Here is a 57,671-nt window from a genome sequence, read left to right as displayed (position 1 = left end):
TGCTATTCTCACAAGAGCAAAACTATGGGAATCAAAACACATACACAGGCTATGGCGGATACAACGGCTATCAAAACTACGCTTTCCAACCACCACCAACGCAGAATCTAATCACCCAAAATCCCCCACAAAACTTATCAGGCTACCTTGACAATTTCTCCTTAAAAAACCAACTTCGAACTCAAATGAACTACGCAAACCACAACTTTGGCAAGTCCGGCACGAAAATCTACTCCCTTGATGAAATCAACTTTTGGGCTGATGTGGAATCTAAGCTCGGCATCCTGCTTGAGCTGCGAAAAGGCGATAGATTTATGATAGATAAGGGCGCTGGGCTTGTGACAATTTGGACTAATCGCGTTAAAATGCGTGATGTGGCACATTTCTTAAATAACTTAGAATCTAAGATGAATTTGCAAGTGGCAATTGATGTTGAAATCCTTACGCTGACGCACTTTAACGCCACAAATATCGGCATTGACTGGCAGGAAATCTTTAAGATTCTAAACCCGACTACTTCGGCGTTTAACCTTGCCACAAATGGCAGTAATTTTAGCATTACAAACGCGACAACTAGCCTAAATCCTTTGTTTAGCCTATTAAAAACCTATGGAAATTTACGCAGTCTAAGCAATCCAAAAATAATGGCACTAAATAACCAACCAGCCATAATTAGCGTAGGCTCAGTGCTTCGCTACTCACAAAACCTAGTCTTTCAATCAAACAACACCACAAACACCATTCAAAACACCAGCACACAATACCCAAGCGTTTTTAGCGGAATCTTGCTAGACATCACGCCATCAATCAGCCTAGATTCTATCATTTTACGCATAAATCCAAGCATAACAAAAACCAAAGACCCAGAGCTAGAAAACACGAGCCAGGCGTTAAATTCGCCCCCAAATCTAAGCACAAATCAGCTATCAACAATCATTAAACTTAAAGATGGCGAACGCGTAATAATCGGCGGACTACTTAGCAACATCGCTCAAAACTCATCCCAAGCAATCCCAGCTTTAGGCGAAACAAAAGCCCTAAATAAAATCTTTGGCAAGCAAAGCAAACTAAGCCGCAACGAAGAGCTAATCATCATAATCACCCCACGCATCATCCGCGATTAGAATCTAGATTCTAATAAAACCTTTTAACATATTTCACATACAAAAAATAGCCTAAAAGTAGCCATAAAAGTGGGAAAAATAGGCTTAAAAAGGGCAGTTTCATTGATAAAAAATACATTAAAATAAGATATGCCGCCCCGCTTCCTAGCACATAAAAGTAAGCATAATTTTTATGGAATCTAGGATTTTTTATCCCAAAAAATAGCATAAAAAATATGCTAACAAGTGGCAAGAAACTCGTGCAAATGCTTTGCGACAAACGCTTCAAAGTCTTGCCATCGCCCTGCCATGCGCCCTCCCAGTATTTAATCAAATCTTGTGCTTCAAAATTGCTATCTTGCAGAAAATTTCGCACCACCATTTCCTTAAACTCCGCCTTTTGCAGCAAATCTTTATCATAAAAGAAAGCTTCACCATCGCTCAAACGCAGCTCAATTACGCCATTTTCATTCACAATCACGCCACGTTTTGCAATGATAAAATTCTCACTAGCCTGCGTGCTAGAATCCGCATAAAGCACCAGCCCGCCATACTCATTTTTGCCGATTTGGCTATCGACATACACGAGCCACTCGCCGATTTTTTGCCCAAAGTCGCCTGGCTTTAAATTGACATCAATTTCACTTGTTTTGTAGTTGATAAACGCACGATACGCGCTCTTGTGTGCGGGCGTCATCACAAGCGAAAACATCAAAAGCACAAAGCTAACCAAAATACAAAGTGGCAGCAAAACGCGGATAATATCACGCGGTGAATATCCCAAAGAAAAAAAAACAAGCATTTCGCTATCATAACTTAGCTTACTTAACCCAAGCACACACGCGCTATAAAAAGTCAAAGCAATCACAAAAAAAGTATTCGCCGGGATACCATAATAATAAAGGCGTGAAAGGTCGCCAAGACTGAGTTTGACGCCATTTGTAAGCACGGCAATATTTAGCACCAAAATAATACTAGAAATAAAAAAAAGCACGAAAAAAAATGGGAAAAACATCTCGCCCACAGACTTTAAAATGTATTTTTTAAATAGCATAATGACCTACAAATAAAGCATTAAGATTCTAAAGAGTGTAAAGAAATCTTAATACGAATAATACAATATCTAGCAATCATGCAAAGAAATAAAAAAAATCCAAATATGCAAACACCAAAAAACAGCCCACTTAAAAAATCAGGTGACATAAGAAAGGCTAACACGCTAGAAAAAATCGCTATGCCAAACAAAAAGCCATAAAAAAATTCCATAAGCGCCAAAAATCTTCGAATTTCAACTTTATTCATTACCATACTCTATCTCGAAATAATTTTAGAATTTTAGCTTAAATTTATTGAATCTATATTATATAAATTAGTTGAAATATTTTGATTTTTTATTATCTTTTATGTAAAATTCTTGGTTGCATCTAAAATATTAAGGCAAATTATGAAAAAACTTTTATTTTTTATTATATTTTTTATAACTTTTTCTACGCAAAGTTATGCACGTGGTGAGTTTGAAAAGCTAGGTGATATACTTACATTAGCCCCTGTTGGCGCATTTATCGTAAGCATCGGCATTAAAGACTATGAGGGCGCATGGCAAGTAGCACTAGGCAGCCTAGCCACGCAAGGCGCAGTCGAGCTAATCAAACGCACAAACGAGTTCGCCGCCGCACAAGGCGCAGACATACTATTCTCCAAACGCCCGCTAAACACCGACTACAAGGGCATGCCAAGCGGACATACCGCAGGGGGCTTTAGCGCGGCTGGCTATGTGTATTATCGCTACGGCTGGAAGCCCGCATTGCCCGTCATCGCACTAGGCGTAGTCACTGCTGCTAGCCGCGTGCATGCACGCAAACACACGATTTTGCAAACCATCGTAGGCGGCAGCATAGCCTGGGGCTTTGCCTACCTTTTCACCACAAAATACATCCCACAAACCAAAGTCATAATCACGCCAGACATAGGCTATGACGACCTTGGCGGACAATATTATGGCGTGAATGTGAATTATAGATTCTAAGTTAAATACATTTGTAAATTCAAAAAGTAACACTTTAAAATTAATGCGTAAAAAAAATGTTACATTTTGTGTGAATTTTTTATTTTTTTTGCTAGATTCTATAAATTACACAAGTTTTAAAGGAGAAAATATGAAAATTGTTATGCTTGATAGGGCGACTTTGGGTGAGTTTGATAGTAAGATTTTTGAGAAATTTGGCGAGTTTGTAAGCTATCCTGTTACAAAAAGTAACGAAATTATTGAACGTTCTAAGGACGCGGAAATCATTATCACAAACAAAGTCGTTTTGAATGCCGAAACGCTAGAAAAATTGCCAAAATTAAAACTCATTTGCATCACCGCAACCGGCACAAATAACATCGATTTAGTCGCGGCAAAACGCCTAAATATCGCGGTCAAAAATGTCGCAGGATACTCCACATTCGCGGTGGCGCAACACACACTTGCTTTAGCGTTAAACTTTTTGGGTGAAATGCCCTACTACACGCACTACGTGGCTCGTGGGGAGTGGGCTAAGAGCGAGATTTTCTGCCATTTGGAGCGGGAGCTGCACGACTTGTATGCGAAAAGTTGGGGGATTATCGGCTATGGCGCGATTGGCAAGCGTGTGTGTGCGTTGGCGCAAGCCTTTGGCGCGGATGTGAGCTACCATAGCACCAGCGGGCATATTCGCAAGGAAAATGTGCCACATAAGTCGCTGGACGCGATGTTAGCGGAGTGCGATATAATAAGCATTCACGCGCCTTTTAACGAGCAGACGAATAACTTAATCACGCTAGATTCTATAAAAAAGCTAAAAAAAGGCGCGATTTTGCTTAATCTTGGGCGTGGTGGCATTGTGAATGAGAGCGATGTGGCGGCTGCTTTGAAAGGTGGGCAGGACTTTTATTTTGGCGCGGATGTGCTAAAACACGAGCCTATGGAATCTAATAATCCGCTGCTAGAAATCATGGCAGATTCTAAGCTATCACGCCGCATTTTAATCACGCCACACATCGCGTGGGCGTATAAAGACACAAAAAATGTGCTACTAAAAAAAGTCGCAGGAAATATAGAATCTTTTTTGAATGCTTAGAGATTTTGAAAAGTTTTCATATTAAAACTAAATTATGTTACTAGAAGCTGTAAATTCACTCTATCATCAATATTTCGGCGTATATTGCCTTGATTTTTAGATTCTAACTTTATAAAAAAGTTAGCCTTTCTATAACTTTTTCATTCACATTTGGTAATAAATATTCATTTAAAAATTCTTTTGTTAAAATTTCTGCTTTAAAAATAGGCAGGTGAAAAAGCTCTTTAAACTCGACATTTGCGTCATTTGTAAGCTCTGGAAAAAGTGGATTTAGCTTTTTAACTCGCACTAATTCTAAGAATTTTGCTAAGGTTTGGAAATTAACTAATGTCTCGCAAAAGTCAAATATTGCTAACTTTTTCAACGTATCTCCTTATGGAATCTATAACTTTTTTCATTTGTTTCTTCGTGCCAATTGTGATTCTACAATGATTTTGTAAAATATGTGAATAATCGCGGATAAAAATATTTTTAGATTCTAAAAAATCTACAAAAGTTCTATTATTTCTAACTTTTATAAGGATAAAATTCGCATAACTTTCATAATATTTTATATTCATTTCACTTAATTTTTTACAAAAATAAGTTCTAGATTCTATAACTTTTTTAATGATTAATTATTTCCACATATCTCCCAAAATTTTATCATATTCACTAGGTTTAAATTTACACGAACCACCAAATGGTGTGAAAGTCAGCTCCCCAACATACACTTTTTTATCTAGTGCGTATAAATCAATGCGGATAAAACTGAAGTTTCCTAACAAGATTCTAGCGATTTTATTCATCGTATTTAGGGCGGCTGGTTTTTTTATTTCATCTTTCAACACTTCAAAATTGTAGGTAAAAGGCAAAAAATTCCATTTATCATCATAAAAGTGCCTGATATGCGTATGCTCATAGTTTGCATCATCTACTTGAATAATTAATTTATCCGCATTTTGAAATGTAAAATAGCGAAAATTTTCTGGAATCTTTGTAGTTTTATCTTGTTTTTCATATAACATTTCCTCAGCAAAAATTCTAGATTCTATAGCTTTGTAATGATATTCGCGACTTATATCATAATAATTTGAGTGCAGGTGATGTTCTAATTTTTGTAACATTTGCTCCAAAATGTATCGATTTTCTAGTAGTCCTTGTTTATTTTCTACAATGACTACGCCGCCGCAATCATGATTTGTTTTTAGCACAAAAGAATTTGGCAAAGCCTCAAAATCAATCTCTTTTGTGTTTTTATAGATTCCATAAAGTTTAGGCAAAAATGGGCAGTTATTTGTGTAAAAAAGCTCTTTTGTTACAAAATCTATGGGCGAAAAAAGTGTTTTTAGAATCTCTTTTGGAATGTTAAATTGACTAGAGATAGAATCTAGCTTAGAATCTTCATTTAATAAAGCCAAAACAGGATTATTTTTAGATTCTATAAAGTATTGATTTATGGAATCTACACTATTAAAATGTTGCGGATTTTCTAAGTTTTTAGAATCTTTGTTATTGAGAGAATTTGCGTTAGCAAATTCGTGGCAATCTATTTTATTTTTTATTGTTTTTATAGAATCTTGTGGGTTAGAATCTTTGGAGTTAGATTCCAAATTTGCTAACTTTTTAGGGATAAAGTTATGATTTACCCCCCCCCCCCATTGCATTATTAGCCGTTTTTTGAGAATCTAAAGAAACAGAATCCACAAAATCACGCAACATAAAATTAATATAAATCCGCGCCTTTAGCTTATCCGCAAGTGGCGTGTATAGCGGATTTCTATCATACAAACTGCGATGATTTATTTTCTCATTAAACGTCTTAGGATTTGCAAAATCAGGAGTGTAGCCAAAGATTGTTTGATGTCTTTTTGTAAAAAATTTTAAATCACGTTCAAACGCTCCTTTTTCCTTTCGCCCAGCACGATAATCCTTATAAATTTTAGAACTTTTTATCAATTTAATTAACCCCATATTTTTCCTTTTAATTTTAGTAAGAAAAAAATTATAGCATATTTTTCTTGCTAGATTCTACAAAACTAGATTCTAAAAACTTAGATTATATTAACTTAGATTCCATAAAACGTTCCAAAATTATACACGCGCTAATACTATCCAAAGCCCCGTTTGTGCGGATATTTTGACGCTTTTTATACTTTCTATCAATGATTTTACTCTCAGCCTCAAGGCTACTTAGATTTTCATCTACAAAAATTATTTTGCCCTTAAAATCCATTAAAGTTATAAAATGTATAATTCTACGCTTAAATTCATTAGCCTTTTCATTAGAATCTAAACTCGTGACTCCAACAACTAATATGAGTTTTTCACTATCAAAAGTTCTAGATTCTGTAACTAAATCCATTAAATCACGAGCTGCTTGATTGCGATTTTTACGAATGATAGCTGGCAAGGGCAGAGCGATATTATTTACTAATTTTGCTACGCCTATTTTTTTTAAGCCAAAATCTATGGCATAGATTCTATCAAAAGTTCTAGATTCTATAACTTTATTACTGCCATTAGATTCTAACTTTTTAGTTAAAAAATTAGTAATTTTAGAATCTAAGTCCCCAACTTTAGAGAGACCAACATTTATAGAATCTAAACTTTCATTTTCCATTATAAAATCCTAAAATTATTAGCAATATTATAATCTTTTACATCATATTGACTTACTTCAATCCAGCTACCTTTTTTCACAGATTCTATAGAATCTAAAAACTTAGATTGCAGCGGCACTAAAATTCTATTAAAATATTCATCAAGCCCTGTAATGTAAGATTCTATAACATTATTATTTTCATAATTTTTTTCGCCATCTATTAGCACTTTTAGAATCTTATCTTTATTTCGCATTCTAAAATCTAGATTTTTCTGCTCTATCATATTCTGCACTAAACGCAACCTTTTTTTAGCCACATCACCACGCACAATTTCTAGCCCCTCCGCATTTTTCGCCGAAGCAGTCCCTAATCGCGGCGAATAAATAAAGGGGTGAATGTGCGTTAGCGGCAGCTTTTGCAAATTTTGCAACGCACTCTCAAAAATGCTCTCACTCTCTCCATTATGACCGACTATAAAGTCCGTGCCAAGCGTCATTCCACGACTTGAAAGCTCACAAAAAAGCTCCAAATCACGCTCAAAAGTATTCTTACGATTCATAATCTTTAGCATAGTAGGATGCGTGTGCTGAATGGCGATGTGCAGGTGCTTTTCTAGGCTCCTAAGCTCCCCCAAAACGCCCAAAAACCGCGCATCAATCTGGCTAGGCTCAAGGCTACCTAGCCGAATGCGTTTTATGCCCTTAATTTCATCGATTTGTAATAGCAAATCTGCTATATGTGACCCCGTGTCAAGCCCGTAGCTACCGATATTTGTGCCTGTTAGAATGACTTCACTTACACCATTTTGTGCCAAAATTTCAACCTGTTTTAGAATCTGCCTTTCACTAAAACTTCGCGCCGCCCCACGCACGCTAGGAATCACGCAATAACTGCACTTAAAATTGCACCCTTCTTGAATCTTAATAAACGCTCTCACACGACCAACAATTTGTGGGAAAATGCTGGAATCTACGTGGTTTTTGTTTTTTTCTTTCACAAGATTCACACGATTTTTAGAATCTAAAATCGCCCTTAAATCCTCTTTATGAGAGTGAGAAAACACGCTATAGACGGCATTTTGCTTAAAAAGATTTTTACCCAAATGCTTCACACCACAGCCTGTGAAAATCACGCGTTTGCCCTCCTTTGTGCATTTCCTAGCATAGCTTCTCACTTCCCTATCCGCCTTATTTGTGACCGTGCAGGAATTTATCACAATTATACTAGCTTCACTCTCGCTCTCCACGACTAAGTATTTTTTTTTATTAGAATCTTGTGACTTTTCAAAGCACGAGTTTTCCAAACCAAAATCCTTAGAATCTTGCAAACTAGATTCCATATTTTTTATAGAATCTAAATTTTTAGAATCTAGTAACGTAGATTCTATAACTTTTTTACTAAAAAATTCTATATTTCCTATCTTAGAATCTTTTTTGCTTTTCACGTTTGAAAGTTCTAAATTTCCTAACTTTGAATCTTTAGAATCCCCCACCTTTTCCAAACCAAAATCCTTAGAATCTTGCAAACTAGATTCCATATTTTTTATAGAATCTAAATCCTTAGAATCTCGCAAATCTTCACGGACAAAATCCTTAGAATCTCGCAATAAACTATGAATCATCACCTGCGTATCATACAAATTACTACGACACCCAAAAGTCTTAAAATACACTTTTTCCATTCATTCTAACTTTTTTAAAAAATTTCATTATTACACAAGTATATCTTATTTAGATTAGTTTGCATAAACAATATATTTATTCTTTAAAATACGCGCTTAAAAGTAGCTCTAAGTTGGCTTTTAGATTTTTAGATTCTATGCTATCGTCAAAAGATTGCAGGTCGTTTTGCAATGACGTGGCGTATTCATCCTTAATTTTTATAGCGCGAGATAAGCCTAGCAAATTCACATAACTATTTTTCGCGGCGTCATTTTGGCTGGTTTTCCCACTTTTTTTAGAATCTTGCGTAAAATCGATAATATCATCGCGGATTTGAAAAAATAGCCCAAGTTTCAAGCCAAAAGTGTAAAGCAGCTCGCACATTTCACGCGACAAATTCGCAATCACAGCGCCCATTTTTAGACTTGCAGCGATGAGTTTTGCCGTCTTTTGCGTGTGGATAAAATCAACTTGCGTTCGCGTTAAACGCACATTTTCAAACGCGCAATCAAGGCTCTGCCCTAGAATCATCCCGCTAATTCCGCCATTTTGGCTTAAAATCTGCACTAAATTAATGCGCGTTTGCGCCGAAAACTTCGCGTTTGAAAGCAAAAAAAACGCATAAGTGTTAAGCCCATCGCCCACAAGCACGGCACTTGTCTCATCGTATTTTTTATGCAGGGTCGCGCTGCCTCGCCGCAAATCCGCGTTATCCATGCAGGGCAAATCATCGTGAATTAGCGAATAAGTGTGCAAACACTCGATGGCAAGGGCTGGAATGTAAGCATTCTGCCTTAGCTGCGGGGCAAAAGCGCACACAACGCTAAGGAGCAAATTAGGGCGAAATCGCTTCCCACCAACTAGCACCATCTCCCAAAAGGCGTCCTCAAAATGTGGGTGAAAGCTCTGTATTGTGGGCTTATTGTTTTTTAAAAACTCTTCAAAGGCAAGGCAAGATTGTGTGAAAAAGGTTGTGGTGGATTCTATATTTTGCTTTTGTGCGGGGTTTTTCTTGCTAGATTCTATATTTTTTTTAGAATCTTTGTTCGCATTTTTAGAATCTTTAGAATCTATTTTAGGATTTTTCATAGAATCTTTTTTGGAATTTTTTATAGAATCTTTTATAGAATCTTGCTTTTTGAAGCCAGCCATTTTCTCGCCCTTTTTAAGTAAAAATTGAAATTAGATTCTAATATGAAAATGTGTAATTTCTTAAACTCTTAACCACAAAAGTGCTATAATTTATCTGTTTAATCTTAAAATAACCCAAATTTTAAAGTTATGATTTATAGAATCTATTTTATAAAAAGTTCTAAAAATCATATCTTAAGGACATCTTATGTTACTTGCTATGTATAGCATTTTTACCTTTATTTTTATCGGTTATGCCGCAAAGATTCTAAATCTTATCGGTAATCAACAAAGCGGCATTTTGCTAGGATTTCTTATCAATTTTGCCCTGCCAGCGCAAGTTTTCAACGGCACTTATCACGCGCCCATTCACCTTGATTTTATGCTAGTGTGTTTGACTAGCATTGTTTGTAACGCAATTACCGGGCTTGTTCTTTTTTTTATCGCAAAATTACTAAAGCTAGACAAAAGCACAACAATGGTTTTTTGCGTCATGGGCGCACTTGGCAACACGCTCTTTTTAGGGCTGCCATTTGTCAAAGGTGCGCTCGGCGAAGACTACGCAAATCAAGTCGTAATTTTTGACCAATTCGTCACAGGCATACCCTTCGCATTTATCGGTCCTATCGTGCTTTCACTCGGGGGCAAGAACAAATTTTCGCTCAAAGCCGTCGCATTTCGCCTTGCAAAAAGCCCGCTATTTTTGGCGTTAATCTGCGGGCTAAGCTTTCGGCTCGTGCCATTTCACATACCAGATTGGGTTTTCGTGCCGCTAAAAAGCCTAGCACAAACCGCAACGCCTGTCGCCCTTTTCGCCATCGGCGTGCAAATGAGCCTAAGGGCATTTTTGGATTGGAAGCTTACCGCAGTCGTTTTGAGTGGTAAAATGCTAGTCGCACCGCTATTATTATTCGCGTTTGTAATGCTTACAAAGGGCGAGTTTAGCGATATTTGGCGGATGAGCTTAATCGAAGTTGGGATGCCACCACTTGTAAGCGGCGTAGCGATTTTACTTGCCGCTGGATTTAATGGCAAACTAGCGCTAAACACCGTCACATTTGGGCTAATCTTAAGCTTTGTTACCACGCCGCTGTGGTTGCATTTGAGTTCGTAGATTTTATATGGTAACTGCGATAATTAATTAATCTACTGCACGATTATAGTCTTTATACTGCCATTTACGTTATAGACAAGGACGCGTTTTTTCTTGCCCTTAAACTTATTTATTGCATCTTGCAAGTCGGTTGTGTTTTTAATAGGCATATTTTCAATTTGCGCGATTATATCGCCCTTGCTAAAGCCTACACTTGCGGCTTTTGAGTTAGGATTTACTTCTGTGATTAGTGCGCCATTTACATCGCTTGGGATTCTATACACTTGGCGGATATGTCCATTTAGATTCTCCGCTTTTATACCATCAAATGCACTGCCTGTGGGATTTACACTTGGCGTATTGCTAGCAGCCGCATTAGAAACCGCCGAAGGCTGCTCTGCTAACTGAATCACAATCTGCTTAGATTCTAAACTCGGCTTATCCCCGCTCATGTGACTTCGCAAAATATTAAGCGTAACGCGGCTATTTGGCGGTAGTGAGCCTATGTAGTTTCTAAGCTCTGCCGCATTTTTCATCTGCTTACCATTTACCGCAGTAATCAAGTCCCACACGGCAAGTCCAGCCTTTTGCGCCGGCGAATTCGCCTGAATGCCGACAACCAACACGCCCTTATTATCACCATAAGTATTCTCCACATCAGAATCTATGTCTTGGATACTCACGCCGATAAAGCCACGCCGCACCTTTCCGCTACGCATAAGCTCGCTTGCGACACTTTTCACCATTTCAGCTGGTATTGCAAAGCCTATGCCGTGATTTCCCCCTGTTTTTGAAATAATGGCAGTATTCATTCCTATTAGCGCCCCACGGCTATCAATTAACGCACCACCGCTATTTCCAGGGTTTATACTCGCATCAGTTTGGATAAAATTCTCATAGCTACTAATGCCAAAACCAGTCTTATTTACCGCAGAAATAATGCCCTGCGTCACGCTCTCGCCAACACCAAAAGGGTTACCGATGGCAAAAACCACATCGCCTACCGCATACTTCGTGCTATCGGCAAATGGCAGTGTAGGCAGGTTGTTTTTTTCTATTTTAATGACCGCAATATCACTTTGCACATCTTCACCGATAAGTTTGGCTGGAATCTTAGTCGTGCTACCGGGCAGTGTTACATAAATCTTGTCGGCATCACGCACCACGTGGCTATTTGTAACTATATAGCCATTATTTGTAATGATTACGCCTGAGCCGATACCGCCTTGCAGCCTATCTTGCGGCACCATATCGCCGAAAAACTGGCGGAAAAATGGGTCATTAAAAGGCGAATTCCCCCCAACGCCGACCTTTGTCTCAGTTGTGATATTGACCACAGCCTTTGTCGCATTTTTGATTGCATCGTGGTAGGAAATTATGGCGTTACCACTTGCATTGCCCGGATTTACGCGTGTGAAAGGTGGCGCATCGCTTATTGCATGGGCTAGATTTACTCCTAAAATTAATGGAATCGCCAACACAAATATAAATGGAAGTTTTTTGCTTTTTTTAGAATCTGTCCCACTTTTAGAATCTTGTGTAGATTCTATAGAATCTTGCACGTTTGTTATAGAATCTTGTGCATTTTGCGTAGAATCTTGTGCGTTTGTATTAGAATCTCCCACGTTTTTAACACAATCTAATTTGCTAGATTCTATAGAATCTACCGCACTTTTTTTAGAATCTACACTCCTAGATTCTATAGAATCTTCAAAAAGCACATTCACAACCTTCATCCGCCCAGATTCCATATGCTTTTTTATACTCTCCGCTCTTTCTTTATCAGCCTTTTTCATTTTCTCTCCTTTTTTACAAATATGCTTAAAATTCTAATATGTTTTGATAACTAGATTCTAAACAAAGTAATAAGTTATCGCTCCATTGCCACTACGCCGCTACGCACGATTTCTTTTGGGGCGAAATTTACCAGCGATTTGATTAAATCCTTGATACGAGCACTCTCACCACTCACGCTAAAAATGATATTTTTCTCACCAAAGCTAACGATTTTCCCACCAGCCGCGGCTATTAACGCACTAATATTGCCGATTTTCTCATTATTTTCAAATTTCAAAAGCACGATTTCTTGCGTCACAATCTCGCTACTCTCAATCACATTCAGCACCGGGATTAGCTTATGCAGCTGCTTTATGATTTGCTCTAGCACCTTTTCATCGCCACGTGTGCTAATCGTAATGTAGCTTAGATTGCTATTTGGCAGGGGCGCGACGGTCAAACTATCGATATTATACCCACGCCCAGCAAAAAGCCCTGAAATCCTAGCTAGCACGCTATGCTCGTTAATCACGCTCACACATATAATTCGTTTTTGCATTATTATTTCCTTCACATAATTACAACAATATATTACACTAAGTAATTTCTAATTGGATTCTATTATTTACAAATAGCATTATTTTATCAACAATCTCAAGCCTTTAATTTCATTTTGTAATTTCATAAAAGGCTGTAAGGATGGGGTCGGCTTCCTTTGCGTGTTTTGCAATGCTTTTTAGCATTTTTTCATAATCCCTTGGCATTATTTTAAAAAAGTCGTTGCTATCAAAAGATTCTAGAATCTTTTTTGAGACTTTTGAGTGCGTTAAATGTGCGTGCTTGCTAATTAACGCCCTAAGCTCAATAGAATCTGCGGAATCTAGCTCCCTTATATCCACTAGCTCAGTATTCACATTTTGCGTATTATGCTTACCATAAATATACGCCACGCCGCCGCTCATACCAGCCGCAAAGTTTCGCCCTATATCGCCTAGCACCACGACTACGCCGCCTGTCATATACTCACATCCATGCTGTCCTACGCCAAGTGCAACCGCTTTTACGCCAGAATTACGCACGCAGAAACGCTCTCCAGCCTTGCCATCCAAATAGACTTCGCCCTCAATAGCGCCATACATACACACATTTCCAGCGATGATATTTTCTTCTGCTTTAAAGCTAGAATCAGGCGATAACGAAACGATAATTTTCCCACCGCTTAAGCCCTTGCCAAGATAGTCATTTACATCGCCTATGACTTTCATTGTGATTCCATGTGTTAGAAATGCGCCAAAGCTATTACCACCATTTCCATGCCCTACAATTGTGATAGAATCTTCGCTTAAACCCTTTTTACCATGAATCTTAGTTACTTCGCTACTTAAAATCGTGCCAAGCGTTCGCCCCGTAATGTTGCTTACTTCTAGCTCTAAATGCACTTTTTTACCTTGTGTAATAGCGCCTTTGACTTGCGGTAAAATCAAATTTAAATCCTTATTATTACTAAAATCATGCGGAAAATAGCCCATATTATGCGTTGCGGTGCGATTGATACTTAGTGGATTATACAAGATTCTATCTAGGCTTATCTTACTTGCTTTTTGCAATAAATGTTTATTTATTTTAGAATCTAAATGCGATAAAGACGCACCGCTTGTTAAATCAGCGTTAAAACTTTTACTTACATTACTTAAGCCAAGCCCACCCGGATTATTATCCAAGCAACCACCGACTACATTCACGCTATTGTTAATCGAGCTACCCAAAAGCCGATTAGATTCTAAAAATTTCGCCTTAAATAGCTTATCACTTCGCCCTATCATAGAATCTAAGCTCTTAAACCCTAGCATAGCCATATATTCACGCAGATTCTGCGCTATAAAGTGCATAAAATTTACCACATATTCAGGCTTTCCGTGGAATCTTTTTCGCAATTCTTTATTTTGCGTAGCAATGCCAAAAGGGCAAGTATTAAGATTACACACACGCATCATCGTGCAACCGATAACAACTAAAGGTGCGGTAGCAAAGCCAAAGTCTTCAGCTCCAAGCAGTGCAGCGATGGCTAAATCACGACCGCTTAGCAATTTTCCATCGACTTCAAGCCTTACTCTTTCACGCAAACCATTTAGAATCAAGGTTTGATGCACTTCGCTTAATCCTAGCTCCCAAGGAGTCCCAGCATTTGCTATTGATGTACGCGGACTAGCACCAGTGCCGCCATCATATCCGCTAACTAATATCGTATCAGCCCCAGCTTTTGCCACGCCGGCGGCTACCGTGCCTATGCCGCTTTCACTAACTAACTTTACACTTATTTTTGCGTGGCGATTTGCGTGTTTTAAATCAAATATTAGCTGGGCTAAATCTTCTATTGAGTAAATATCATGGTGAGGTGGTGGGCTAATTAATGTAACGCCCGGGGTTGAATGCCTTGCATTTGCTATCCATGGATATACTTTATTTCCGGGTAATTGTCCGCCTTCTCCGGGCTTTGCACCTTGTGCGATTTTTATTTGTATTTCTTTGCTATTTACTAAATAGTTTATACTAACGCCAAAGCGACCGCTTGCGACTTGCTTAATGGCTGAGTTTGCACTATCTCCATTAGGCAAGGGTTTAAATCTCTCTTCATTTTCACCGCCCTCGCCTGTGTTAGATTGCCCTTTTATTCTATTCATTGCAATGGCTAGGGTTTCGTGGGCTTCTTTAGATATGCTACCATAGCTCATAGCGCCCGTTTTAAAGCGTTGCACGATAGATTCTATACTCTCTACCTCATCAATGCTAATGGCTTGGCTAAAATCCATATCCATACAATGACGAATATGCACAAACTTAGAATCTACTAGCTTTGCATACTCTCTAAACTCCTCATAATCGCTATTGCGACAAGAATTTTGCAGTTTATAAATCATTAGCGGGTCATATAAATGCTCCTCTTTACTAGAATCATTATGCCCATACACATAGCTACCGCTTCGCATACCATGTAGCCCGACACTACCTAGCTCAAATTTGGTGTTTGAAAATTTAGATTCTAAACTATTTTTTGTGTGATATTTAGGAGCAAATGCGTTGTTATGAAGCGTAATAATATCATTTAAAATATCACTAGATTCTATGCCCTCAATATTTGTCTGTGTACCGGTAAAGTGCCGCTCAATTAAATCACTTGAAATGCCCAAACACTCAAAAATTTGCGCACCATTATAGCTTTGCAATGTGGAAACACCCATTTTTGAAGCAATTTTTATAATACCACTTGAGACCGCATTTATAAAGTTACTACACGCTTTATCGTAGTTTAGATTCAAACGCCCTTGATGAATTAATAAATTTATAGAATCAAAGACTAAATAAGGACACACCGCAGTCGCGCCATATCCTAAAAGACAAGCGAAGTGATGTATCTCACGTGGCTCGGCAGATTCTATAATTATACTTGCCTTTGTGCGTTGGCTTGTCCGCACTAAATGGTGGTGCAAGGCAGATACAGCAAGGAGACTAGGCACATACAAATGATTAGAATCTAAGCCTTTATCACTTAAGATTAAAATGCTAACGCCCTTGCTTATCGCGTCATTTGCCTCTAAAAAGATTCTATTTAGAATCTCTTCTAGCACATCGCTATCACCGCAGACATCTTTATGCAACTCGTTTTTATTAAATAGAAGCGAAATTGTGTGCGTTTTAAAGCCTTTGCTTTCCAAACTTTGAATCTTTTGTAATTCAATATTGCTTAAAATCGGGCGATTGATTCTAATGCGTTTTGCATTATTTTCATTTGGATTTAGCAAATTGCCCTCTTTTCCTAAATAAGTGCGTTGGCTAGTTACAATTTTTTCTCGCATCGCATCAAGGGGCGGATTTGTTACTTGTGCGAAAAGTTGTTTAAAATAATTGAAAAGTGGCACAGGATTAGGCGATAATAAGGCAATGGGTGTATCCACGCCCATACTTGCTAGCATTTCTTTACCAGTGCGGCTCATCGTTTCGATACTTTGGGTCAATTCATCATAGTTGTAACCAAACGCTCGTTGCAGCGTGGAAATAGATTCTATATCTTTTAGAATCTCTTTTTCACTAATAGCGTGGGCGTTTAGATTCTTAGAATCTTTTTCATTAAAAGGGTGGTGTGCGGCGTTTAGGCTTTTAGATTCTATAATTTTTTTAGAATCTTTAACCTTAGAATCTTTTTTAGATTCTATATTCTTACCCTTTTTAGAATCTTTTTTAGAATCTTTAGAATCTAATGTTTTAGAATCTATTTCCACCTTATCCAAATTGATAAGATTTTCTAACCACTTTGCATAAGGCTTTGCGTGAGCGTATTGCATTTTTATCTCTTCATCACTTATCACGCGTCCCTTTTGCGTATCTACCATTAGTAGTTTTCCCGGCTCCAAACGTTTCTTTTCTTTAATGCGACTCTCTTCTACATGTAAAGCGCCTGTTTCACTCGCCAAAATTAAATAATCATCTTTTGTAATATAATATCGCGATGGACGAAAGCCATTTCTATCCAAACTAGCACCCATTATCACGCCATCACTAAAAATGATACTAGCAGGACCATCCCAAGGCTCCATAAAGGTCGAGTTAAACTCATAAAATGCCCTTTTTGTCTTATCCATAGAATCATTTTTACTCCATGGCTCTGGTATCATTAGCATTATTGCTTCTTCAAGGCTGCGACCATTCATTACTAAAAATTCCAAAGTGTTATCAAACATCGCTGAGTCGCTGCTAGGCTTTGCAATGATAGGAAATATAGAATCTAAATCACTGAAAAACGCCGACTCGCAAGTGCCTTGCCTTGCTTTCATCGCATCCACATTGCCATTTATCGTGTTTATCTCGCCATTATGCACCATATATCGATTTGGATGGGCGCGCTCCCAAGATGGAAAAGTGTTCGTAGAAAAACGCGAATGCACCAAGCAAATAGCCGACTCAACATTTAGATTCTGAAAGTCCAAATAAAAGTCATTTACCTGATTGCTAACAAGCATTCCCTTATACACAATCGTGCGAGATGAAAAGCTAGAAATGTAGAACTTAGCGATATTTAGGGCAAGGGCGACTTTTTCAATAGCCCGCCTTGCGATATAAAGCTTTCGCTCAAAATCTAAGCCTTTTGCAAGATTACTAGGCTTTTTAACAAAGGCTTGTAAAATATAAGGCATCGCATTACGCGCCGTATCGCCGATTTTTAAAGGGTTTGTTGGCACTTCTCTAAAGCCCAAAAGCTCTAAATTATTATCAATTAAGCCTTGTTTAAAGATTTCAATGCCCTCTTTTTTAGAATCTTCATTGCGTGATAGAAAGATTTGAGCGACCGCATATTCGCCCTCATCGGGCAATTTAAAGCCAAGATTCTGCGTTTTAAAAAACTTATGCGGGATTTGAATAAGCACGCCAGCGCCATCACCGCTATTTTTATAGCTACCACCGCGATGCTCCATATTTTCTAATATCACTAACGCATCTTGTATTAGTTTATGACTTTTTATGCCTTTAATATTTGCAATAGCACCGATACCACAGGCATCATGCTCGTTTTTTGGATTATAAAGCCCTGTATTCCCATTCCCTTGCACATTATCTAAATCTATCATAACACTTCCTTTTAACCTAGATTCTAAACACACATTGTATAATAAAAACTTTAAATTTTTCTTAAAGTTTGATAATTTTAATTCTCCATTATCAACCTATCAGCAATATCTTGCGTTTCGCGGGCGTTTTCGCCTGTTATTTCACGCATTGCATCCGCTTCGATTTGCATTATTCGCATGTGATTTTTTAGCACTATCCAATAAACATCTTGCGTGCAGGGTGGATAAGTGATTGAGCCATAGAATTGATAAGATTCTAAACTCTTTGGCACAAGCTCATTTGCATCCACATTTGTGATAAAAATAGACTTATTACTCTCTTTTGGCAAGCTTTTATTTAGCCGCTCAATTAGCGGATTTGCACGCCCTTCATCAAAAATAACCGACATTATAAGCATTCTTCCCTTAGAATCTTCGTGGTAAAATTGCGCTTCAAGCGGTCTTGCCTGTGAGTTTATAATCGTTTCTGCTGGGGTTTTAAAATGGATTTCTTGCAAAATATAACGCGTTCCAGCCATTTCAATGTAGCTTCCCTTTGGATAAGTAATTTTAAATGTGTGATTATCAAGCCTTAGATTTACGCCCTTTGCTGGTAGATATTTAAGCGTAAAGCTTTGTGCACCGGGGCTTACATGCTTTGGCGAGATGTTGATAGGCGATTGCTGTTTGCCAAATTTACAGCCTAGATATAGCTCACTTATATTCCCCCAGTTTTTTGACTCATCTACGCCATAGCCCCAGTCATCCTTAGCAACTAACATCACGCTAAAAATGATAATGCAAAGAAATTTTCTCATAATGCTAACCTTTATGTAAAATATAGATTATATATTTAGTTTTTTAATAAGTGTAAATATCAAAAAATATGATAGAATCTGCTTTTTATTTAGAGAGGTGTCCGAGTGGTTGAAGGAGCACGCCTGGAACGCGTGTAAAGCGCAAGCTTTCGAGGGTTCGAATCCCTTCCTCTCTGCCATTTGTGTTTATATTGCAAGGATTTATTATGCTACTTCGTTTTTTATCTTTACTCTTTATTTGCGTGTTTTTCTTAGCCTGTGGAGATTCGCAAGATTCTAAAGATTCTAAGAATTATGCCAAAAATTACGCTGCTGATACCATTCCTACTTTTCGCGTTGGGTTGAATGCCGAGTATCCGCCATTTGAGTTTAAAAAAGATGGCAAGATTACGGGCTTTGATGTGGATTTGCTCGATATGATTAGCAAAAAGGTGCAGTTTAAATACACGCTGCATCACATGAGCTTTGATGGGCTAATTCCTGCGTTAAAATCAGGCAAAATCGATATGATTATGTCCTCTATGAGTGATACGCCAGAGCGTGAAAAGCAGGTGGATTTCAGCATTCCATACTATGAAGGCATCACGATTTATATTAAGCAGAAAGGTAACGAGGAGCTAATCGATAAAGATTCTATCAAGGGCAAGCGTGTGGGCGTTTTCTTAGGCACGGTGCAAGAGCAGGCAATCAATCGTATGAAAGCCGAGTATAACCTGAGCGTGATACCAAGTGATAGCATTTTTGGCGCGATTATGAATTTGAAAACGGGCAAGGTGGATGTCGTGTTAGCGGATGGGGCGACTGCTTTGGGGTATTTGAAGGAAAATCCTGAATTGATTGAGTTTTGGAGTGAGAGTGATGGCTCAAATGGCATTTCAATCGCACTTGATAAGGGCAAGCACGCAGAGCTTTTGACACGCATTGACAAGGCGATAAAAGAGATAAAAGAGAGTGACGCATACTACGAGCTGCTTGATAAATATGGGCTACTTGTGCATTATCGCGCCCAGGCGATGAAGTGATAAATTATTTCAGTATTTAGGAAAAATATGCAAAAAAGAAAGATTTATTTAGCGAGTTTTGCTAGTTTTAATTTTCATCCAGCAAGTTTTAGATTCTATAATCAAGCCTTAGATATGGGCATTTTTGAGAATATTTTTATTTATAATGAAACAAATTTAGATATGGATTATAAACGGCATTTTAAAGATAAGATTTATATAGAATCTAATCTTAAAAACACGCAAGATTCTAAAGATTTTATAGAATCTAACGCAAAAGATTCTAAAGATTTGTTATTACAAAAAAATTCGCAAGAATTATTAAAGCAATCTAATAACAAAAACTCTAAACAAGATTCTAAACCAAACACAATGGATTGCCACGATTTACATTCTAGCGAATTTAAATCTCGCAATGACGCAAAAAAAGATTCTAAAGATTCAATAGAATTTACCCCCCCCCCCCCATACACCCTAGAAAATTATTATCACAAATCAAGCTGTTTGCCACAAGATTCAAAGACGAAATTTACACGCGGATATGGCTACTGGAGCTGGAAGCCACAAGTCGTGCTACAAACGCTTGAGAAAATTGAAAACGGCGATATTTTGCTCTACATTGACGTCGGCTGTCATTTAATCCCAAATAAAGCCCAAAACTTGCTAGAAAAGCTAGAAATCCTTGAAAACCACGATATTGTCGGCTTTAAATCCGCGATACCTTGTCATAATCGGCAATACACAAAGGCAAGTGTTCTAGCGCATTTTGGCTACCTAAATAACGAGCAAGTAATCAATGATAGGCAGATAAAAGGCGGCGTGTTTTTTTGCAAGAAAAGTGAGAAAACCCTGCAGTTTATGCGTGAGTGGCGGCAGGTGATTTGGGAGCATTTTGAGTTTGTCGATGATAGTGAATCTAGCCTGCCAAATGTGAGCGGCTTTTTGGAGCATAGGCATGACCAGAGCATTTTTGACCTTTTGATGCGAAAATATGACTGCTACACATTCACTGATTATCACGACCATAGCGGCACAAATGATAGCTTTGGCATACTTGATAAACGCGCAAAAATCAATATGAACTTGCGGAATAAGCCGCTTGTTTTAAAGATTCTAAATGCGATGGGCAAGTGGTTTCCTATTCGCTCTGTGCGAAAAGATGTGCGCGAAATTGTTAAGATGGTTAATGGGTAGATTCTAGAATCTAAATTTCTAAAAAATATACATATACTCAAGTGAAATAATCACAGGCTTAAGGCTAAAGCCACTAGAATCTGCATTGCTTTTATACCGCCCTAAAAGTGTAGGGATACGCGTCCCTAGCTCGATTTTATGCGGACTGCTACTAAAAGATAACCCAAGATTAAGCGGCATAATAAAGCCGTTATATTTATGCGTAGATTCCAAATTTATACGCGTTTGTGCATTTTCAAACTGCGGCAGATTATACCCCACGCCAAAGCCTATAAAAAGCCCAAAAGACCCACGCTTCCCATTATAAAAATTTATCATCACATCGCTATTTATACTCACATCTTCGCTTGCGATTTTAGAATCTTTTAGCACTTCCCTATAGTCGCTATAATCGTAGTTTATATAGCCACGCACACCGATTAAGGCGTTGAAAAAATGGCTGTATCCTAGCTTAATACCCACATTTGTCATCACTTGCATATTTTTGCCAACGATTTGATTAGAGTTTTGACTATCCCAAGCGATATTTTGTCCAGCTGCATTATGCAAAATCGTGTAATACAAGCTTACACCCAAATGAACGCCCACAAAAAAGCCACTTTTCTCATTATGAGCCGCATTTAAGAGAGCATATTTCGCACTTTCCCTATCGCCACTAATTTCTACCGCAAATGTTGCAGAAAAAATTAAAAAAAAGAATGTAAATATTTTCGTCATTTTGTGATTATATCTTAAGATTCTATATTTATGGAATCTTTAAAATAGATTCTATAGAATCTAAATACATATCGTTTTAGGATTATATGCTTTTAAAACATATACGCAATTGTTGTCATTAGATAGCTTCTATCTGCAGTGTAGCGGGGGTTTGCGATGCCTCCCCAAGCCATAGGATTTATCATATCCATTGTGTAGTAGTTTAATATCGCACTAATGCTAAGATTATCGATAATCTCCCAGCTAGCGTGCAGTTTGAGCGAATATTCATTCGCACTTGGAGCATTTGTATATCTGCCATCAAGTCCTACTACGAGTCGTTTTACATATTTATGCAGGTTTTCATATTGCGCCTGTGTAAAAAATAAAAAACTAAACGCATCAGGAGCTGCCGCCGCATTTAGCGAAGTCCCTGTCGTATAGACGCTACTATCCCAAATATCAATACCGATAGGGTTACCAAACATCCCCATACGCGCATTTGCATTATTTATGTTTTTATAAACTGCCACCGCGACCTTGTATTTATCGTAGAAATCGACATCTTGTCGCACCAAAATGCTGCTTGTAAAGCCCGTATTTTTCGCGCCAAAATCGCCCCAAAAATACTTGCCAAGACTCTCCATACTCTCAAATTGATAAGGGAAAAGCACATTGATTTTAGTCGTAAATGCCACGCTTTCAGGCTTTCCAAAGCTTAGTTCAAGGTTAAATCCGGGCGCAAAATACTCTTTCATGCCAAAATACGCGAAAATATCAGCCTTCAAAATCTCGCTAGTGTAGCCAAACTCCGCATTCATCAGCCCATAGCTAGAATAAGTAGTCGCAAAAGTATTCAGCCAGCCAGCGCCCACAAGTGCGAGCGTGCTCATACCAAAAAGGCTTACGTGATAGTGTTTAGCAAAGCTATAGGACATATCAATGCCCTCCACATAAGCTTCTACCCAGTCGCTACTTTTTGCAAATCGCCCGATTTGAATGTCGAAATTTTCAAGCGAATATTTAAAATACGCGTTGTGTATAAACATTCTGCTTGCGTTATTTTCACTTGCACTTTGACTTAGATTCCATCCCGGGTTTGCCCCGACATAGTTGTAGGCTAAGCCTTTGCTAGAATCAACGGTCAATCCCGCTGCCACGCCGCCTACTGCCACTTCAAATGCCTTGTATTTATACCCTACGCTTAACTCGCCTAAGACATAGCCATAGCTAACGGTTGGCAGTGGATTTTTGTTACTTTGCTGCATTGAAAAAGCGGTTTTATTAAATACTTCTAAGCCACCATTAAAAAAGATTCCATCTGGTTTGCTCTCTCTTTCATCTTCAATTTCTTTTTGTGAAATGCCCCTTTCTTGCGGTGGAATGGCGATTTTATCACTTTCATTAGATTGTGTAGATTCTATAGAATCTGCATTATCGGCTAATAATATGGAATCTAGCTTAGAATCTATACGCATATCGTATTTAGATTCTATGTTTTTAGAATCTTGTAGGGCTAAAATGCTGATTTTATCACTATTTTTGCTATTAGAATCTAGATTAGATTCTATACTTTTAGAATCTAAATTTACACTTTGCAAATTTTCATAACTCGACTTGTTTATAGATTCTATGTTTTTAGAATCTAAAGCATTATCAACACTCGCAAATAGCGTCCCTAGCGTAAAAGAAACGCACACACTACCAAAAAACATCTTTTTCATCACATATCCTTTTTAAAGAAAAACTAAGAATATTATAATATATAAAAAAATTTTTGTCAATAATTTATAAACGAATTGTATTTAAATTTATTGCAAACAAAAAATACACGAAAAAAAGTAACAAAATGTTAGATTCTACACTAAATATTGATAAATATTATAGAATCTAGTAATATTTTTAAACAAAAATCTACAAGAGAAAATATGAAAAAATTATATTTTTTAGAATTTAATAGTAAAATTTCATTTACACTATAGATTCTAAGGATAATAATGCCAACATTGCGGCTTGCCACGCGTATAAAATTAAAGCGGATTTTAAACATCGCCATCCCTAGCGGACTGCAAGGGCTTTTTGATATGCTTAGCGTGTCAATGGCGTTGTTTTTTTTAGGCGAGATTTCACCGCTAAATTTTGCCGCACTTAGCACTGGAGCTAGCTATATTTTTGTTTTTTTTCCTTTGAGTGCGATTTTTGGAATGGGGACAAATGTGCTGATGTCGCGGCGATTTGGTGCGAAAAATTTTAGCGAGATGAATGCTGTTTATTCCACAATGAATCTTGCCTCCGCCCTTGCCTCCTTGCTTGTTTTGCTTCTTGCGTGGGCGTTTTTACCTAGCTACCTGCGACTTTTTAACTTGAGCGATGAGCTTTACGCCTTGACTTTTAGCTATGTGAGCCTTACTATTTTTGCCATTCCTAGCATTATGATTAAAAATGTGCTGATTTCGGGCTTTGCGGCGACTGGCGATACGAAGCGTCCATTTTACATTAAGATTTTTCTTACTTTTTTTAGCATTTTGGGCTATTATACGCTTATTAATGGGAATCTTGGGATGCCGCGCTTAGAGCTAGTTGGTGCGGCGTATGTGACGCTTATTATTTCATATTTGGAACTTTTTTTGCTTTTTGCCCTGCCGCTTTTTGTCAAAACGCAGTTAAAATTGCGACTTAGATTCCATATTTCATTTCTAATTAGCGCGTTAAAAGTTGGCTTGCCAACGGCGTTGGAGCGCATTTTTGGGATGGTGGCGATTAATATTGTGCTGATTTTTGTTGGGCAGTATGCGAGTGTGTATGGGGATAGTGCGATTACGGGATTTAAGGCTGGCGGGCAAATTGAGGGCTTTTCGTTTTTGCCTGGCTTTGGCTTTATGATTGCTGTGATGAGCCTTGTTGGGCAGAGTATCGGTGCTAAGAAGCTGCATTTGGCGGAGGAATACACGCGGTTATCTGTGCGAATAGCGGCGGTGATTTTAGGCGTGTGTGGCGTGATTTTGGCGATTTTTGCCAAGCCTTTAGCAGAGATTTTTATCAAGGCAGATGCAACAGGCGTAGAGATTGCCGTGGCGTATTTGCTAGCGGTTGGCTTGTCGCAAGTGCCGCTAATTATGGCGTTTATCTATGATGGCGCGATACGCGGGGCTGGCTGGACGCAGATTCCACTTTTCATAAATATTAGCAGTATGACGCTTTTTCGCCTTGTGCCGATGTGGATTTGCAGTAGTATGGGTGCTGGATTATACGCACTTTTTTTTATTATTTTTCTTGAGACTTATATCCGCGCTATTATTTTCTACTTTGTGTTTAAAAGCGGAATATGGAAAAAAACGCGAGAATTGTAGATTCTATAAATCCTTAAAACATGCTGGCACATCTGGGTAAAAGTGCGAGTTTGGCGCGGATAGATTGCTTATATTTAGATAGCCGCTAAAGGGTTTGGAATCTTTTGGGATTAAGTCGTTTCGCAAAAAGCTTACTTCGATTAGTCCGCATAAAAATAGTCCGTCATTATAATAAGTTACATCGTGGTAGTTAAAATGCGTGAAAATGGGCGTGTAGAATCTGCGTAAAGATTCTAAAACTTTTAATCTGCGGCTTGAAAGCTCATCATTTTCAGGGTTGCAGTTGTGAAACTCAAACAAAACCTGCGGGAAAAACTTCGCCATTAAACCTAAATCGATATTTTCTAATATCTCCCATTCGCAGTCCTCAATATCACATTGCAAGATATTATGAGAATCTTCACGCAAATCATTTTGTGTGATAACATTTTGCAGACTTATCGTATTTTCGTTGTCCATCACGCCAACAAATTTCTTAAAAAATGTGATATTTTCGTGGTTGTATGGAGCAGATTCTATACTTGCATCGTATTGAAGCACTCTATATCCTAAGTTTGCCATTTCTAAATCCCAAGGGCTATAAGGGGAGACACCAAGCGAAATAGCGATGGGCTTTTTAGATTCTAAAAAATTAGATTCTACACTAACGGGGGGGGGGGGTAATCTCATTATTAGCTACATTATGAGACTTAATATCCAAAATTTCGCCCTTTTCATTTGTGTGCAAAGTGGTAAAATTTAGCCTAGATTCTAAGAGTGGCGGCACACTCATCACATATCCGCCATCATATCCACCGCCAAATCGCCGCAATTTTATCGCACTCGAAGTCACAGGACGCACAAGATTTAAAAACGCCCTTATATTATCGCGCGCATTGCTAAACCTTATGCCGCCGCCTGGCGTAGGATAGCTTTGCAAAAAGTAAGAATCCTTAATACTTTGTGGAATCTTGCTAGAACTTAGAGCAGAACTCGCATTAATACTCGCATTCAAAGCGCGATTAGATTCTAAGATTTCTTTTAGCAATTTATTAGTTTCATAATTCCCAAAAAACTTCGCTGTTTGGGTGTAAAAACCCTTGCGAAACTTCCTTAAACTATCACGAAAAAAGTATCTAAAATTCATATTTTCTCCTTAAATCAAAAGGGATATTATAGCTAGATTCTATCCACTTTATTTGCCAAAAAACCAAAAAGGCACAAAGTAAGCGAAATGCCGATAAATACGCAAATGGCAGCCCTAAAATCACCAAAAATATCATAGAATCTGCCAACCACAAAAGGCGAAATGCTAGCAATCAAATATCCACTCCCTTGACTTAGGGCTGAGAGCTTAATAGATACCGACACGTTCGAGCTTTTTTGCGCGATAAAAAGCAAGGCAATCGTAAAAACGCTACCCATAGGAATGCCCAAAATCGCCGCACTAACGCAAAGCCATACAGAAGTATGACTAAGCAATAACAAAACCATACCAACGCAATACATAAAACATGCAAAAAACATACTAAAAGCCTTGTATTTGTTTCGCATTTTTGCCATCATAGTGGGAATTAGAAAGGATGAAAAAAGTGCGATAAACTGCGAAAGCAGCGTGATATTCGTGCTAAAATCGATGTTGTAGCCTTTAGATTCTATAATTTTTGGCAGCCACACGATTATTCCATAAAACATATAGCTTTGCAGCCCCATAAAAATGGCTATTTTCCACGCTTTCAGGCTTTTAAAAAGGCTAATTTGTGGTGCATTTGTGGTCGTTTTTACGCGTTTGAAACGTGCATTTTTTGCTTGCGGGAGATAAAAAATTAACGCCAAAAGCCCAAAAATCGCCCAAAATGCCATTCCATTCAAAAGCCCAAAAGTGCGCATTAAAACAAGCGATAAAAGCAGCCCCAAAATCGCACTCGTATTAAGCGTAAGGCTGTAAATGCTCATAATTTTAGGGATTTGTCGCGGAAATTTCGCCTTGATGAAGCTCGGCAAAAGCACATTTGCAATCGCAATGCCAACGCCCATAATTAATGTGCCAAAAAATAAAAAAAATGTGGCTGTGTGACTTAGAATCTGAGGAATAGATTCCGCATATTGACCCTTAAAATCAACAAAAATTCCTATAAAAATACGCGAAAAAAACCCACCAAAAGAGCGCAAAATCTCGCCCAAAACAATACACAAAAGCCCAAAAATCATCGCTTTAATATGATGAAGTTTGGACACAAAAAAGCTAAAAACGCCAAAGGCAATCAAAGGCAGGCTCGTAAGAAAGCCAACTTGCGCAGAGCTAAGGCTAAAAAAATCACGCACATTTTCCACAATGGGTGCAATGCTAGTAATTGGCGCACGCAAATTCAGCGCAATAAAAATCATCGTAAAAAGATTAAGATAGAATATTTTTTTAATCAAACTCACACCTTTAAAGTTAAAGATTCTAATATTTTAACAAAAGTTTTACACAATAATTAAAATCGAAAATGTCATAAATCCTAGAAATTCTAATACAATTATAGAATCTAAATTCTATGGATAAATTATGAAAGATTTTAGTAATATTAAAGATACAGATTTGGAATTGCAAGATTCTAAAAAGCCTAAAGATTCTAATAATCTAAGTCAAGTTGCAAGAAAAGATTCTATGCTTACTACACAAAATAAAAAAAAAGAAGTGCGTGAATATGGCATTTTATCGCTGATTTTAATTTGTGCGATTGCCCTTTGGTTTTATGATATTAAACTTTATGGGGATATTTTTCGCTTTTTACCGATATTTTTGGGGCTTTTTATGCTATACAAAAAGGAGTATCGGCGTGTAGGGCTTTTAATCATTGTGGCAATTGTTGTGGTTGGGCTAGTTTTCACACTCAAAAAAATCTTTGGATATTTGGCGCTGCATTATGGCGATGTGTTTGTGCAGATTGCTAGACGCCCGATAAATGGCGAGTTTAGCGGCTTTCCTAGCGGACATAGTGCGCCAGCGTTTCTTGCGCTTGGCTTTGCAATGTATTTTTATCCTAAAAAGTGGGTGTTTTTGGTGTTTATTTTGGCGTTATTAGTGCCGTTTTCTCGCGTTATAACGAGCTGGCACACGCCTTTGCAAGTGATATGTGGGAGCTTAATAGGCTTACTTTTTGGGTATTTTTTAACGATGATTTTGGATAGAATCTTACGCAAAAAAGTTTCACAAAACCTTGAAGTAAAGGATAAAAATTGCTAAAAAATTATCTAAATAATATGAATTTGACGCAAAAATTTGCCCTTTTTTTTGCGATTTTTCTTGCCATTTTTAGCATTATTTTTTGCATTTTTTATAATTTTTTGTATATTTTTTCGCTTCTTTGTGGGCTTTTTTCATATATTATTTTGATGATTGCGACTTTTAAGTCAGTAGATTCTAAGATAAAAGAAAAAATAAAAAAGGCTAAGGAGCAAGGGATTTCTTTAGAATCTAATAAAGATTTTATAGAATCTAATTCGCAAGATTCTAAAGAGAATTTAAAGGAAGATTCTAAAAAAAATTCTAAAAAGATTCTAAAATTTTTGGATTTGTCAAAAGTTACTTTAGGATTTGAGTTTAGCTTTAGTCTGCCTAGAATCTTGGCGTTTTTATTAATGATTTTTAGCTTTTTATTGCTAATATTTTGCAAGGTTTTTTACCCGCTTGTGTATCTTTTAGGCGTATTTTTAGGCTCAGTGTGCGTGATAGTTTTTTTATTTGCAAGTTATAAAAGAGAAAAGTATTAGGCTTCACATAACTAAAAAAAGGAAAAATATGAAAATCTTTATCATAAATCTAGAGCGAAGTGTTGATAGAAAAGAGCATATGCTAAAAGAAATTGAGAAACTTAAGGGTGATAAAGACTTTCAAAAATACGAATTTATTTTCTTTAAAGCTATAGATTCTACAAGTAAAGAATTTGCAGAGTTCAAAAATAAGTATTTTAGTCCATATACTTGCTATATGTTTCATGGGCGCGTGATGACTGATAATGAAATCGCTTGTTATGCTTCACATTTTAGCTTGTGGCAGGAGTGTATAAGGCTTAATGAGCCTATAATCGTGCTTGAAGATGATATTATTATAGAATCTAATTTTTTTAGCGCGTTAGATGAAATACAAAATAGCAAGTTTAGCTTTGTGCGTGGGTATTTTTGCGATAAAAATCGTGATAAATTCGCACGTCAAATAGGCAATTCGCACTTTTATTACGCCCTAAAAAATCTAAGTGGCACGCAGGGATACTACATTACGCCACGTGCTGCAGCGGCGTTTAGTGCGGCTAAAAAGTGGGAGTATCCTGTGGATGCCTTTATTGAGTGGGGGGGAGCGCATAAAATTGATAATATTATTTATAAGCCCTTTTTTGTGAGTGAGAGTGAGCTTAGCCCACAGGCTACAATTAGTCGAAGTATCAATCAAAATGTCCCTAGAATCTACAAGATTTTGCGTCCATTTTATCGCAGTTTTATCGCTATAAAGCGATTTATTTTTAAGCTTTTTTATCGCGCCCCGAAATTATAGAATCTAGATTCACAAAAATAATGTAAAATAACAACTTAAAAAAGGCAAGATATGAAGCAAGAAAAATCTTACAACATTTTGATTATTTCAGGTCCTAGTGGCGGTGGGAAAAGCACGATTACAAAGATTTTGAAAGAAAATATTAAAAATTTGTATTTTAGTATCTCCACGACTACAAGGAAGCCGCGCGATGGCGAGAAAAATGGGCGTGATTATTTTTTTATTAGCCATAAGGATTTTATGCATGGCATTCAAAGTGGCGAGTTTTTGGAGTATGAGGAGGTGCATGGGCATTTTTATGGCACAGGACTTAGTCAGTTTGAGGATGCGATAAATGCCGATAAATTCATACTTTGCGATGTGGATGTTAAGGGTCACGATAGCATTAAGCGGCACTATCACAGGGCAAAATCTGTGTTTATTACCGCAAAAGATATTCAAACGCTTGAAAGTCGCTTGAAGGCGCGAAATACCGATAGCGAGGAGACGATAAATAAGCGGCTTGTGAATGCCCTAGAGGAGCTAAAATACGCAAATTCGTTTGATTATTTGCTAATTAATGATAAAATAGAGGATTCTAAAGAGGCGATTTTGCACATTGCAAAAAGCGTTTTTTTGCTAAATAGCGAGGGCAAGGTCGCGGATTTAATGCGGAGATATTATATTTAGGTTTTTTGTTTTAAGGAGTTTAAGATGGGTGGTATGAGTGTTTGGCACTGGCTGATTGTGCTTTTAGTAATTGTGCTTTTATTTGGGGCAAAAAAGATTCCAGAACTAGCTAAAGGGCTAGGTAGCGGCATTCGCACGTTTAAAAAGGAGCTAGATGGTGAGAAAAAAGATGATGGTGAAGGGGCAGATTCTAAAGCTCCTGCGGCAGCGGCTACAACTGCTACTAATTCAAAGATAGAATCTACACAGCCTACACAGCCGCAACAAGTCGAGGTAATCGAAGCTCAAGTCATAGAATCTACTCCAACGACAAATGCTAATAAAGAGCAAAAAGCATAATGTTTTATGAAGTAAAAGCTATTTTAGCTGGGCTTATTAATGAATTTATAGAATCTTCTCATGTCATTGCAAAGGATTCTACCATTGTTTCCCCCCCACTTGCGAGTGATTCCATTGTTCCCCCCACCATTGCGGGGGACACCACATTTAATTCCCCCACCCTTGCGGGGGATGTTACCATTGTTTCCCCCCCACTTGCGGGGGGGGCTAGGGGGGGGGTAAAAAATCCCAACCAAGATTCTAAAAAAGATTCTATAGAATCTAAAACACGTCATGTTAAGCAAATAAAAACATCTACTAGCATAGATACTTCGCCTACGTCTCAGCATGACGATAAAAAAGATTCCATAGAATCTAAAGAGATTCTAATCCCTGAAAACATCCCGCTTGAATACCCAAAAAATAAAGAGCATGGGCATTTCGCCACGACAATTTGCTTTAGCCTTGCTAAGAGATTGCGAAAAAATCCACGCGATTTAGCCAACGCTTTAAGCGAATTTATAGAATCTAAAAACAAAGATTCTATCTTTGAAAACGTGGAAGCCTTAAATGGCTTTATAAATCTAACTTTATCTTTGCAATTTTTAGAATCTAAAATCAATATCGCCTTAAAAAACCCGCAAGATTATGCAAAACCACAGAATCTAGATTCTAAAAAAGATTCTAATAACGCCCAAAAAATCCTATTAGAATTTGTCAGTGCAAATCCAACAGGACCCTTGCATATAGGACACGCACGTGGCGCAATTTTTGGCTCTGCTTTAACCAACATAGCACAACACTTAGGCGAAAAAATCGTGTGCGAATATTATGTAAATGACGCAGGAGCGCAAATCTCAATGCTATCTTTAAGCCTTTATAATGCAGCACGTGAGATATTGAATCTAAGCACATTGCAAGGCGAAATATACAAAGGCGAATATATTAAAGATGTCGCAAAAGCCGCGATAGAACACTTTGGCGTGAGCGAATTTCATAAACAATGGAGCGAAATAAAAGAAAACTTAGGCACTTTTGGCAAGGAAAAAATGCTAGATGAAATCAAAAGGACGTTAAAACAAGCAAGAATACATTTTGATAATTTTGTAAGTGAAAAGGCGTTATACAAAGAGTGGGATGCGACTTTAAGCGACTTGCAAAAACACAATGCGATTGAAGAAAAAGATGGCGCAATATGGCTAAAATCCACGCTTAAAGGCGATGATAAAGACCGCGTTTTAGTGCGAAATAATGGCGAGCCAACCTACATGGCAGGCGATATAATCTATCATCGCGATAAATTTGAGCGACATTTCAAGCACTACATAAATATTTGGGGGGCAGACCATCACGGCTACATTAAACGCATTAAGGCTAGTATTGACTTTTTGGGCTACAACTCGGCTAATTTGGAAGTGCTACTCGCGCAAATGGTAAGTTTGCTAAAGGGCGGGCAGCCTTATAAAATGAGTAAGCGCGCGGGTAATTTTATCCTTATGCAAGATGTGCTAGATGACATAGGCGTGGATAGTTTGCGTTTTATTTTCCTTAGTAAGAGCCTTGATACGCACCTTGAGTTTGACATTGATGATTTAAATAAGCAAGATTCTAGCAATCCTATTTTTTATATCAATTACGCAAATGCGCGCATCCACACGCTTTTGGGTAAATCAAGTTGCACTTTAGATTCTATAATGAATGCAAAAATTTGTGATATTTCCACCATAATTGCGGGAGATTCTGCCACTACTCCCCACGTCATTGCGAGCGAGCGTAGCGAGCGAAGCAATCCAAACTCCAAAGAAGATTTTATAAAAGATTCTAACAATGCCCTTGCAAAAGACTTATCAAACCTAATCTTTAACGCGCTAACCTTAAGCCACATTTTAGAATCTAGCTACAAAGATAGGAGTTTGCATAAAATTTGCGAATACCTAAAAAACTTAGCAAAAGATTTCCACACATTTTATAACGCACATAAGATTCTAAACACACCTTATGAAAAGCAGATTCTAAAAGCCCTAAAATTCATCTCTTTAACCCTAACCACCGCCTTTTCCCTGCTAGGCATTGAGATAAAAACCAAAATGTAAAAAAAATAGACAAATCAAGGTCAAAGAGACCACCACGCAAATCAAGGCAACCCAAACAATGCGGCAAACCAAGCCACAAGGGATAACAGGGCAAATCAGCTAAACCCAAACAATGCAGCATACAAAGGCGGCAAGGGCAAGAAATAAGATTCTATCTTATCAATAAACTTTTATAGAATCTAAATAAGATTCTATAAAAATCCACCACTTTTAATCACAAAAATACCACAACTTAAAACTTACACTATAGAATCTAGATTCTATAAAAGGATGTAAATGAAAATTTTTGTGATATTTTTTTGTGCGACTTTATTAGATTTTAGAGTAGATTCTAACGTCTTAATATTACTTAATTTAATGCGATGTAGAATGTAATGTTAGTCAATTTTATCATTTGTGTATGCGTTGCAAGTAGCGTTTATAGTGTATTGTTTTTTTTATTTTTACGTAGTGAGTTTAGTGAAAATATAGAATCTAATAACGAAGATTCTATAAAATCTATAGAATCTAAATCCACATTAGATTCTATGGAAAACAAACAAGATTCTAAAAAACACCACATCATTGCGAGCGAGCAAAGCAATCTAGGTTCTAACAAAAATACAGAATCTAAAACCAAAAAAGATTCTATCAAAACACTAAATCTAGATTCTAAAGATTTTATAGAATCTAAAATCACACAAGATTCTATAAAAGATTCTATAAAATTTTTCTCCTTTAAAAATCTAGCTATTTTTTGCGTAATTTTTGCCCTTTGCTTTTTTGCGTTAAAGTTAGAATCTTCCCTAAATTTCAATGATTTTTATTTTTTATTTAGCATTGTTAAAAGCAATTTGTTTGATATGATTTTAAGTGCTTGTTTGTCGGTATTTTTCACGCTTTTATTAGTCTTAAGTTTGCTTGATTTTAAGAATTTATACGTGCCAAATGTGCTAATATTCGCTCTTTTTGCACTAAATCTAGCGATGTTTGCCCTTATTTCAGTGGCTTTAATTTTCATTCCATTCGCCATTTTAGGCGTGTTTTATTTTTTTTATTTTACAATACACATTTTTAGCCGCCGCGAGCTTATGGGTAGTGGCGATATTTGGGCGTTATCTAGTAGCTCTAGCGTGCTTTTATTGTGCTATCCGCTGCATTTTGAGCTAATTTTCCATTTGCTTATTATCTCTAGCATTTTAGGAATCACTTTCGCCCTTTTCACCAAATTTTATAGCAAGATAGATTCTATAAAAATCCCCTTTATCCCCTTTATCACCCTAGCCCTTTTTATCATTTGTGCGGTAAATTAAAAGCTATATCGTCCCTCTAAGAAGTAGTTGCGACCTTCGCCGGCTAGGTATGTGCCTGCTCCGCTTAGTGCACCGCTAGTAGCATTTACGCTTGTGTTTTGATATGCGATATAAAAGCTATCAAAAAGATTTCTAATACCAGCACTTATATGCAAATCGCCCATTTTATAATTTAGTCCTAAGTCGCTTAAAACATATCCATTTGGATTCATATCAAATTGATTATTATCCACTTGATTCCCATAATATGTATTATTCCAAAAGACTTTTAGCGTGTGTTTGCCCTTGCTTAGCACTTCAGCATCCATTAATAAGGCTAACTTTAGCAAAGGCACATAAGGCACAGGCTTACCTTCTTCTAATGCACCACTGCTACTAGGACGCCCACTTGTGCTAGGTCCTGGTCTGGTCATCCCTGTTTCGCGTCCTTTTAATACATTTGAGTAAATGTAGCTAATAGATTCTTGCAGATTCAAAGGCAAGGTATCTGCTATCATAAAATCTTGCTTAGTGCTAAACTCAAAGCCTAAACGTTGCGTAGCGCCGATATTATAATACTCAGTAGCAAAGCCATAAAGGTTATAGCGAATCTCATTTAGTGTATGTGTGTAAAATAAAGTCGCACTTAAATAGCTATACTCAAACTCATCTCGCCAACCTAGCTCACTTGTGAAATACTGCTCTGGCTTTATATCACTAGCTACTTTTGGTCCTACTTGCCCGATAACAGGTGTCCAGCTTGGGTCAGTGCTTACCGCTTGGCGAATGCTAGGGCTAATAAAGCCTATTTCTTGCTTTACATATACCGCGCCTGTATCACTATAATTATAGCTAGGGGTTAGCTCTAAGGCATAGCCAAACTGCCATTTTTTCGCATTCACATCATAATAACTAGCCCCTGTGCCAAATATGTTAGCCATCCCTGTGTGTCCTGCTAGTGTAAAATATGATATTTCCCCACGCGCCCCGCCACTTAGGCTAAAAGATTCACCAAATTTATATGAATCTAGTCCATAGAAAGAAAGCGAATATTTTGTCCCTTTATTTTCTAGGTCTGTGGATGCGGATTTTGATAATGTATCACTTGCTTCAAATTGATTATCTAAGCCTGTGATTAACGTGTTGCTACCGGCGCTCCATTTTGTTTTTAGATTTAATCCTACTGCGTGATTGCTTAAGAAACTACGAGTATTACTACCTAAAGTCTGGCTAGGGAATCTAAAATAGCTAAACTGATAAAAAAGGATAGAATCAAAGTCAAGATTTTCTAGAATCTTATTTGTATAATTTAGTGACGTTTGAATAAAGTCTTGCTGCACCGCACCTGTGGAGTTTTGCGAAGCGGCTGGAGAAGTGTAACGCTCATTTTTCATCGTCTCAAAACTTTTAAATGTAAAACCTGCCGTTGTGCTACCTGTCAAACGCGTTTGATACCCCGCAAAATACCGATTCATCAAAGAATAGCTAATATTCCACTCTAGCTTAGAATCTTCATTGATTTGATAATATGTATTTAGCGATGTATAAACATTATGCGTATATTCCTTTGGTCGCACACCATTTTGATAGGTATAATTTGCCGATGCGCCAACAAAGAATTTATCACCGATTTTTTTACCACCGCTAACACCAGCGCCAGCTCCAGCACTAAAAGGCGTAAAATTTTCATACAAATTCCCACGCAAATTAAAATTAGCATAATCTTTACTAGGCTTTTTAGTAACGATATTTACCACGCCACCGCGTGTGCCATTACCATATACTACCGCGCCACCACCAGGTATTATCTCAATAGATTCTATATCATCAATGCTAATTTGATTAAAAGGAGTTACCGCAGAAGCAGTGTGTCCGCCATTTCCTGTATCATTCAAATTTATCGGCACACGATTTACTAAGATTTTAACCGCCCTTGTAGCATCCAAGCCCTGCCCACGAATGTCAATCTCTTTTGTCCCTTGCGGTCCTTGCACGAAAGTTACACTTGGCTGCTTTTCTAACGCCTGCTCTAAATTAGTATAGCCCTTATCCTCAATATCTTGCTTGTCAATCAAAATGATATTTTTTGGCTCATCTTTTAAGGGAAGCGAAAAGCCTGTCGCGGATGTAACGACTTTATTTAGCACGGCGGTGTTTGCTTTTACATCGGCATTATCGGCGTTTGTGCTTGTCTCTGTGTCGCTATCGTTGTCGCTATTGTCAGCTAGGGTTAGAATCTTGTTTGTCTCGCTACTCGCTAAGGTTATGGAATCTAGCTTATTAGCGGATGTTTGGCGTTTAGATTCTATGTTTTTTATAGAATCTACACTCGCTAAGGTTATAGAATCTATATTTGTAGAATCTGCACTAGCCATGGTTATTACTTCCCCTTTTTTTGCGGATGTGGTTAGGCTGTGGATATTTTTAGATTCTATAGAATCTACTTTATCCATTACACTTAAGGAATTTTTCTCCGCCTTATTGTGCGATAGCAAGGCTTCTGCATTTTTATATTTAGATTCTATAGAATCTGCCCTTAAATCTTTTGAGAATTTGCCATCACTCAACATAACTTGTTTAGATTCTATGGAATCTACCTTAATATCTTGCAAGGATTTACCATCACTCAATGCGACTTCTTTACTAGATTTTGCACTTGCTAATGTTATCAAATCTTTAGATTCTACAAAATCTTTCGCGAGTAAATACCCCCCCCCCCCGTAGTAGAGAGTAACCCAGCCAAAACAAAGGCAACCTTGCCCTTTAAAACAAAACTTTTCATAAAAAACCTTTAAATTAAAATGAAAACTAAAACAAATAAAACCATCCTTAAAAAATTAACAATAACATTAAAAATAGCTTAAAATTCATAATTAGTAACTATTATCATAACATAACATCGAATAAAAAGCAAGGGAATATTACAAAATGTTACTTTTAGTTTAAAAACATTAAAATTTTTACTATATAATTTGCGTTTTGTTAAAAATATTTAATTTTGTGGGGATATTATGGCGATTGTGACTGACTTTTTTAGTGTGAAAGATTCTATAAATGCGAATAAAAACTTGCAAAAAGTTAGCGATTTTTTGGAATCTTTGCTTTTGGTAGAATCTAAGAGCGATTTTGGTGCGTTTAGTAAAAACGATTTTAAAAAAAACAAACGCGTGGATTTGGATAATGGAATCTTTGCGATTTTGCAAACTTATGGGCTTAAAAAGGAAAAGGACGCATTTTTTGAGACGCATAGAAAATATGTGGATTTTCAGCTTACTTTAAAGGGTGCGGAAGGCTTTCTGCTAGGAGATTCTAAGCTTTTTAAGGTTAAGAAAGAATATAACGATGAACGCGATTTAATCGTGTATAAACGCGGCTTGTGCGTGCATAGAATCTTTAGCGTGGCGGGGACTTTGTGTGTGTTTTTGCCCTGTGACGTTCATGCTGGGGGGATAAAGTTTAGCGATTTAGATTCTGGGCTTTCCAAAAAAGATTCTAAAAAAGTGTATAAAGTTGTGGTGAAAATTCCTATTGATTTGGTTGATTTTAAGATTTAAAAAGGGGTAAAAATGAGAATCTTGTGGGTTTTGATTTTTTGTTTCAGTCTTTTAAAGGCTGGAAATATCGATATTAGCGGCATTTACAAAACGCATAAAGGCACTGATGGTGGGCAAAGCATTGTTGAGATTTTTAAAAGTGGCGATACCTTTTATGTGTATGGACTAAAAAATCTTGAGCGTGAGCCTATCAAGGATAGTTGCAATAAAAATGCGCATTTGCGGGAGCGACTTAGCGTGGGAAATGTCTTTGCTTATGGCTACAGCGACAATGGCAAAGGGCAACTTACAGGTGGGCAAATCTACAATTTTAATAATTGCAAATTTTATTACAGCAAGATTATCCCAAAAAGTGATGGCACAATCGAGTTTGTGGGGGCGCTAGATTCTTATTATATAATGCATCGCGGCTATATTTGGGAGAAGTTGAGTGAAAGCGAAGCAGCAAAATACGCCCCACTTCGAAAACCAATCGACTTTCTACTAAAAACGGCAAATGATACAAAAATGAGTAGGTAGATTCCAAAAAACCAACACAAAATAGATAAAATACAATTTTACTTAAATTTAGGGCATTTAATGGAAAAAATTAGCGATTATGCGGCGTATATTGATTATTCTATCTTTGGTTTTTTGATATTTTTGAGCCTGCTTGTGCTTGCGATTGGCATTGAGCGGCTGTGGTTTTACTCGATTATTCGCCTTGATGACTATGCTGATAGGCGTGAGCTGGAGCTTGATTTGCATAAAAGGCTTACTTTGATAGCGACTATCGGCTCTAATGCGCCTTATGTTGGGCTACTTGGCACGGTGATTGGCATTATGCTGACCTTTGCCACGATTGGCGTAAATAGCATTATTGACACAAAAAGCATTATGGCGGGGCTTGCGATGGCGCTGCGTGCGACTGCTTTGGGGCTAATTGTTGCTATTCCTAGCATTGTGTTTTATAATCTGCTAGTGCGAAAGTGTGAAGTAATCTTAACAAATTGGGACATTTTCACTAATCCTATGCCTACAACTAAGGGCGCAAAAGCTAATCCGCGTCTTGATTCTCACGAAGATGACACGGCAAATAAACTTATTAAAGATTCTAAAAATATGCCTTATAAATATGAAAATTTCGAAGATTTAGGAGATAAGATTCACAGGGAAAAACGCATTGTGGGGAAAGATTCTATAGAATCTAAATAAATAATAAAAACATTAGAATCTATTAAGCCTAACCGCCCTACTCTGCTAATAAACTTACATCATCCCCTGCAGTCTCGGCACGATTTCGCTTGTGTAAAATAGCTCGTTTGCAATATAGCGAAAGTTGATTAACGCGGCTAAGTAGCCATCGCCCTCAGGCAGTTTCGCTCCCGCAGTAGCATCACGCACCACGCCCACATCAAAGCCCTCCGCTAGCAAGTCACGCAAATGCGAGTCAATATGCGTATTCGCATCCATCCCGCACAAAATAACCTGCCGCACGCCATATTGACGCAGCCTTGAGACAAGATTGCTCCCATTTAGCCCAAAGTCCTTACGTGGCGTGGTTAGCACACTTTTATTATCCAAAATAAAGGGCTTATATTCAGGCAAAAAATCCGCGCCACTATTTGAAATATCATTCGCATTTAGCCCACTTCCCTTGCCTAGACACATCGAAGTGCCGCGTATAAAGTTTTTCATCGGCGTCTTTGGCATGGAGTCAAAATCCTGCTTATTCCACACGACATACGAGATGAAAGTCGGCAGTGCAAGGGCTTTTGCGACACGCAGCAGCATTCCTATATTTTCAATCGTGCCATTTTCCTTAATATTTGCGCCATAAATATTCCACCCAACGCCCTTTGGACTTAGAAAATCAATCTGTGGATTAACCACAACAAGCCCCACACTGCCCTGTGTTAGCTTCATTTGAGACTTTGGCAGCATCATTTTATCACTATCGGCGTATTCTGGGATTTTATTTTGCGCAATTTTATTAGCATTTTGAGAATCTTGGCTATTAGAATCTATCTCCGCCGCCTTTAAAACACCCAAACTAGCAAGGCTTAAAGCCCCAACCCCAGCGAGTTTCTTAAAACTTTCACGGCGATTGATGTTTAATTTATCATTCATATTTTTTCCTTAAAATGATTTTAACGCGATAATTATAAGATTTTTTTATGTAAAATAAGGATTTTTACGCATCTTTAAGCTAAAATTTGCTAAAAATTTTTAGGATTTAACGCGTTATGGAAAAAGATTCTATAAATTTTAGCCCTTTTAGAATGCAGCACAACTACTTTCAAGGTAAAAGTTATCCGCCGCTACGTTTTGTATTTTCTCATAATTGCCGTGATTTTGTGGTAGAAGAAGTCCCACTTTATGAGTTTAGTGGGAATGGCGAGCATATTATCCTAAAGATTCGTAAAAAAAACTTAAGCACGCACGAGCTTCTTAGTGTCCTTTCAAGTGTGTTAAATATAAAAAATCGCGATATAGGATATGCTGGATTGAAAGATAAAAATGCACTAAGTTTTCAGTATATTTCTCTGCCAAAAGTTGCATTTTTTAGAACTATTCAAAGTAATGATGAGTTAGAAAAGTTACTAAATTTAAAACTTTTAGATAATAAAAATTCACAAAATTGCTCCATAAAAATTATAGAATCTAATTTGCATAATAACAAAATTAAAATCGGTCATTTGAAAGGAAATAAATTTTTCATTCGATTAAAAAAGGTAGATTCACTAAACTTTACGCGACTTAGTCAAGAATTTGACAAGGCAAAAAGTTATGGATTTCCTAACTTTTTTGGCTATCAAAGGTTTGGAAATTTTGGCGATAATTTTGTGAATGCTTTAAAAATTAAAAAGCCATTTAAAAAACAAAATCCGCGTGAAAAGCTGCTAATTTCAAGCCTGCAAAGCTTTTTTTTTAACGCTTGGTTAGAATCTAGATTGAAAATTTCGCATATTATTAGCGAATTTAGTCTGCAAGATTGCAAAAAAGTGCTGCAAACTAGCTTTAATTTGGGCTTAGATTCTAAGGTTTTAAGGCTGCTTAAAGAGACTAATTTAGGGCTTATGCCTTTAAATGGCGATGTTGTAATGCACTATCCATTTGGGAAGTTGTTTTTTTTAAACATAGAATCTAGCAGTGATTTGGAGCGTTTAAAGTCTGGTGAAGTGGCTATCACAGGGCTTTTAAGCGGTATAAATTGTGGAAAAAATTTAGATTCTAAAAAATTTTTGAAAAGCATAGAAACTAGCGCGAATTTAGATTCTAAAAAAGTTATAGAATCTGTAACTTTTTCTAATCTTAAAGAAAGCGAAAATATTATAGAATCTAAATTAGATTCTAAAGCCCCAAAAGTATGGCTAGCACGCGATTTAGCCGGGCAAATCGAACAAGATTTTAGCTATAATTTAGAGGCACTTGGCAGTCGGCGTTATGCGTGGGTTTATCCCACGCACACGCATATTGAATACGATAAAGTGCAAAATCACGCCCTTTTAAGTTTCACACTACCAAGTGGCGCGTATGCGACAACTTTTCTAACCTACCTAAAAAACGGCAATTTATTTGAGTTTTAGAATCTAAAAATTGTTTTAATGTATTATGATTTAACAATATATTTACTCAAAAAAGACATTTACAAATATCATTAAATCCACTAATTTTCGCTAAAATTACACGTTAAAAAATTTTAAAGGAAAAATGATGAAAAAGTTGTTTTTAATTATCGGTGCTCCCGGCAGTGGAAAGACCACAGATGCGCAAAAAATCGCGGAAAATAATGACAAAATCGCGCATTATTCTACAGGCGATTTGCTTCGCGCGGAGGTGGCTAGTGGTAGCAAGCAAGGGCAGCTTATTGAGAGCTTCACATCGCAAGGCAATCTCGTGCCGCTTGATATTGTGGTTAGCACGATTGTGCATGCGATAAAAAATTGCCCAAAGGATATCATTGTGATTGATGGCTATCCGCGTAGTGTCGAGCAGATGAGCGAGCTTGATAAGGTGTTGAGTGCGGATTCTAGCGTGGTGTTGGTGAATGTGATTGAGGTGCAAGTAAGCGAGCAAGTCGCGAAAGATAGGGTGCTAGGGCGTGCGCGCGGGGCGGATGATAATGCGGAGGTGTTTAAAAATCGTATGCGTGTGTTTTTAGAGCCTTTGAGCGACATTCAGGCGTTTTACAATAAAAAGGGCATTTTGAAAGTGATAAATGGCGAGCGAAGTATCGATGAAATCGTGGCTGAAATGCAAGGGTTTATAGAATCTAGAATCTAGATTCTAAAAATTGTGTCGATTTATTACACATTAATTTTACAAAGGGGAAATATTTTTAAGGACTGCAAAATGACGAAGGATAGAGTTGTGAGTGCTAGGAGACACATAAATCACGAGTTGTTTAACAAAAAAGAGGAAATCAACGCATTAAAAAAAGAACTTGCCCTGCTAAATAACATAAATCATATCCATAATTTGCTTGAATCTCGCTTTAAACATTTCAAATTTGACTCGCTAAAAGGGCTGCCACACCCTGATACACTCCTAAATAATATAGAATCTAGCTTCCTTGTCGTTGAGAAAATTTTGCTGAATGAAAAGATTGTGATTGCTGGGGATTACGATGCGGACGGGATTTGTGCGACTTGTTTGACTTTAGATTTTTTCGAGCATATAGGCTACACAAATGTGGCTTATGCGATGCCAAATCGCTTTAAACATGGCTATGGATTCTCACCTTTGCTCTTTAATGAGATTATGGAGCTGCACCCTGATACGCGGCTAATTATCACCGTGGATAATGGCGTATCTTCCTTTGAAGCGGGGGCTATGTGCGTAGAGCGTGGCATTGATTTAATTATCACTGACCATCACACGTTAGAATCTATTAATGGGATTGAGCGCATTCCGCCGTGTAACTTTCTAGTAAATCCACAGCAAAGTATGTATACTTTTGAATACCCTGATATTTGCGGCTCGCTAGTTGCGTGGTATTTGTGTTGCGCTATAAAAATAACATTGAAAAGTATTGCAAAAGATACGAGCATTTTTATGGAATATTTAAAAGATTCTAACAAAATACAGAATCTAGATTCTAAAGAAATTCACAAAATAGCCAAAAATTACGCCAAAAAATTCCATAATTTCAATATGAACGAGTTTCTATTACTCGTAGGAATCGCCATAATTAGCGATGTAATGCCGCTAAATGCGATAAATCACACAATTTGCAAATATGCTTTGAAAAATTTACACAGGTCAAAAAAAATTGCCATCCAAACGCTAGTAAGCCATCTTAGCCACAAAATAGATTCCCAAACGCTAGGCTTTCGGCTAATCCCTTTGCTAAACGCCGCTGGGCGAATAGAAGATGGCAAAATCGCCCTAAATTTCCTGCGTTCCAAAGATGAAAAAGAAGCCCAAGACTACTTTAGAACGCTAAAGATTCTAAACGATAAACGCCGCGCCCTGCAGGATGAAGTGACCTACAAGGCATTTGACTCGCTCTCGCGTTTTAATCAAAGCAAGCACATCATTTTCGCAGTAGGCGATGACTGGCATGAAGGCGTGCTAGGCATTGTGGCGGGCAAGATGACTAGCGATTTTAAAAAGCCTTGTTTTGTGCTGACACACACAAATGGCATTTGCAAGGGCAGTGCGCGTAGTTTTGGCGATATTGACTTGATTTCTAGTATGCAGCGGCTCGCACATCTCACAAATCGGCACGGCGGACACACGGGCGCGGTGGGCTTAGAGATTCCTTATGCGAATATTCAGGTGTTTATTGATAGTTTTGAGCCGATTTTGTGCGACGAAATGGAGACAAAAAGCCACATTTTAGGCATTCTGCACCCAGAAGTGATAAGCCATGATTTACTCGCCACAATCGATATTTTCGAGCCTTATGGCAATGGGAATCCTGTGCCAAAGTTTTTTTTGGAGCTTGAAATTTTGGGCTACAAACGCACGACTAAAGGCTTTTTAGAGTTTGCCCTGCGGTTTGAATCTAGCGTGATTAAAGCTATGTTTTTTAACTCGCAATATGCGACTTTTACCTTTAATAGCGGCGATTTACTGCAGTTTTCAGCCACGCCGATGCTTGATTCGCAAAATTATCAAAATAGCCAAATTATGCTTATTATTGATAGAATCTATGGACTTTTAAGGTACGAAACAAGGTAAGGGATTTTATGAAACACATTTTAATCGTTGGTGATGGGGATATTGCAAAGCATTTTATACATAAGATTCTAAGTGGGTATTCTAGTAACAATTTTTATATTGTGCTAACGCGCGCGGCAAATAAAGATATAACGCAAGAAGCCAAGCAAGATTCTATGCAATATAACGTCGAAAATAAAGGGTGGAACGCATACGACACAAATAAAGAACGCACTGCATATAACACATACAACGCAAACAGAGACTATAACACGCAACACAAAGCCACAAAAGAAAACAACACATACGTCACAAACAAAGAACGCAACACGCAATACACAAAAGACCAAAATGGACACTCACGCAACATTTACAACGCACACAAAGAACAGAATCTAAACAAAGAACACAACCCACAAAACGCCCCAGATTCCACCAAAAATACAAAACACCCACAAAACGATTTTTATAAAAGCACACAAAATACACACAAAAAACACACGCAAAACAGGCTAGATTCTAACAACGACCTTGAACTTCCAAAAGAATACCCAAGCACCTTTAAGTTTTTCTACTGCGATTACACATCGTATTTTAGGCTAGATTCTATACTTGGCGATTATGATATTAGCGATGCTTTTATCGTGCTAGATAGCGAGAGCGAGGGCAAAGTCGTGTATGAATATCTGCGGAAAACCTACAAAAATATCCGCATTATCCAAAGCATTCACGCCCTAAATGACTATTATGAGAATCTAAAAAGGCGAGATTCTAATCTCATTTTAATCACACAAACAAATGCGATGGCAAGCCGCCTTTTGCTAAGAATGCCAAATGTCCCTGTAATCCCGCGTGGCTTTGGCTTAGAGCAAGGCGAATTGATGGAAATCGGTATCCCAAGCGGTAGCATTTTAGCCCATCGGCAAATTAGCACGATTAGACAGCAAAACTGGCGAGTGGTGGGCATTTATCGGCGAAATGAGTTTATTTTATCAAGCCATCATTTGGTGATAAATCCAGGCGATACGATTTTGGTCGCGGGTAAGCCTGAGGCGCTAAAAAACCTTTATACACGCATTAAAAGCGAGATGGGGCAGTTCCCTTCGCCCTTTGGTCGCGAGATGTATCTCATCATTGATATGGCTCTCCAAAAACGCGATAGAATCTTTTTTGACTGCAAGGAAGCGATATTTTTGCACCGCCATTTAAAAAGTAGTAAGCTTACGATTAAGGTCTTGCACGCGGGAGATTTTGGTGTAATTAATGAGATTCAGCAACTTGCAAAAAATGATATTTTTGTCTCAATAGATTATGATAATTTGAACTTTACTCAAGTCATAAGTAACAAAACTGATAAGAAAGTCGGCTTAATAATTTTGGGTAAAGAAATGTTTCATAAACGCGCCTTTAGAAAGATTCTATACGCTAGTAAAATCCCTGTTTTTAGGAGTGGGGAAAATGCCCTTGCGCCAGAAAACTTTGATATGTGGGAATCTAGGCTAATTAAAATTACGCAAGATTCTAAAGATAGTGGGAATAATGAGAATATTAGTCTAAATATAATGGGAAGCAAAGCGTTGCAAATTAGTATGAATAATAAGAATCCTGCTGGGAAAAATGCTAGTGGAAATGGGGCAAAAGATTCTAAAGCGGGGAAAGATTTTAGCGGAAATGCAGCAAAAGATTCTAAAAAAAGCCCTACAAATGTCGCCTACAGCCTGCTTGTCATCGCTGGTGATAGTAAGAAAAATAGCGATATTTCCACGCTTATTTTTGATATTTCAAAGCAGCTAGGGCTTGATGTGAATGTGTATGATTTTGAGCCGGACAATCATTTTAATGCCGAGATTGACGAGGAGTTTAGCAATCTTTCGCGCATTTTTGAGCGTCCATTTCACATTGAAAAAAATAATGCGATAAATCCTATGTTTTATTTACAGAATCTAAACACGCCCATTTTGCACTTTGTGCCATTTACTGAAAGCATTGCTAGGTCGCGTTTTATCTCACTTTTTAAGACAAATTTTGAGGGCTTAGCATACAATCTAGATTCTAACCCGCAATTTTACCTACCCATAAATGACTAGATTCTATGGTGGATTTTATGAAAAAGCTAAATTAGATTCTAATTTGTAATGTTTTATTTTATAAAAAGCTAAAATTTAGGGCAAAATATGCTAAAAATTATCTTTAGACTTAGTGCTATTTGCGTGATAGTTTATTTTTTATTTGTAATTTTTAAGCCAGATTCTAAACTAGATTCTATAGAATCTAAAAAGTTTGAAAACCTACCAGAGCTAAAAATCGCCGATGTGATTTTTAAGAATAGTAAGAATTTAAAATATATTAATCCCTATCGTTTTAGGCTTATTTCGTATTCGACGTTGTAGTAGTCGAAGTCTTTTAGGATGGCTTCTCTTTGCTCTTTATTTGGCACAAAAAGTAGCAAATCTAAACTATTTTGATTTTTAAAATATGAAAAGTCAATGCGACGTTGGCGTAAAATCTCGTTTATACAAAGGAATTTATAATCATCTAGGTTTTTCACTAGCACTTTTGTGTAGTCGGTTTTTAAATCCTCGTATTTTTTCACATCCACATTTATATCTAGCACGTTTGAAGGGAATTGATAGCTCGTGTCCTTTGCTTTTGGCGTGCCGCTAATCCACGTATTATCAGGGATAGAATCTAGCTTTGGAATCTCGGCTATGCGGGGCTTTGGGGCGTTATCGATTATGGTTTGCTCGATTTCTACATCGCTATTTTGCATTTTTTTATAAAACGCATAAAGGACGTAGCCACCGATAATTGTCGAGATAAATAATAATCCTGCTATAATTCCTTTTATCATAATTCACCACTTTTAAAAATTATAAATTATAGAATCTAAATTGCTAAAACTTCGCCTTTTAATAATCTTGCAAATATAAAAATTATTTTTTTAACTCTTTTAACGCATTGCCTAAAGCATCGCCTAAAGTTGATTTTTGTTTAGAATCATGCTTTGAATTATACTCGCGAAGTTCTTGCTGCTCTTGCTTTTTATATAGCCTACGCACGCTCAAACGCACGCGATTTGCCTTTTTATCAATGCTAACAAGGGCTGCTTTTATACTATCGCCCACTTTCAAATTTTCCTTTGTGTGCTTGTCAATATCTTCATTGCGAATTAACGCATCAATGCCCTCGCCCTCAACCTTTATAAACACGCCAAAGTCTTTAATGTCAATAACTTTTCCTATGATTTCATCATCAATATTATGCTTTTTAGCAAACTCTTCACATGGCGACTCGCTTAAAATCTTTTTATTTAGCGAAATTTTCTCATTTGCCTTGTCAATTTTTTCGATTTTTACCTCGATAGAATCTCCCTCCTTAAACACATCAGCGCACTTCTTATTCTTATCCCAAAAGGCGTCCTCGTTGTGTAGCAGCCCATCCACACCCTTAGCAAGATTCACAAACACGCCAAAGGGCAGAACACTTGCCACCTTGCCCTTAATCACATCGCCTACCTTATGCTCTTTTGCAAACTTAATAAAGGGCTTATCTTGCGTCTTTTTAAGGCTCACACGCAGTTTGCGATTGTTAGAATCTATTTCGATTACTTCCACGTCAATCTCTTGCCCGACCTTTAAAATGTCCTCCACACGTTTCACATTCTTTTCCCACGACATCTCGCTAATGTGCAAAAAGCCCTCAATATCATTGCCCAAATCCACAAATGCGCCATAAGATTCTATATTGCTAACGCTAACGCGAATCACATAGCCAACCTTAATATCATTTGTAATATCTTTCCACGGGTCATCAAACAAAGCCCGCATAGAAAAGGAAAGTTTGTTTTTTTCTTCATTATATTCAAGCGGTTTTACCTGCACTTTATCGCCGACTTTATAGAGCTTATGCGGATTTACACGTCCTTTGTGACTTATCTCACTCAAATGCACCAAGCCCTCCACGCCGCCAACATCCACAAACATCCCAAAATCCGTAATGCTACGCACAATGCCATCATACGCCAAGCCAGATTCTATAAGCTTTTTAGCGTTCTCTTTTTGCAGGCTGCTATTCATATCAAGATAGCGTTTGCGTGAAATAACTATCGAGCTACTCTCCTTTCGCACATCCACAATGCAAGCCTTCACTTCCTTGCCAACCACGCCTTTTGCGTCATCGCGGATACCCGAATACTGCTTTGGCATAAAATACTCAACGCCGCTTTTAGACTCAACCACAAAGCCGCCCTTATTCCGCTTGACAATCACGCCATCAACGACTTTATCCTTATAATTTGCACCCAAAGATTCTATCTCTTGTTGTATTTTTTGATACTTGTGCGCCTTTTTATAGCTAACTTTTAAACCGCCCTTGTGACTAACAAAAACCTGCAGTGTGTCGCCCTCTTTAAATAGCAAATTGCCCTTGCTATCCTTGATTTCATCCACACTCATACGCGCCTCTTTTTTCTCCTGCACATCGACCATGACAAACTCATTGTCAATCTTTATAATCTTGCCATCACGCACGCTACCATCGTCATCATCGTCTTTATGCAGGTCAAATAATTCCGTAAAATCTCCTCCTACATCCGCATACATCTCATCAATTTTTTCTGGACTAACTAACATCGCCTACCCTTGATTTAAATCTAGATTCTGTAATTTTAGTATAAATTCATTGAAAAAATGCAAAAAAGCGATTTTTTTGTGGAAAAAATGTCTAAATTTATATGGAATATTAATATTCGGGCTTGTATGTTTTGTGTTAAATTCTTAAAAATTTCTTGGTAATCTAACAATATAACTGAGTAACAAAGAATTTAAATAATCTTAAAGGAGTAAAAAAATGGTCGAGCGATATGCGCGAGAAAAAATGAAAAGCCTTTGGAGCGTGGAAGCAAAATATGGCGCGTGGCTAGAAGTCGAAAAGGCGTTAGTGAAAGGCTGGAGCGAGCTTGGGCTAATCCCAAAGCAAGATTGCGAAAAAATCTGCAAAAACGCAAAATTTGACATCAATCGCATCGATGAAATCGAAAAAGTCACAAAACACGACTTAATCGCATTCACCACAAGCGTGGCTGAAAGTCTCGGCGAAGAAAGCCGCTGGTTTCATTATGGAATCACAAGCAGCGACTGCATCGATACCGCCGTAGCCTTGCAAATGCGCGACTCGCTACGCATAATAATCGACGACGTAAAAGCCCTAAGAGCCGCTATAAAAGAAAAAGCAATGCAGCACAAATACACGCTAATGGTCGGTCGCAGCCACGGCATTCACGGCGAACCTATCACATTTGGGCTAGTGTGCGCGATATGGTTTGATGAGCTAGGACGGCACTTGAGTGCGTTAGAATCCACGCTTGACACCATTAGCGTAGGGCAATTAAGCGGCGCGATGGGCAATCTCGCACACACGCCCATAGAATTAGAAGAGTTGGTATGCAAAAATTTAGGGCTAAAACCAGCGCCAGTTAGCAATCAAGTGATACAACGCGACCGCTACGCAAGGCTAATGTGCGACTTGGCACTACTTGCAAGTAGCTGCGAAAAAATCGCGGTAGAAATCCGCCACCTGCAACGAACCGAAGTCTATGAAGCAGAAGAGTTTTTTGAAATCGGGCAAAAGGGAAGCAGTGCAATGCCGCATAAGCGAAATCCCGTGCTGAGCGAGAATATCACAGGGCTTTGCCGCGTGATACGAAGCTACGCCACGCCTGCGATGGAAAATGTCGCCCTGTGGCATGAGCGCGATATTAGCCACTCAAGCGTGGAGCGATTTATCCTGCCAGATGGCTTTATCACGGCTGATTTTATGCTTGCTAGGCTTACAAATCTAATCAAAAAACTTGTGATTTATCCAAAAAATATGATGAAAAATTTGAATTTGACCGGCGGTTTGGTCTTTAGCCAACGCGTCTTGCTAGAGCTGCCAAAAAAGGGTGTTAGCCGCGAAGATGCGTATAAAATCGTGCAGGAAAATGCGATGAAAGTGTGGGAAGCTTTGCAAAATGGGAGTTTGGATTCTATAGATTCTAATGGGGCTTTGGGGTCGTCTTTAAACTCGTCTTTGCGGACAGATTCTAATGGGGCTTTGGGGTCGTCTATGAGTGCGGATTCTGGGGCTTTTGGGGCGGATTCTAACTCATCTTTTGGGGTAGATTCTAAATCGCCTTTTGTGGCGGATTCTAAAAACGCAAATGAACCACTATTTTTACAATATTTACTAGCAGATTCTAAATTAGTGAATCTAATAGGCGCAGATGCGATAAAAGAATGCTTTGAATTTAGTTACTACACAAAGAGCGTAGATTCCATATTCCACCGCGTGTTTAAAGAATAAAAAGATTTATAACTTATTTAACATATAAATCATAGTTATAGAATCTACCCGCGTTTTCCAAGTAGCGTCTCATACGGGTCGCGCTCTAGCCTATCCATAAAATGACTTGCCTTTTCTAAAAATGTGTTTAGAATCTGCAAGCTCATATTACTACGATTGACAAGCGGTATCAAAATCTCTTTAAAGTTAAAATCCCCACGCACAAGGGCTTTATCAATATCTTTCATCAGCTTATCCGCACTAGCAAGGGTGCTATCCAAACTTTTCTTAGTCGACTCTAGCGAAGCAATCGCATCGCGAATATCCTGCAGATTCTGACTATCCGTAATCACCTTCACATTATGCAAAATCGCCTGCACATCGCTACTCATACCCTCCGCATTACCCATAATTTTACTTAGCGTATTTTTCGCCAAAGTTAGCTCGGCTTTAGAATCTTCTTTAATCACCGCGCCCGCGTCATTTTGCAGCAAACTAAGATAGCTCATCCCCACAAAGCCATCGCTATCAATCATAAGCTGGCTGCCCTCTTTGACAGGGATTTTTTTATTTATGCCAACATCGATTTGCACGACATTTGGGTCGTCCTTTTTAAAGCCCATCGCCATCACGCTGCCCACAGAAATGCCCTTGTATTTCACAGGCGTATTCACACCGATGCCGCCCACGCCCTCGCTCGTGTAAATGTGATACATCCGCACGCGCCGCTCATCAATGCCAAATCGCCCAATCCAAAAAATGAACGCAATCATAAGCACAGACAGCGCGCAAAATATCGCCCCAATCAGCACATAATTCACATTTCGCTCCATTTTCTCTCGCCCTTTTAGTGTTTAGATTCTATAAATTTTCTCGTGTTTTAGCCACTACATCCGCATTTAAAAAGTGAAATTATAGAATCTTTTAGTGTGGTTTTGCTAAATGATATTGCAAAGGAGATAGATTTTAGTAGTGTATAGATTCTACACACTCATTTTAAAAAATGTAAGAAATTTTGCAAAATTAACAATTTATTTACACAAAAAAAAAAAAAACAGGTAGAATGAATTTAGATTTTATAAAAATTATTCTTACTTGTAGAATCTAATGTTTGATAAGATTAGAAAAAAAAAAATTCTAAAGATTTAATAGAATCTTTTAGGTTTCACAATAAGAATTATAGAATCTAGAATATTTATAAAAGGAAAGTTATGTTTTTAAATACTTTGAGTGAGAGTGATAAGACTTCGTTTTTGGAGTTGGCACACCATTTGGCGTGGAGTAGCGGCGATGTGAGTGAGAGAGAAAAGGCTGTGATTAAAAGCTACTGCGATGAAATGCAGGTACAAGACATTTTGTATGATGAAAAAAAGTTTAATTTGGATGAGACGCTAAGCCGCATTAGTGCGAAAAAAGACCAGCGAATTATCACGCTAGAGATTTTGGCTTTGATTTTAAGTGAGCATAATCTCAATTTAGATTCTATGTATGAGGCGGAAAAAGAGGTGCTAAATGCGATAACTACGCACTTTAACATCACCCCGCACCTGCTAAATGTGTATGTGGAGTGGAGTAAGACTATGCTAAGCCTTGCTAGGCAGGGCGAGAGCTTAATTGAGCTTTAGAAATGAAATCTTTAGAATCTGCTTTAGAATCTAGTTTGGATTGCGACTTAGAATCTAGCAGTGAATGTAAGTTAGAATCTAGCCTAAATTCCGCTTTAGAATCTAAAAGATTCTAAAAGTATTTTGATATAATTTTGCCTTTTATCAAACTTTAAAAGGATAAATACGAATGTATAAATTGAGTGAATTATTACAAAATAAACATTTAGATTCTGCTCTTTTTGCATTTTTTAACACAAGATTAGATAGAAAGATAGAATCTTTTGAATCTTTTGTAATTAGCTCGACTTATCAATTAAGCAAATTTTATGAAATAAATGAAAAAGAAAAACTAGAATTTTTTATACAAACAAATAAAAATTTATCTAAACTCTCAAATCTAGATTTTAGTGGTAAATTTGGCAAACACGAAGTTAGAATCAAAAATGATTTAAACTATACAATAGATGAATATTTTAATGCCTTATATAAAAATATTATTTTTTTAGGTTTTAATAATTATGATTCTAAAGAATTTGAAAAAGCCCTTTTAAATGCGATTTTTATGCTAAATGGAAGCCCTGATTTTAATCGTAATTTAATGGCTGTTGATATTTGCTCAAATTATTGCACGAAAAATTATTTTTCAAAATATTTTAAACTTATTTTACATTTAAATCAAAATTTTTTGAATCTAAATTTTAGAGAATTGCAACCGCAATTTACAAATAATGAACGTAAAAGAAATATGCAATTTCGCGTAAATCTAGCCTATTTTTACAAAAATATGCAGAATCTAAATATTTATAAAATAAAACTTTTAGAATCTAATAAAGAAAAAATAAAACCTTTATCACAAAAAGAAGAGAGTAGTAATGAAATAATAAAACGATTTGAATTTTATAATAATTTGATTCTAAATAAACAAGCTATAAATATTGATAAACTACGCGAAAGACTAGGCTTTGAAAAAAATAATATAGAATCTAAAAATGTGCGAAATGCAAATATTATACTTTTAGCTAGAAATCTTTTAAAAGATGAATGTGTGGGTTGTTTGCATAAATATGATATTAAAGATAGGAGTTTTAAGACAAGACAAGGATTTTATTACCTTGAAATTCATCATAATGTAGCGTTTAGTTTTAATAAGAATCTTTGTGATGATATAGATAATTTAGTTAAACTTTGCCCTACTTGTCATAAAGCCTTGAGTAAAAATAGGGCAGATGAAAATTATCAAAAAGAAATTATAGAATCTATTTTAAAGCATTCAAGCGAAGCAAAAGACTTTGCAAAAGCTATAAGCAAAATAGAAAATGATGATGAATTAATAGAATACATTTATGAGACTTTAGCATGAAATATAAGATACTTGATTTATTTTGTGGGGCTGGTGGATTTTCTAATGGCTTTATGATGAATGAAAATTTTGAGTGTGTGTTGGGCGTTGATTTTGAAGATTCTGCCTTGCAAACTTTTAAGTTTAATCATTTTAAAACTCATTTTATTTGCGGTGATTTAAGAGATAAAAATATAAAAAATGAAGTAATAAAGTTAAGTAAAAAGCTTGGTGTAAATATGATAATAGGAGGACCTCCTTGTCAGGGCTTTTCATTAAAAGGAAAAAACTTAGGGCTTTTAGATGAAAGGAATTTTTTATTTAAAGAATATTTAGATATTGTAAAGATTCTAAACCCTGAAATCTTTGTGATTGAAAATGTAAAGAATCTAATTACTTGTGAAAATTCGTTTTTTTTGAATGAAATTATAAATTATGCTAAAAATTTAGGTTATAAAGTTAGTTACGATGTGCTAAATGCCTGTGATTTTGGTGTGCCACAAAATAGACAAAGAGCCTTTATAATCGCTAGTAAAACAATAGAATTTGATTTTTCTAAGCTTAAAAAACAAGAAAAGATAACTATTAAAGATGCTATTAGTGATTTAGCATATTTAGATTCTAATGAGGGCGAAGAGATAAGCAAATATATAAAAAAGGCTCAAAGTGAATATCAAAAAAGACTAAGAGGAACTAAACTCTATAATCACAAAGCGACAAATCATAAACAAATAGCCATTGATAAACTAAAGATGATACCAAAAGGGGGAGGAAAAGAGAATCTGCCAAAAGATTTACATGGAAAACAGCAATTTAAAACAACTTGGGGTCGTTTAGTGTGGGATGAGATAAGCCCTACGATTGATACAAGGTTTGATACGCCAAGTAATGGTAAAAACTCACATCCAGAGCTAAATCGCTCAATTACACCAAGAGAAGCAGCAAGACTACAAAGCTTTAGTGATAATTTTAGATTTTTAGGTAGTAAAACGCAAATTTGCAAGCAAATAGGAAATGCTGTCCCACCGCTACTAGCTAAGGCGTTAGCAGATGAAATTATAAATCAAAGTAAAAGTTGTAATATTATTTTACTAAATGAAAATTGTTTAGATTCTATAACAATGCTAAAAAAAGAAAAGATTATATTTAATGCGATAATTACTGACCCGCCCTATAATATTTCCAAAGAAAATAATTTATCTACAATGAAAAATAAGCGTCAAGGCGTGGATTTTGGCGAGTGGGATAAAGATTTTAATCCTTGTGAATGGATAGAAAAATTTATCCCTTTTATACATAAAGATGGCTGTATTATTATTTTTTGCTCTTACATTTATCTTAGTTTTATTATAAAAAAATTAGATTCACTAAATTTTATAACAAAAGATATTTTAAAGTGGGAAAAATCTAATCCTATGCCTAGAAATATAAATCGTAGATATGTGCAAGATAGCGAATTTGCTATATGGGCTGTGCGGAAAAATGCAAAATGGACTTTTAATAAGCCTAAAGATGTGCCATATTTAAGGGCTAGTTTTAAAACGAGCGTTGTAAGTGGCAAAGAAAAAGTAAAGCACTCAACGCAAAAAAGTTTGCAATTAATGCAAGAAATAATAAAGATTCACACAAATCTTAATGATTTTATTTGCGACCCATTTATGGGTAGTGGCACGACAGGCGTGGCGTGTAAGTTATTAAATCGAAACTTTTTAGGTATAGAAATAAATAAAACTTATTTTAATATTGCAAAAAATAGGATAGATTCTATTCTGTAATATTGAGTGAAACAAAATTGTTTTAAGGCTTTTAAATCAAAAATTAGATTCTAAATCTAGTTTGCTATATAGAATAAAGTAAAATATTCGCAGCACAAAAGCTAATAGCAAAAGAGCATAGAGAGCGGATGCTAAGTCTTGAATCTAGCTTTAATGATTATGCTTTAGCTTTACAAAACGCCGATAGCAGCGGCATTTACACAACATTAAATAATATAAATAAACTTTTTGGCAAAGAGTTAAAAATCAAAGATTTAGAGGATGTAAAAACAATCTTGCAAAATGAAAACCGCACCGGCCTATTAAAATGGTAGATTCTAAGCAATCACCTATGATAATTAATGTTAGAAATTTCCTTGCTTTTATCTAGAAAACAATAATATTGTGGGATTTTATCTAAGAGTATTTTTTTTGCCATTTGCGTATTTTTTAAAAAGATTTTTGAATTTTTTAAGGTTATAAAAAGAACGGAAACAAAATTCAATATCTTCACTTGCTGCATTTGGGAAAGATTTATCAAAACGCAAATTTTTAATACTACTAGCTATAAAGCTAAGATTGCAAGTTGTAGCGTAAAGTAGTAAATCATTGTTAGATTCTATAGAATCTTTTTTATTTATTGTATTTGGATTGCTTGAATTTTGCTTTGCAATGATAGCGTGAGTTTGTAATTGCGAGACTTGCTTGTTAAGTCGTGGTAATCTAAATTTCCTAATTTTTTAGAATCTTTTTTTTTGCTAGATTCTAAAGTGATAAGGGTTAGAATTCCCACTTGGCTTCAAGGTAGTAGCTGCGACCCATTGCCGGGTAGTAGTAATAGCGGCTTTGATATGTTTTGTAGAATGTATCTAGGATATTTCTTGCTCCTAAGCTTACTTTCCATTTATTCCATTTACCACCATTAAAGCCATAGGTTAAGCCTAAATCCATTAGAAAATATCCGCCCTTATTCATTACGCTATATATTTCATCGCTAGTTTGCGGACGCGCAGCGGTGCTATTTGTAGGATTTCTCCCACTGCTTATAAATAGGCTATAAGATTCTCCTGTATAGCTCATCTGCACTAAGCCGCTTAGGATATGTTTGCTAGAGCGGATTATATCTCCCTCGATTTTAAGAGTGATTTTCCACTCTGGGACATAAGGCACACGGCTACCTTCTAGGGCGAAATTTGCCACATTAGTATTAGCCGCATAAGATTCCATTAATGCCCTATCAGCCTTATAAATATTAGTCCAAACATAGCCGATAGATTCAGCCAAACGCACACGATTATCAATAAAGCTTTGATTACTTAGTATCTCAAATCCAGCTCTTTGCGTCTGCCCTATATTTCTATACAAAAATGAATTTGTCCCACTTGTTTGATTTAAAAAGATTTCATCAAATGTATGTGTGTAATATGTAGTAGCGCTAAGATAGATTCCATTTACCCAAAAGTTATCAAATTTATAAGTATCTTTTACTCCTATTTCAAAAGTTAGATATTTTTCAGGTTGTAAATTATTATATGTATTTCTTATTAGATTTTTAGTGCCTGTTCCTGTTGGGGGACCTTCACTTCCCCCTTGATTAATTTCATTTTCAGGGTCAGCATCTATCATTTGAAAGGGAGATGGACTTATAAAGCCATATTCTAACCGCGAAAAAACATAGCCATTTTTATAATAATTATATTCAGGAGAAATCTCTAACGCATAAGCAAATCTATGTGTTTTAATATCAAAATTTGCAGAATCTAGATTCCCTGTATCCATATCTGGCATTACGCCATTTAAGGATTCATCTTTAGTAAAATCGGCTCTTTGATTATTTGTTACACGATAAAAGCTATACTCAATTCTAGCGCCACCACTTACATTTAGATTCTCTAACACATCATATTTATCATAAACATAAGGGCTAAAGGCGTATTTAAACGCAGAATTATCCGCATTTGTCGTTAAATATGCTTTGCCTAGACCTGGCAAAATACTACCCCAGTCAGCTATTACTGCATCCATTTGCAGCTTTCTAATAGCATAGCCCAAAGTATTATCTAGCCCTGCTAATAGCATATTTTTATCACTCTCTAGCTTGTATTTCATATTTAGCCCACTATTATGATTATGAAAGTAGCTGCCTGCTAAATCGCTATACATAGTCGGTAACATCCCATCTTTATAGTAGTTTGTATAATTTATAAGATTCATATTATGATAAAGAATTATATCAAAGGTGCTAGAATCATTTATAGCAAGGTTATATTTTAGTGAGTTATTCATAGAGTGAACGTCCATTCCTACAAAGTCCATATCTATGGTATATCTACGTTCTTTTAAATCTACATAGTCCATAGGAAAAAGAGAGCCTGTATCAGCAGTCCATCTACATACGCCTGTTGTAGGATTGCAGGATTGTAGTAAAAATGGCGGTTGTGATTTATCGCTCTCATACGCTGGGTTTGCCATAATGCGTCTATTTCTAGAATCTAAATATGTAGGTATACGCTTTAGTCTATTATATGCGTAGGTTGTATTAAATTCTAGTCGTTGAGATTCTGTAATATTATAGTTTAGTCCAAAGTTTGCGTTAAATTGCAAATTATTATCGTGGTAATTTAAAAATGTAGCATTTTTAGTCTCACCTAAAGGGGAAGTATCACAGCTAGGATACCAAGCCTGTCCTTGTGTAGCACTAGGTAGTTCACCATTAGCACCCGGCACATAGTCTGGACATTGTTGGTCTTGTGTTGGAGCAGATATGGAATAACTAGAAATTATAGCTGGTGGTTTAATATTAGTATTTCTAGGTCCCGGGATATAACCCACACCCACACTACCATACAAAAATATAGAATCATTTAGCTTTTTACCGCCATTTATACTAAGACTACCACCTTGCAGTCCTAAGGCTTCCGCACTACTACCTTTTAGTGAGACTTTTAGATAATCTTTATCAATCTTTTTAGT

At 37.0% G+C, this 57,671-nt stretch carries 49 protein-coding genes, 1 tRNA gene and 4 pseudogenes (2 of these 54 running past the window's edge); 29 read left to right on the top strand and 25 right to left on the bottom strand.

From position 1 onward, the window contains the following. Nucleotides 1–1,124 carry the 3' portion of a hypothetical protein gene (locus LS64_RS02985; RefSeq protein WP_052062603.1) on the top strand. It extends 1,039 nt beyond the left edge of the window, so the window shows 1,124 of its 2,163 coding nt (coding positions 1,040–2,163); its start codon lies off the left edge, out of view; it ends in the stop codon at nucleotides 1,122–1,124. A 10-nt stretch (nucleotides 1,125–1,134) separates the two neighbouring features. Here the strand turns inward: LS64_RS02985 and LS64_RS02980 are convergent, their stop codons facing one another. Next, a complete protein-coding gene (locus LS64_RS02980) occupies nucleotides 1,135–2,157 on the bottom strand; it encodes an LptF/LptG family permease (protein ID WP_034572985.1) in 1,023 nt (340 codons plus the stop codon). Between the two features lie 390 nt (nucleotides 2,158–2,547). Between LS64_RS02980 and LS64_RS02975 the strand changes: the two genes are divergently transcribed. Together LS64_RS02975 and LS64_RS02970 are read left to right on the top strand one after the other, a co-directional pair. Then, nucleotides 2,548–3,129, top strand: a complete 582-nt coding sequence (locus LS64_RS02975; protein ID WP_081948359.1) for a phosphatase PAP2 family protein — start codon at nucleotides 2,548–2,550, stop codon at nucleotides 3,127–3,129. A 130-nt stretch (nucleotides 3,130–3,259) separates the two neighbouring features. Beyond that, nucleotides 3,260–4,204: a D-2-hydroxyacid dehydrogenase gene (locus LS64_RS02970; protein ID WP_034574781.1), complete on the top strand. Its 945-nt coding sequence runs from the start codon at nucleotides 3,260–3,262 to the stop codon at nucleotides 4,202–4,204. Nucleotides 4,205–4,313: 109 nt separating this feature from the next. On the opposite strand, the gene LS64_RS02965 is transcribed toward LS64_RS02970, so the two are convergent. From LS64_RS02965 to LS64_RS02935, 7 genes are all read right to left on the bottom strand, one after another. Beyond that, nucleotides 4,314–4,568 carry a hypothetical protein gene (locus tag LS64_RS02965; RefSeq protein ID WP_052062604.1) on the bottom strand — a complete coding sequence of 85 codons (255 nt, stop codon included), beginning with the start codon at nucleotides 4,566–4,568 and terminating at the stop codon, nucleotides 4,314–4,316. After that, nucleotides 4,546–4,803 (bottom strand): aminotransferase class I/II-fold pyridoxal phosphate-dependent enzyme, encoded by a 258-nt coding sequence (locus tag LS64_RS02960; protein ID WP_118949376.1) that lies wholly within the window; start codon nucleotides 4,801–4,803, stop codon nucleotides 4,546–4,548. Before LS64_RS02960 ends, LS64_RS02965 begins: the two co-directional genes overlap by 23 nt. 18 nt (nucleotides 4,804–4,821) lie before the next feature. Then, on the bottom strand, nucleotides 4,822–5,850 hold the full coding sequence (locus tag LS64_RS02955) for an ATP-grasp fold amidoligase family protein (protein WP_118962105.1): 1,029 nt from the start codon (nucleotides 5,848–5,850) through the stop codon (nucleotides 4,822–4,824). Beyond that, entirely contained in the window at nucleotides 5,822–6,157 is a 336-nt protein-coding gene (locus LS64_RS02950) for a hypothetical protein (protein WP_118962106.1), read from the bottom strand. The genes LS64_RS02955 and LS64_RS02950 overlap by 29 nt, the downstream gene beginning before the upstream one ends. Before the next feature lie 85 nt (nucleotides 6,158–6,242). Next, nucleotides 6,243–6,806 (bottom strand): Holliday junction resolvase RuvX, encoded by a 564-nt coding sequence (gene ruvX / locus LS64_RS02945; RefSeq protein WP_081948315.1) that lies wholly within the window; start codon nucleotides 6,804–6,806, stop codon nucleotides 6,243–6,245. Beyond that, the gene (locus tag LS64_RS02940; protein WP_237416284.1) at nucleotides 6,806–8,470 is read right to left on the bottom strand and encodes a MiaB/RimO family radical SAM methylthiotransferase; all 1,665 of its coding nucleotides are present in this window, start codon (nucleotides 8,468–8,470) and stop codon (nucleotides 6,806–6,808) included. Before LS64_RS02940 ends, ruvX begins: the two co-directional genes overlap by 1 nt. A gap of 76 nt (nucleotides 8,471–8,546) precedes the next feature. Next, nucleotides 8,547–9,602: a polyprenyl synthetase family protein gene (locus tag LS64_RS02935; protein ID WP_237416285.1), complete on the bottom strand. Its 1,056-nt coding sequence runs from the start codon at nucleotides 9,600–9,602 to the stop codon at nucleotides 8,547–8,549. Nucleotides 9,603–9,789: 187 nt separating this feature from the next. On the opposite strand from LS64_RS02935, the gene LS64_RS02930 reads away from it, so the two are divergent. After that, nucleotides 9,790–10,695, top strand: coding sequence for an AEC family transporter (locus tag LS64_RS02930; protein ID WP_034571550.1), 906 nt, complete (start codon nucleotides 9,790–9,792; stop codon nucleotides 10,693–10,695). A gap of 32 nt (nucleotides 10,696–10,727) precedes the next feature. Here LS64_RS02930 and LS64_RS02925 read toward each other — a convergent pair whose 3' ends face one another. The 5 genes and pseudogenes from LS64_RS02925 to LS64_RS02910 form a co-directional block, all read right to left on the bottom strand. Beyond that, nucleotides 10,728–12,470: a Do family serine endopeptidase gene (locus tag LS64_RS02925; protein WP_237416286.1), complete on the bottom strand. Its 1,743-nt coding sequence runs from the start codon at nucleotides 12,468–12,470 to the stop codon at nucleotides 10,728–10,730. Nucleotides 12,471–12,544: 74 nt separating this feature from the next. Then, entirely contained in the window at nucleotides 12,545–13,009 is a 465-nt protein-coding gene (gene ilvN / locus LS64_RS02920) for an acetolactate synthase small subunit (protein ID WP_034571552.1), read from the bottom strand. Between the two features lie 109 nt (nucleotides 13,010–13,118). Then, nucleotides 13,119–16,607: pseudogene (locus LS64_RS14075) on the bottom strand (glutamate synthase-related protein); the annotation flags it as partial. Between the two features lie 120 nt (nucleotides 16,608–16,727). Next, nucleotides 16,728–18,068: pseudogene (locus tag LS64_RS14070) on the bottom strand (glutamate synthase subunit alpha); the annotation flags it as partial. 80 nt (nucleotides 18,069–18,148) lie between these two features. After that, nucleotides 18,149–18,868, bottom strand: coding sequence for a carbonic anhydrase family protein (locus LS64_RS02910; RefSeq protein WP_034571556.1), 720 nt, complete (start codon nucleotides 18,866–18,868; stop codon nucleotides 18,149–18,151). Between the two features lie 91 nt (nucleotides 18,869–18,959). Here LS64_RS02910 and LS64_RS02905 point away from each other — a divergent pair. The 3 genes from LS64_RS02905 (at nucleotide 18,960) to LS64_RS02895 (ending at nucleotide 21,063) form a co-directional block, all read left to right on the top strand. Beyond that, nucleotides 18,960–19,047: transfer RNA gene (locus tag LS64_RS02905), tRNA-Ser, on the top strand. Nucleotides 19,048–19,074: 27 nt separating this feature from the next. Further along, nucleotides 19,075–19,890, top strand: a complete 816-nt coding sequence (locus tag LS64_RS02900; protein ID WP_064773711.1) for a transporter substrate-binding domain-containing protein — start codon at nucleotides 19,075–19,077, stop codon at nucleotides 19,888–19,890. A gap of 27 nt (nucleotides 19,891–19,917) precedes the next feature. Beyond that, on the top strand, nucleotides 19,918–21,063 hold the full coding sequence (locus LS64_RS02895) for a hypothetical protein (protein ID WP_118962107.1): 1,146 nt from the start codon (nucleotides 19,918–19,920) through the stop codon (nucleotides 21,061–21,063). A gap of 18 nt (nucleotides 21,064–21,081) precedes the next feature. Here LS64_RS02895 and LS64_RS02890 read toward each other — a convergent pair whose 3' ends face one another. Both LS64_RS02890 and LS64_RS02885 read right to left on the bottom strand, forming a co-directional pair. Then, on the bottom strand, nucleotides 21,082–21,780 hold the full coding sequence (locus tag LS64_RS02890; RefSeq protein ID WP_034573094.1) for an outer membrane beta-barrel protein: 699 nt from the start codon (nucleotides 21,778–21,780) through the stop codon (nucleotides 21,082–21,084). Between the two features lie 92 nt (nucleotides 21,781–21,872). After that, complete coding sequence (locus LS64_RS02885) at nucleotides 21,873–23,483, bottom strand: outer membrane family protein (RefSeq protein WP_237416287.1); 1,611 nt, start codon at nucleotides 23,481–23,483, stop codon at nucleotides 21,873–21,875. A 273-nt stretch (nucleotides 23,484–23,756) separates the two neighbouring features. Here LS64_RS02885 and LS64_RS02880 point away from each other — a divergent pair, with 273 nt between their 5' ends. After that, the gene (locus tag LS64_RS02880; RefSeq protein WP_034573097.1) at nucleotides 23,757–25,109 is read left to right on the top strand and encodes an MATE family efflux transporter; all 1,353 of its coding nucleotides are present in this window, start codon (nucleotides 23,757–23,759) and stop codon (nucleotides 25,107–25,109) included. A gap of 3 nt (nucleotides 25,110–25,112) precedes the next feature. Here LS64_RS02880 and LS64_RS02875 read toward each other — a convergent pair whose 3' ends face one another. From LS64_RS02875 to LS64_RS02865, 3 genes are read right to left on the bottom strand one after another with little or no spacing between them, the layout of a single operon-like run. Beyond that, nucleotides 25,113–25,778 carry a hypothetical protein gene (locus LS64_RS02875; protein WP_118988428.1) on the bottom strand — a complete coding sequence of 222 codons (666 nt, stop codon included), beginning with the start codon at nucleotides 25,776–25,778 and terminating at the stop codon, nucleotides 25,113–25,115. Then, entirely contained in the window at nucleotides 25,753–26,235 is a 483-nt protein-coding gene (locus tag LS64_RS02870) for a hypothetical protein (protein ID WP_118988427.1), read from the bottom strand. The genes LS64_RS02875 and LS64_RS02870 overlap by 26 nt, the downstream gene beginning before the upstream one ends. Before the next feature lie 32 nt (nucleotides 26,236–26,267). Then, nucleotides 26,268–27,512, bottom strand: coding sequence for an MFS transporter (locus LS64_RS02865; RefSeq protein ID WP_034574036.1), 1,245 nt, complete (start codon nucleotides 27,510–27,512; stop codon nucleotides 26,268–26,270). Nucleotides 27,513–27,639: 127 nt separating this feature from the next. Here LS64_RS02865 and LS64_RS02860 point away from each other — a divergent pair, with 127 nt between their 5' ends. The 7 genes from LS64_RS02860 to LS64_RS02830 all read left to right on the top strand — a co-directional run bounded on the left by LS64_RS02860 (nucleotide 27,640) and on the right by LS64_RS02830 (nucleotide 33,997). Continuing rightward, a complete protein-coding gene (locus LS64_RS02860) occupies nucleotides 27,640–28,320 on the top strand; it encodes a phosphatase PAP2 family protein (RefSeq protein ID WP_052062749.1) in 681 nt (226 codons plus the stop codon). Beyond that, complete coding sequence (locus LS64_RS02855; RefSeq protein WP_034574038.1) at nucleotides 28,314–28,847, top strand: hypothetical protein; 534 nt, start codon at nucleotides 28,314–28,316, stop codon at nucleotides 28,845–28,847. Before LS64_RS02860 ends, LS64_RS02855 begins: the two co-directional genes overlap by 7 nt. Before the next feature lie 28 nt (nucleotides 28,848–28,875). Beyond that, a complete protein-coding gene (locus tag LS64_RS02850; protein WP_052062750.1) occupies nucleotides 28,876–29,625 on the top strand; it encodes a glycosyltransferase family 25 protein in 750 nt (249 codons plus the stop codon). 51 nt (nucleotides 29,626–29,676) lie between these two features. Next, a complete protein-coding gene (gene gmk / locus LS64_RS02845) occupies nucleotides 29,677–30,294 on the top strand; it encodes a guanylate kinase (protein ID WP_034574040.1) in 618 nt (205 codons plus the stop codon). A 24-nt stretch (nucleotides 30,295–30,318) separates the two neighbouring features. Continuing rightward, nucleotides 30,319–30,633, top strand: a complete 315-nt coding sequence (gene tatA, locus LS64_RS02840; RefSeq protein ID WP_034574041.1) for a twin-arginine translocase TatA/TatE family subunit — start codon at nucleotides 30,319–30,321, stop codon at nucleotides 30,631–30,633. Beyond that, nucleotides 30,633–32,705, top strand: coding sequence for an arginine--tRNA ligase (argS, locus tag LS64_RS02835; protein WP_064773741.1), 2,073 nt, complete (start codon nucleotides 30,633–30,635; stop codon nucleotides 32,703–32,705). Before tatA ends, argS begins: the two co-directional genes overlap by 1 nt. A 374-nt stretch (nucleotides 32,706–33,079) precedes the next feature. Then, entirely contained in the window at nucleotides 33,080–33,997 is a 918-nt protein-coding gene (locus tag LS64_RS02830) for a prepilin peptidase (RefSeq protein WP_034574042.1), read from the top strand. Here the strand turns inward: LS64_RS02830 and LS64_RS02825 are convergent. After that, on the bottom strand, nucleotides 33,994–36,606 hold the full coding sequence (locus LS64_RS02825) for a TonB-dependent receptor (RefSeq protein ID WP_138127236.1): 2,613 nt from the start codon (nucleotides 36,604–36,606) through the stop codon (nucleotides 33,994–33,996). The two genes, LS64_RS02830 and LS64_RS02825, sit on opposite strands and share 4 nt — an antisense overlap. 381 nt (nucleotides 36,607–36,987) lie before the next feature. Here LS64_RS02825 and LS64_RS02820 point away from each other — a divergent pair, with 381 nt between their 5' ends. From LS64_RS02820 to exbB, 3 genes and pseudogenes are all read left to right on the top strand, one after another. Next, nucleotides 36,988–37,530: a YhcH/YjgK/YiaL family protein gene (locus LS64_RS02820; protein ID WP_118949383.1), complete on the top strand. Its 543-nt coding sequence runs from the start codon at nucleotides 36,988–36,990 to the stop codon at nucleotides 37,528–37,530. A gap of 12 nt (nucleotides 37,531–37,542) precedes the next feature. Beyond that, a complete protein-coding gene (locus LS64_RS02815) occupies nucleotides 37,543–38,049 on the top strand; it encodes a DUF2147 domain-containing protein (protein ID WP_034569219.1) in 507 nt (168 codons plus the stop codon). A gap of 60 nt (nucleotides 38,050–38,109) precedes the next feature. Continuing rightward, nucleotides 38,110–38,550: pseudogene (gene exbB, locus LS64_RS02810) on the top strand (TonB-system energizer ExbB); the annotation flags it as partial. A gap of 228 nt (nucleotides 38,551–38,778) precedes the next feature. Here exbB and LS64_RS02805 read toward each other — a convergent pair. Next, nucleotides 38,779–39,639, bottom strand: a complete 861-nt coding sequence (locus LS64_RS02805; protein ID WP_118949384.1) for a cysteine hydrolase family protein — start codon at nucleotides 39,637–39,639, stop codon at nucleotides 38,779–38,781. Nucleotides 39,640–39,755: 116 nt separating this feature from the next. On the opposite strand from LS64_RS02805, the gene LS64_RS02800 reads away from it, so the two are divergent. From LS64_RS02800 to LS64_RS02780, 5 genes are all read left to right on the top strand, one after another. Then, nucleotides 39,756–41,099 carry a tRNA pseudouridine(13) synthase TruD gene (locus LS64_RS02800; RefSeq protein ID WP_052062498.1) on the top strand — a complete coding sequence of 448 codons (1,344 nt, stop codon included), beginning with the start codon at nucleotides 39,756–39,758 and terminating at the stop codon, nucleotides 41,097–41,099. A 127-nt stretch (nucleotides 41,100–41,226) separates the two neighbouring features. Further along, entirely contained in the window at nucleotides 41,227–41,796 is a 570-nt protein-coding gene (locus tag LS64_RS02795) for an adenylate kinase (protein ID WP_034572085.1), read from the top strand. A 69-nt stretch (nucleotides 41,797–41,865) separates the two neighbouring features. After that, nucleotides 41,866–43,698 carry a single-stranded-DNA-specific exonuclease RecJ gene (locus LS64_RS02790; RefSeq protein WP_052062499.1) on the top strand — a complete coding sequence of 611 codons (1,833 nt, stop codon included), beginning with the start codon at nucleotides 41,866–41,868 and terminating at the stop codon, nucleotides 43,696–43,698. An 8-nt stretch (nucleotides 43,699–43,706) separates the two neighbouring features. Further along, nucleotides 43,707–45,764: a TrkA C-terminal domain-containing protein gene (locus LS64_RS02785; protein WP_052062500.1), complete on the top strand. Its 2,058-nt coding sequence runs from the start codon at nucleotides 43,707–43,709 to the stop codon at nucleotides 45,762–45,764. Between the two features lie 87 nt (nucleotides 45,765–45,851). Further along, the gene (locus LS64_RS02780) at nucleotides 45,852–46,067 is read left to right on the top strand and encodes a hypothetical protein (RefSeq protein WP_034572087.1); all 216 of its coding nucleotides are present in this window, start codon (nucleotides 45,852–45,854) and stop codon (nucleotides 46,065–46,067) included. Here LS64_RS02780 and LS64_RS02775 read toward each other — a convergent pair. Together LS64_RS02775 and LS64_RS02770 are read right to left on the bottom strand one after the other, a co-directional pair. Next, complete coding sequence (locus LS64_RS02775) at nucleotides 46,031–46,528, bottom strand: hypothetical protein (RefSeq protein WP_034572089.1); 498 nt, start codon at nucleotides 46,526–46,528, stop codon at nucleotides 46,031–46,033. The genes LS64_RS02780 and LS64_RS02775 overlap by 37 nt on opposite strands. 82 nt (nucleotides 46,529–46,610) lie before the next feature. After that, the gene (locus tag LS64_RS02770) at nucleotides 46,611–48,308 is read right to left on the bottom strand and encodes a S1 RNA-binding domain-containing protein (protein ID WP_034572092.1); all 1,698 of its coding nucleotides are present in this window, start codon (nucleotides 48,306–48,308) and stop codon (nucleotides 46,611–46,613) included. Between the two features lie 217 nt (nucleotides 48,309–48,525). Between LS64_RS02770 and purB the strand changes: the two genes are divergently transcribed. Next, entirely contained in the window at nucleotides 48,526–50,019 is a 1,494-nt protein-coding gene (purB, locus tag LS64_RS02765; RefSeq protein WP_034572094.1) for an adenylosuccinate lyase, read from the top strand. A gap of 44 nt (nucleotides 50,020–50,063) precedes the next feature. Here the strand turns inward: purB and LS64_RS02755 are convergent, their stop codons facing one another. After that, nucleotides 50,064–50,831, bottom strand: a complete 768-nt coding sequence (locus LS64_RS02755; RefSeq protein WP_034572096.1) for an MlaD family protein — start codon at nucleotides 50,829–50,831, stop codon at nucleotides 50,064–50,066. Between the two features lie 378 nt (nucleotides 50,832–51,209). Between LS64_RS02755 and LS64_RS02750 the strand changes: the two genes are divergently transcribed. From LS64_RS02750 to LS64_RS02735, 5 genes and pseudogenes are all read left to right on the top strand, one after another. Next, nucleotides 51,210–51,623 (top strand): hypothetical protein, encoded by a 414-nt coding sequence (locus LS64_RS02750; RefSeq protein WP_034572099.1) that lies wholly within the window; start codon nucleotides 51,210–51,212, stop codon nucleotides 51,621–51,623. Between the two features lie 169 nt (nucleotides 51,624–51,792). Next, the gene (locus tag LS64_RS02745; RefSeq protein ID WP_034572101.1) at nucleotides 51,793–52,965 is read left to right on the top strand and encodes an HNH endonuclease; all 1,173 of its coding nucleotides are present in this window, start codon (nucleotides 51,793–51,795) and stop codon (nucleotides 52,963–52,965) included. Continuing rightward, a pseudogene (locus tag LS64_RS13070) lies at nucleotides 52,962–54,020 on the top strand (DNA cytosine methyltransferase); the annotation flags it as partial. The gene LS64_RS02745 and the pseudogene LS64_RS13070, both read left to right, overlap by 4 nt. Nucleotides 54,021–54,065: 45 nt before the next feature. Then, complete coding sequence (locus tag LS64_RS13065; protein WP_237416360.1) at nucleotides 54,066–54,719, top strand: DNA-methyltransferase; 654 nt, start codon at nucleotides 54,066–54,068, stop codon at nucleotides 54,717–54,719. A gap of 128 nt (nucleotides 54,720–54,847) precedes the next feature. Further along, a complete protein-coding gene (locus tag LS64_RS02735; protein ID WP_034572103.1) occupies nucleotides 54,848–55,033 on the top strand; it encodes a hypothetical protein in 186 nt (61 codons plus the stop codon). A 302-nt stretch (nucleotides 55,034–55,335) separates the two neighbouring features. Here the strand turns inward: LS64_RS02735 and LS64_RS12320 are convergent, their stop codons facing one another. Then, nucleotides 55,336–55,491, bottom strand: a complete 156-nt coding sequence (locus tag LS64_RS12320) for a hypothetical protein (protein ID WP_160659364.1) — start codon at nucleotides 55,489–55,491, stop codon at nucleotides 55,336–55,338. Beyond that, nucleotides 55,479–57,671, bottom strand: the 3' portion of a protein-coding gene (locus LS64_RS02730; protein WP_034572105.1) for a TonB-dependent receptor. 711 nt of this gene lie beyond the right edge of the window; only the last 2,193 of its 2,904 coding nucleotides appear in the window; the start codon falls outside the window, past its right edge — the gene reads right to left on this strand; its stop codon occupies nucleotides 55,479–55,481. Before LS64_RS02730 ends, LS64_RS12320 begins: the two co-directional genes overlap by 13 nt.

The organism is Helicobacter saguini (genome assembly GCF_000762875.2).
Taxonomy (GTDB): Bacteria; Campylobacterota; Campylobacteria; order Campylobacterales; family Helicobacteraceae; genus Helicobacter_A; species Helicobacter_A saguini.
This window is presented reverse-complemented; position numbering and strand designations above follow the sequence as displayed.

Excerpts from the sequence above, each read along its gene's own strand:
- LS64_RS02980 (WP_034572985.1), bottom strand. The coding sequence starts at position 2,157 with ATGCTATTTAAAAAATACATTTTAAAGTCTGTGGGCGAGATGTTTTTC.
- LS64_RS02975 (WP_081948359.1), top strand. The coding sequence starts at position 2,548 with ATGAAAAAACTTTTATTTTTTATTATATTTTTTATAACTTTTTCTACG.
- LS64_RS02970 (WP_034574781.1), top strand. The coding sequence starts at position 3,260 with ATGAAAATTGTTATGCTTGATAGGGCGACTTTGGGTGAGTTTGATAGT.
- LS64_RS02955 (WP_118962105.1), bottom strand. The coding sequence starts at position 5,850 with ATGCAATGGGGGGGGGGGGTAAATCATAACTTTATCCCTAAAAAGTTA.
- LS64_RS02950 (WP_118962106.1), bottom strand. The coding sequence starts at position 6,157 with ATGGGGTTAATTAAATTGATAAAAAGTTCTAAAATTTATAAGGATTAT.
- ruvX (WP_081948315.1), bottom strand. The coding sequence starts at position 6,806 with ATGGAAAATGAAAGTTTAGATTCTATAAATGTTGGTCTCTCTAAAGTT.
- LS64_RS02940 (WP_237416284.1), bottom strand. The coding sequence starts at position 8,470 with ATGGAAAAAGTGTATTTTAAGACTTTTGGGTGTCGTAGTAATTTGTAT.
- LS64_RS02935 (WP_237416285.1), bottom strand. The coding sequence starts at position 9,602 with ATGGCTGGCTTCAAAAAGCAAGATTCTATAAAAGATTCTATAAAAAAT.
- LS64_RS02930 (WP_034571550.1), top strand. The coding sequence starts at position 9,790 with ATGTTACTTGCTATGTATAGCATTTTTACCTTTATTTTTATCGGTTAT.
- LS64_RS02925 (WP_237416286.1), bottom strand. The coding sequence starts at position 12,470 with ATGAAAAAGGCTGATAAAGAAAGAGCGGAGAGTATAAAAAAGCATATG.
- ilvN (WP_034571552.1), bottom strand. The coding sequence starts at position 13,009 with ATGCAAAAACGAATTATATGTGTGAGCGTGATTAACGAGCATAGCGTG.
- LS64_RS02910 (WP_034571556.1), bottom strand. The coding sequence starts at position 18,868 with ATGAGAAAATTTCTTTGCATTATCATTTTTAGCGTGATGTTAGTTGCT.
- LS64_RS02900 (WP_064773711.1), top strand. The coding sequence starts at position 19,075 with ATGCTACTTCGTTTTTTATCTTTACTCTTTATTTGCGTGTTTTTCTTA.
- LS64_RS02895 (WP_118962107.1), top strand. The coding sequence starts at position 19,918 with ATGCAAAAAAGAAAGATTTATTTAGCGAGTTTTGCTAGTTTTAATTTT.
- LS64_RS02890 (WP_034573094.1), bottom strand. The coding sequence starts at position 21,780 with ATGACGAAAATATTTACATTCTTTTTTTTAATTTTTTCTGCAACATTT.
- LS64_RS02885 (WP_237416287.1), bottom strand. The coding sequence starts at position 23,483 with ATGAAAAAGATGTTTTTTGGTAGTGTGTGCGTTTCTTTTACGCTAGGG.
- LS64_RS02880 (WP_034573097.1), top strand. The coding sequence starts at position 23,757 with ATGCCAACATTGCGGCTTGCCACGCGTATAAAATTAAAGCGGATTTTA.
- LS64_RS02875 (WP_118988428.1), bottom strand. The coding sequence starts at position 25,778 with ATGAGATTACCCCCCCCCCCCGTTAGTGTAGAATCTAATTTTTTAGAA.
- LS64_RS02870 (WP_118988427.1), bottom strand. The coding sequence starts at position 26,235 with ATGAATTTTAGATACTTTTTTCGTGATAGTTTAAGGAAGTTTCGCAAG.
- LS64_RS02860 (WP_052062749.1), top strand. The coding sequence starts at position 27,640 with ATGAAAGATTTTAGTAATATTAAAGATACAGATTTGGAATTGCAAGAT.
- LS64_RS02850 (WP_052062750.1), top strand. The coding sequence starts at position 28,876 with ATGAAAATCTTTATCATAAATCTAGAGCGAAGTGTTGATAGAAAAGAG.
- gmk (WP_034574040.1), top strand. The coding sequence starts at position 29,677 with ATGAAGCAAGAAAAATCTTACAACATTTTGATTATTTCAGGTCCTAGT.
- tatA (WP_034574041.1), top strand. The coding sequence starts at position 30,319 with ATGGGTGGTATGAGTGTTTGGCACTGGCTGATTGTGCTTTTAGTAATT.
- argS (WP_064773741.1), top strand. The coding sequence starts at position 30,633 with ATGTTTTATGAAGTAAAAGCTATTTTAGCTGGGCTTATTAATGAATTT.
- LS64_RS02830 (WP_034574042.1), top strand. The coding sequence starts at position 33,080 with ATGTTAGTCAATTTTATCATTTGTGTATGCGTTGCAAGTAGCGTTTAT.
- LS64_RS02820 (WP_118949383.1), top strand. The coding sequence starts at position 36,988 with ATGGCGATTGTGACTGACTTTTTTAGTGTGAAAGATTCTATAAATGCG.
- LS64_RS02815 (WP_034569219.1), top strand. The coding sequence starts at position 37,543 with ATGAGAATCTTGTGGGTTTTGATTTTTTGTTTCAGTCTTTTAAAGGCT.
- LS64_RS02805 (WP_118949384.1), bottom strand. The coding sequence starts at position 39,639 with ATGAATGATAAATTAAACATCAATCGCCGTGAAAGTTTTAAGAAACTC.
- LS64_RS02800 (WP_052062498.1), top strand. The coding sequence starts at position 39,756 with ATGGAAAAAGATTCTATAAATTTTAGCCCTTTTAGAATGCAGCACAAC.
- LS64_RS02795 (WP_034572085.1), top strand. The coding sequence starts at position 41,227 with ATGAAAAAGTTGTTTTTAATTATCGGTGCTCCCGGCAGTGGAAAGACC.
- LS64_RS02790 (WP_052062499.1), top strand. The coding sequence starts at position 41,866 with ATGACGAAGGATAGAGTTGTGAGTGCTAGGAGACACATAAATCACGAG.
- LS64_RS02785 (WP_052062500.1), top strand. The coding sequence starts at position 43,707 with ATGAAACACATTTTAATCGTTGGTGATGGGGATATTGCAAAGCATTTT.
- LS64_RS02780 (WP_034572087.1), top strand. The coding sequence starts at position 45,852 with ATGCTAAAAATTATCTTTAGACTTAGTGCTATTTGCGTGATAGTTTAT.
- LS64_RS02775 (WP_034572089.1), bottom strand. The coding sequence starts at position 46,528 with ATGATAAAAGGAATTATAGCAGGATTATTATTTATCTCGACAATTATC.
- LS64_RS02770 (WP_034572092.1), bottom strand. The coding sequence starts at position 48,308 with ATGTTAGTTAGTCCAGAAAAAATTGATGAGATGTATGCGGATGTAGGA.
- purB (WP_034572094.1), top strand. The coding sequence starts at position 48,526 with ATGGTCGAGCGATATGCGCGAGAAAAAATGAAAAGCCTTTGGAGCGTG.
- LS64_RS02755 (WP_034572096.1), bottom strand. The coding sequence starts at position 50,831 with ATGGAGCGAAATGTGAATTATGTGCTGATTGGGGCGATATTTTGCGCG.
- LS64_RS02750 (WP_034572099.1), top strand. The coding sequence starts at position 51,210 with ATGTTTTTAAATACTTTGAGTGAGAGTGATAAGACTTCGTTTTTGGAG.
- LS64_RS02745 (WP_034572101.1), top strand. The coding sequence starts at position 51,793 with ATGTATAAATTGAGTGAATTATTACAAAATAAACATTTAGATTCTGCT.
- LS64_RS13065 (WP_237416360.1), top strand. The coding sequence starts at position 54,066 with ATGCTAAAAAAAGAAAAGATTATATTTAATGCGATAATTACTGACCCG.
- LS64_RS02735 (WP_034572103.1), top strand. The coding sequence starts at position 54,848 with ATGCTAAGTCTTGAATCTAGCTTTAATGATTATGCTTTAGCTTTACAA.